Here is a 52,586-nt window from a genome sequence, read left to right as displayed (position 1 = left end):
GGCGAACTGGTTCGCCGCGTCACCGGAAAATCGTTGCGTCAGTTCGTGGCCGAGGAGATCGCCGGGCCTCTCGGGGCAGACTTCCAGATCGGTGCCGCCGAGAGCGACCGGTCCCGCATCGCCGACGTCGTACCGCCGCCCCCGCCGACCGATGATGCCGTTCCCGATCCGACGATGGTGCGTCGCAAGACCTTTCTCGGGCCGTTGGTGCAGGCCTCGTCCGCGAATACACCGGCATGGCGTGCTGCCGACATGGGCGCGTTGAACGGGCACGGCAATGCGCGATCGGTCGCGAGAATCCTGTCGGTCATCTCGCGAGGCGGCACCGTCGACGGCGTACACCTGCTGAGCCCCGGCGCGATCGATTCGATCTTCGAGGAGCAGTCCAACGGAGTCGATCTCGCCCTGGGCATCCCGTTGCGCTTCGGCCTGGGTTTCGCTCTGCCACAGCAGGAATCGGTACCTTACATCCCTGACGGCAAAATCTGCTTCTGGGGCGGATGGGGTGGATCGCTGACCGTCATGCACCCGGAGTCGAAGCTGACCATCTCCTACGTCATGAACCGAATGGGGCCGGGAATCATCGGCTCCGACCGAGCAGAGCAGTACGTGCGGGCGGTATACGACGCCCTCGCATGACGGCGGTCTGGTTGATCGTGGACGACTATCATCCATTTTTTACACGATCTACTGGACAGATTTCCCATCTCCGGCACACCCGGCGGGTTGGATCCCGCCTGCCCTAGCGTGCGGGAACCGTGATTCCTCTCGCGTCGAGGATGGGTCGAACACCTTCAGCGAAGTGATACGCCTCCTCGAGGTGCGGGTAGCCCGAGAGGATGAACTCGTCGAACCCGGCGTCGTGGTATTCCCCGATGAGGTTCGCGACCTCCTCGTGCGAACCGACCAACGCGGTCCCGGCACCGCCGCGAACCAGACCGACACCGGCCCACAGGTTCGGGTAGATCTCGAGCGAGTCCTTGCTGCCGCCGTGCAGTGCGGCCATTCGGCGCTGTCCCTCGGACTGCGACGACGAGTGCAGCGCGTGCGCCGCAGACACCTGTTCCTCGGGAAGCTCGTCGAGGAGCTTCTGCGCGACGGCCCAGGCCTCCTCGGAGGTGTCGCGACTGATGGTGTGCAGGCGGACGCCGTAGGTCAGCTTGCGGCCCTCGGCATCTGCCAACGCCTGTACTTTTTCGATCTTCGCGCGGGCGTCGGCCGGCGGCTCACCCCACGTCAGGTACGTCTGCACCCGCTTGGCTGCGACGGCCAGAGCAGGCTCGGAGGAGCCACCGAACCAGAACTCCGGCAATGGGTCCGGAGCCTCGGACACCCGCGCATCGGCAACCTTGAAGAACTCACCCTCGTGGTCCACCGAGGTCTCGGTCCAAATGCGTTGTACGAGTTCGAGAAACTCGTCGGTGCGAGCGTATCGCCGATCATGGTCGATCCAGTCCCCGAAACGACGCTGCTCGACGTCGTCGCCGCCTGTGACGATATTGAACAACACTCGCCCTTCCGAGAACCGCTGCAACGTCGCGGCCTGCTGCGCCGCCAACGTGGGCGGCGTGAGACCGGGGCGGAAGGCAACGAGGAACTTCAGCCGTCGGGTGCTCTGTAGCAACGCCGCCGTGGTCAGCCACGCGTCCTCGCACCACGTTCCCGTCGGAGTCAGCACACCCTCGTAGTCGAGGCGGTCCGCGGCCTGAGCCACCTCGGTGAGGTACCGCAACGACGGGCGACGAAAGCCGGCGGGTTCGCGGAGATTGCCGGATGCGTGGGACGCGCCGACGATGGAGCGGCCGTCGCCTGCAGTGGGAAGAAACCAGAAGATGCGTGCGGTCACGAGTGGAACTCCTAGAACGTGGTGGGTGATCAGTTGGTGGCGGCGGATGCGTCTGCGATGGCGTCGTTGTAACGCGTGTCGACGAAGTCCGCGAACGTGTTGCCGCCGGGGATACTTCCGCTCTCGACGAACGCATCGAAGAGAGCCTGCTCGGACTCGATCACAGTGTCGTCCAGAGCAATTGCGGGTCGCTGGCTTCGTCCCTGCGCCAATTCGCCTGCAGCCGGGTCGATCCCGACGGCCGTGGAGTACGCGGACGCCCACTCGGCCGGATTCTTCTCAGCCCAGGCCGAGGCTTTGGCCAGACGAACCACGAAGTCCTGCAACGCCGTGTTCTTCGCCGGATCGTCCAGAGCCTGCTGTGAGGCGATGCCGAACCCGTAACCGTTGGCAACGCCCTCGGCGGTGGTCAGTGTCTTCGAGCCGTTCTGGACCTGCGCGATCGCGGTGAAGGGATCCCAGATCGCCCAGGCGTCGACCTCACCCGAGGTGAATGCCGTCAGCGCATCCGCCGGCTGGAGGAAGATGATCTGGACGTCGTCCTCGGTCAACCCGGCCTTCTGCAACTGCAGCAGCACGTGGCCGTGCGCTGAACTTCCCTTGCCCACCGCGATCTTCTTGCCGCGCAGATCGGAGAACGACGTGAGCGTCGAATCGGACGGCACGAGGATCTGATCGCCGCTGGCGTCGTTGCTGTAGGCGGAGACGACCTTGATGCGCGCATTGGCTGCGACCCCGAACACCGGAGGTGTATTGCCCGTGACCGCGAAGTCGATCTGGCCGGCTGTTGCGGCCTCCACCTGTGGCGGGCCGGAAGTGAAGGTGGAGAACACAACATCGTATGGGGCCGAGTCGAGCTCACCCGACGCACGAAGCAGCGCCTCGGTGCCGCCCTTCTGGTCGCCGACGTCGAGCGTGACCGTGGTGAGCTGGTCGTCGGAGACGAGTTCGGGCGCTTCGGTGGTAGTGGTGTCGCTGCCGCGGGAGACGCAGCCGGTGAGTCCGACGACCGTCAGAGACAGCGCAGCGAGCACACCGATGGCGCGCAGGGATCTGGAACGAGCGTGTGACGACATGCGTGAAAGATCCTTCGTATGAGAGGAATTGATCGGTCAGTGAACGCCGAGGGCCCCGAGCAAATGGGTACGGATGCGGGAGAATCCGGCTGTTCCCCGGTCGCGGGGACGAGGCAGATCGACGGTGACGGTCTCGGCCACCGCACCCCCGTCGAGCACCACCACCCTGTCCCCCAACGCGATTGCCTCGTCGACGTCGTGGGTGACCAGAAGGATGCCGAAGTGGTGCCGTCCCCACAGGTCGAGCAGGAGGGACTGCATGGTCAGTCGAGTGAGTGCATCGAGCGCCCCGAACGGTTCGTCCAGGAGCAGCAGTTCCGGCTCCCCCACCAACGCCCGCGCCAGGGCTGCGCGCTGAGCTTGCCCACCGGACAACGTGAGAGGCCACGCGTCTCGCTTCTCGGCCAGCCCGACTTCGGCGAGCGTTGCATCCGCCGCGGTCAGCGCACCGTTGCCGGTGACGCCTGCGGTGTTCAGGCCGTAGGACACGTTCTGGCGAACCGACCGCCACGGAAACAGCCGTGGTTCCTGGAACGCCACCGCGGGATTCCCGGCGACATGCCGCTCACCCGTGTGGTCGGTCGACAGCCCGGCCAGAACGCGCAGGATCGTCGACTTGCCGGACCCGGATCGTCCGACGAGCGAGACGATCTCGCCGCGTTCGATGGACAGATCGACGCCCTTCAGCACGTGACTGGATTCGTAGAACTTGTCGATCCCACGCAAGGTGGCAACGGACGTTGTCGTCGCAGTCATGAGTCAGACATCCAATCGGTAACGAAGAGCGCGTTTTTCGAGGATGCGCACGATGCCGTCGGTGGCGATTCCCATCAGCGCGTAGACAACGAGCCCGAAGATGATGGTGTCCACACGCAGGAAATCTCGCGCATTGTTGATGATGTAGCCGAGCCCGGATTCGGCATTGATCTGCTCGGCCACGATCAGCGACAACCACGCAATGGCCAGCGACTGCCTCAATCCCACCAGTAGTTGTGGGGCGATGCTGGGCAGGATGATGGTGGTGAACCGTTGACGCCACGAGAAGCCGAGTACGACGGCCGTGTCGAGGAAGTCGCGATCGATCTGGCGGATCGCCGAGAACGTGTTGAGGTACAGCGGAAATGCGACTCCGAGAGCCACGAGCAGAATCTTGGGAGTCTCGCCGATCCCGAACCACAGGATGAAGAGCGGGATCAGCCCGAGGTGCGGAAGTGCCCGCAGCATCTGCAGCGGCGGATCGACCGTTGCCTCCGCCAACTTGGACAGTCCGACGAGCGCACCGAGCGCCACCCCGATCACACCGCCGAGCACGAGTCCCTGCACCACACGGGTTCCGGAGACGGTGAGGGCATCGGCCAACTCTCCGTTGCGTAGCAATTCGAGGCCCGCGTCGAAGATCAGCGATGGCGCCGGCAGTACTCGTTCGGAGAGAACTCCGGCAGCACTGGCAATCTGCCACAGGACGAGGAGGGCGACGGGTGAGAGAACGCGCACGACGGTCCATCGGTACCGCTGCCACACCGACTGTTTCGGCGAAACATGCGCGGGGCCGCCGTTGGGAACGTCGCTGACACGCGTGTCCACGGGTGCCGCGGGAACGGCGTACGACGTCACGACCATGGGTACAGGCCTTCCGGTTGAGTGCGAGCAGGTTCGACTACTCACCTTCGGTCAGACCGGGGCCTACGACCAGGGTTCGAATCAGCGTGAATTTAGGTCGGGCAGAATTGCCCTCATGAACGTCGAGCCCATCCATACCGAGCGCCTGACGCTGCGCCTGTACGAGCCCACCGACGTGGACGGGATTCTCGCGTACTACAGCGATCCCGAAGTCTGCCGCTACCTACTGCACGAAGCGTGGTCGCACGCCGATGCCGTTGCTGCGGTGGGCAAGCGGATGAAGCGAACCGGATTGAACACTCAGGCCCTCGCGATGGTCGTCGAACACGAGGGGACGGTGGTGGGCAACGTCGAGGCATGGTTGATCGACGGGTCACCGGCTCTCGTCGAACTCGGGTGGACGTTCTCCCCTGCGGTAGCCGGTCGCGGATACGCCACCGAGGCGGTACAAGCCTTGATCGAGCACGTGTTCTCGCTTCCCCAGATTCACCGTGTCAGCGCGCAGCTGGACGGACGCAACGACGCCTCTGCCCGCCTGGCCGCGAGGGTCGGGATGCGTCAGGAAGCGCACTTCCGCCAGAACTGGTGGTGCAAGGGTGAATGGACCGACACCCTTGTCTACGCGATGTTGCGCGAGGATCGCTGACGTCCATCATGCGACGTTCACCTCTGCGTTGGTTCTGCGACATCGAACGGTGACCGGAGTGGGGCAGTCTCCGGGGAACTTCACTCGAACTCATGGGAGTCTCACCGATGGCCTCGCTTCGTAGAGCTGCACTGTTGGGCACGCTCGCTTTGATTTCTGTCGCATCCACGTCGCTGGCCAGTGTTGCCACTGCTGCGCCGGCACGGACGGCATCGCCGCTGTGCCAGGTCGCAGACCTCATCCCCACCGGATCGTCGTCGGGCCTCGGTTACCAATGTGCCGAAGCGGGTGAGCTTCTCGATCTCCCGATCGGTGAGGTGCGCGCGACACAACCGTCACTCGGGTACGACGAGGTGTACTACAAGCTCGGTCGGTACACGCTCGGCAAGGACGAGATCAACAAGAAGTTCGACGACTGGTGCGAAGCCAACGGCCAGGAAGAGGTCGCGTCGGCGATGCCCGATGCGCGACTGGACAATCCGTCGTCATTCACCTGCACTGTGCCCGTCGGCCAGGAAACGCCCGACACCATCGCGCCGATGAAGACGGTCGTCATCGGTCCGGGTGGCGTGCCCTACCTGACCGACGGACACCACACGCTGACCTCGTTCTACGAAACGGCCGACGGTGGACCGAATCTGCATCTGCGCCTGCGGGTGGTCGCGAACCTCAGTGACCTGAGCCCCGCTGACTTCTGGGCGCGGATGAAGGCCGAGAAGTGGGTGTGGAACTACGACGTCGACGGCAACGAGGTTCCGGTGGAACAGCTGCCCTCGGGAGTGGGGCTCGCCAAGTTCCAGAACGACAAGTACCGCAGCCTGACGTACTTCGGGCGCGATATCGGCTTCACCCCCGGAACCATCCCGTTCCAGGAATTCTATTGGGGTGCATGGGTTCGTGACTCCGGCGCAGCCGACATCAGCGGCTGGGACGCCAACAACCTCACGAGCTACCTGAGCACCGTCGAGGCGGTGTCGCGCGCCCAAGTCGCCGCACCGAAAGACGCGATGATCGACAGTGGCCGCACCGCATCAGAACTCGGTGCGCTCGACGCCTGGAACGACGGCAAGGCAGCCACGAAAGGCGAATTCGGAAAGCTCTCGGCACCGTACTCGAACGACAAGCCCGGCAAACTGGCCTACGCCTTGCAGTACAAGATGGGGCTGCCCAGGTAGTGCTTTTTCGATCCGAACATGAATCGGACGGGCTGCGCGCGCATCACCAGCGATCGACGTGCAGCACCGTCTCGATCGGATCCCGCGGAGCGACCTTGAAGGTCTCCCCTGTGTAGTACGCCGTAGGGATCAGCGCACCCTGATGGAAGTCGTCGGGAATGCCGAGCAGTTCGGAGATTTCGGCTTCCTTCGCGAGATGAATTGTGGTCCAAGCTGTTCCGAGACCACGCGCCCGTGCGGCCAGGGCGTAGTTCCACACCGCGGGCAGCAGCGAGCCCCACAGACCGGCTTGATTGCCGGCCGGGAGCGTCTTGCCGGCCTGGATGCACGGAATCAGCAGAACCGGAACCTCACCCATGTGCTCGCCGAGCCAGCTCGCACTGTCTCCGACACGCTTCTGGACCGAGGCACGTTCTGGGTCGTCGGTGAATAGGGCCGACGCAGAATGCTTGGACGCCTGATACGCGGTGAACAGTTCGCCGTAGATCGCACCGATACGAGCGCGAAGATCAGGATCGGTCACGACGATCCACTGCCACCCCTGCTTGTTCGATCCCGACGGGGCCTGCAACGCGATCTCCAGGCATTCCTTGATCAGTTCCATCGGAACCGGTCGCGTCAGGTCGAGACGCTTACGGACGGTGCGCGTCGTGGTCAGCAGCTCGTCGGGAGTGAGGTCGATGATCGGGAAGGAAGTCACCCTTCGATCATGCACCACCCGCAGTCACTCCGGCAGCATAGTTCTGATGATCGCCCACGCAGAGGCGTCGACCCACGAGGGGTTGGACTGCTGCGGCGATCGAAACACCTCGAGCGTCGACAGTGTCGCGATCGACTGAATGTCCGACGCAAGAATCGGCTCGTCGAACAGCGTGATGTCCGTCGAGATTTTCCACTGGTGCCCCGGGACCGGGGAGCCGGTCAGGGTGCCGGCACCCCAGATTCCGCGTCGGGCATGGGTACTGACCCAGAACAACACCGGCCGTCCGGGTGCCATCAGACGAGTTCGATAGTTGTCGGCGACGCACCAGTGGTCGTGCGCACGTCCGGCGTCGACCATCGGCGCGAGATCGGTCTTGTGCGGATTGCACTTGATCACCCACGCACCGAATGTCTCGTCGGTAATTGCCCGTGCCGTCACCGCATCCAGCGTACCGAGCGTCAGGCCACCGCGTCGTTGCCCTGAGCTGCCGAGACCACCAGATTGTTCGCGATCAGATTGTTTCCGTTCTTGACGGCGTCGATCCACTGATCTGTCGACGCGACCGCTGCGAAGTTCGACTGCAGCAGCACCATCAGCGCCTTGTGCAGTTGCTCCGCCGAGACGGTGCCTGCCTCGTTCGAGAGATTGATCGCGCCGGTGGCGTCGGACAGAATTTCGACGGTCAGATCCAGCACCTCGGCGTCGGCGCTGGATGCGAGGTCGCAGTTGTTGGTCATGTATCCGACGATCGTGACGGTGTCGATATTGTTGCCCTGCAACCACTTCGCGACACCGGTACCGGCGAACACGCTGCTGTACTTCTTCTCGACTCGCTCGAACGAGGGTTGTACGAGCGCCTGAATGTCGGGGTGCAGCTCGTACGTCGGGGTGCCCTTCACGAACGCCGGAGCGCCGTCGGGCATCTCGTGCTGCACGATCGCCACGGGAAGATCCTGCGCCACTGCGGCTTCGATCGCCCGGACGATGTTGGCCAACGACTGGTCACGAGGCGGGTACTGAATCTGCAGCACACCCTCGAAGTACTCCTGCTGGACGTCGATGACGATCAATGCTCTGCGTGGTGCGGTCATGGTGTTCTCCTTCGACTGGCGATCTCGGTCGCTTCTCATCCTGCGGTGGCGGCATTGCTTCCACGAGTGGCACGGATGCATACTTTCGATTGATTCGGGCCAACGGTCGAGATCGGAGACAGCCATGCGAATCGCGCTCTATGCGTTCGACGGCATCACGATGTTCCACCTCGCCGCGCCGTTGATGGTGTTCGGCGAGGTGACTCGACTCGGACTCGCACCGGACTGGGAGACGCGAGTGTGGTCCGACGAAGCCGGGTCGATCCGCACCGAGGAGGGCTTCCCGGTCGGCGAGATTGCCGGCCCCGATACCGTCGACTGGGCCGACATCGTCATCGTCACGTCGTGGCCGGAGTCGTTGCCGCACATCGGGAAAACCCTGTCGGCGCAGCTTCGTGACGCCCATTCGCGTGGAGCGGAAATCGCAGGACTGTGCCTCGGCTCGTTCGCCGTCGCAGATACCGGGCTGCTCGCCGGCCGCCCGGCTGTCACACACTGGACCAAGATGACCGAACTGCGGGAGCGAAATTCACACGCCGGCGTCGACGAGTCGGTGCTCTACATCGATCACGGCGACGTGATGACGTCTGCGGGCACCGCGTCGTCGATCGATTCCTGCCTGCACATCGTGCGCAAACACCTCGGTTCGGCGGCGGCGACCCGGGTGGCGCGCAGTCTGGTGGTCGCACCTCATCGCGACGGTGGCCAGGCCCAGTACATCGAGCGTCCGGTCACGGAGGCATCCGGAGGTACCGCGATTGCCGACGTGCTGAGCTGGGCACTCGAAAGACTGGACGAGCCCTTGCCCATCGAGCGACTGGCCGAACATGCGTGCATGAGCCGACGCAGCTTCATCCGCCAGTTCCACCTCGAGACGGGGTCCACCCCCGCCCGTTGGGTACTGGACAAGCGACTGAACGAGGCCAAGAGCCTGCTCGAAACGACCGATCGCAGCGTCGAGAACATCGCAGCGCTGTGCGGATTCGGCAGCGCCGTCACTTTGCGTCAGAACTTCCGCTCGGCCTTCGCGGTGACGCCGACGGCCTACCGACGGCAGTTTGCGGTCGGTTGTGCAACCACGAGCATCGTCGACAGGCAAAGATGAGCGACGTGATCCTGTGGATAGTTGCCGGAGTAGAGCTCGCTGCCATCATCGCGCTCGGTGTGGTCTTGATCGTCTCGCGTCGAAAGCTGAAGCACACACGTCGTGCACTGGACCGCGCTCTCGAATCGCAGCAACGCCGTAAGCGACGCGGCCTGGTGCCATTCGCGATCAGAACCGCATTCCACACCACGGACTTACTCATCAACAAGGGCTTCGGTGCAACGGTCCGCAACTCAGTCGAGGACCTCGCCGGCTGGGCGAAAGTGGAGCGCCCTGATCTGGCGCGCATGACCGCCGACGGGGACATCGTGGTGATGTTCTCCGACATCGAGGGCTCCACCGCCCGCAACGAGGAACTCGGCGACCGCGGCTGGGTGAAGCTGCTCGAGAAGCACAACAAGTTGATCCGCAAACACGTCGACGATCACGGCGGTCACGTGGTGAAAAGCCAGGGCGACGGCTACATGATCGCCTTCTCCGACCCGGCCCAGGCGGTGCGCTGCGGAGTGAAGGTGCAGGAAGCGCTGCTGAAGAACCCCGATCGCTGGCACCGCATTCGCGTCCGTATGGGCGTGCACGTCGGCAGCTCGGTGCGTCGAGGAGACGACCTGTTCGGCCTCAACGTGGCCATGGCGGCACGGGTTGCGGGACAGGCCGAGGGCGGTGAGATTTTGATCAGCGAACCGGTGCGCAATGCCATCAGCACGGCCGCCGATCTGCCCCTAGGCCTGCCCCGTGAAGTGGAATTGAAAGGAATGAGCGGGAACTTCCAGTTGTACCCGGTTGCGTTACCGATGCTGCCGCAGGCAAAAATTTATTCTAAGGATAATTTGATCTAAGCGACACCGCTGCCGTGGCTAACATGCGGGGTGCGACGCGCCGTGGTCCTGCAACGCGGTTCACTACGGGATGAACGGTGTTAACCCTAGTAACAACCTAGGCAGCATCGCTAGCACTTAGTCAGTTTTGTCCCAAAAACAGGGTCCACTGGTTGCAGATGAACTAGGATCGCAGCGCTATTTAAATTAGGCAACTCGTTTCTTAAGAATTCACCGCAGCTCCTCGTAGATGTCAATAGAAATCGAGGCGATGCGCACTATCAACGTCGCAATCAAGCCAAGCAATACCCCCGACCACAGCGTCAGAATAGATTTGCGGTCGGATTCATTACGATTCTCAAACAAATACACTGGTTGATCAGAGTAAGAAAAACGACTTGGTGTTGCATCACCCGACGACCAGTACGACTTCTGCTCATACTCCCACCAATTGTCAAATACAACGGGTTCGGGGTATGACGACGTCAATTCGACACCTGACTCTCTCTGAACTTCAACGTCGGCCGTCATAGATTGCTGGAAGTCGATTGAACCCTTCAGCGAAGTCCAGTTAATTTGAAACGGCAGCAGCGTCTTATTTTCGGAATTTCCAAAGTTTCGTCCACCGATAGTCCGCCAAGCACTTGAAGTGGGGAAGTTGCACTCTTCAACAAAGACGTTCCCACTGTCGTCCTCGTCACGATTCGAGCGCTTCACACCGTTGTCGAGAGGCCAGATTTTACCTCGGTATTGGTGCACAACTGTGTTATTCAGCTGATCAGATATCGCCTCTTCGCTGCGCGGCTCACTGGCATAACCGATCGCGGAACTGCGCGTACTGATTGCGTCCACGTTGATCGCTCGCTTTGGACCCTCCTCAAGATTGTCAAATTTTACTTCGGAAATCTTATCCGCGGTTCCGCACTGAGCATCGCCTCCTGCATCGCCAACAAAATCAATCTCAAAATCGATAGATTGCGCATTTCCGCCGTCACCATAGATGAGCCCGTTCGCCGTAAAGTAAAATACTACCTTTACTCCGCCTTTGTCATCAAACTTTTGATGCAGTTTTAATTCAAGATCCCGACCCCCACCTTGCGTAGAGACGACAAACAAACCTCGGACGCCGCCATCTAAAGATTCTGAAGGCCGTACCAATTCTTGAGCCCGCGGTAGCATGAAAACAAGACCACCGACTATGACAAGTAGGCCGAGACCGACCTTAATTAGCGACGTACGAACGCTCATAATCCCCCGATAGTCAAGATCCGACACAGTATTGGCTCACAAGATCCAGTCGAACGTCGCATCCACCCACCGCTCGAACTCACCGGAGATTAGCCCAGCTTCGACGGTGAAGCAACAGCAAACCTGGTGAATGAATCTGAAATCGATTCATTGTGCAATTTTGCCGCATTACCCGCGGAAGAAAGCCAGTTCGCGGGCTCCTCTATCCTGACCCCATGGTCCTTGCAGCCAAAAGTTCATTCGGTCAAATGACTAGCCCCAAGACCTCTTGACTGTTGCAATACTGACTCTGCCGCAAAATACCTCAGCGGCGATGTCGCTGCCATCGTGGTGTTCCCAAGCCGTCAAACAGCCGTGTCTGAACTCCCGAATCCGCTGAAATCTACGATCGTATCCTGCCTGCGACTACGTTCTCGCTCTGTAACGTGCATCGAAATCCGCTCGGGCCCGTCACAATGCGCTTACTACGAAGCATTGGTACGCGCAGACTTATACAGTCATACTCAGCAGGTGGTAGCTCAGACACTTTCCGTGACCGTCGAGCACGGGGCTACCCGTCACTCCCCCACCGAGCACGCCGGGCAGCTCGAACACCAACCCGGAGACCAGAGACATTTCAGTGCGGCGTACGTCTCCGGCAACCAGCGGTGCGAAATGCGTAGCGACGGCGTCGGCAGTCAGTTCGCGGACCAGTAGCTCGTAGTGTTGGTCTGTCCGCGGGAAGACAGCGAGAATGAGGGTGTCGCCCTTGTCCCCGGTTCGCACGTCGGCGAAATCGTCGACAGTCCTCATACCGTCACCTCCGTGATGTGCACGGCGGTCGTCACCTGTGCACGTGGAATCAGACAGGATCTGATAGCCAAGACCTCCGTGTTGCTGCTGCGCGCACCGCCACCGCCGGCGGGCCCGTTGGTGTAAAGACTCTCGACTTCCCAGCCGACGAGAGCCGCAGTTTCGGCGTCGGGCACCTTCGCCGTCACGCGCAGTCTCACTTCAGGGACATCGGTGGGGGCGACGAGTCCACGGAATGCAGCGCCCGCACCGATGTACTCGATACCCACGTTCTCGGCGGATATACCGTGCACCTCCCACAGTCGTTGCTGCACAATCTCTCCGGCGAGCTCGGCGCGTTGCAGCGAGCGCGGACCCGCATAGCTGATCTGCCCCTCACCGAGCCAACCGCCCCGGAACCCGAGGGTCACTTTCAGCTCCTCTGGCCGCGTGCTGCCCGTTGCCCCGGACACCGCCACCCGATCGGGTCCGACGGTCTCGAACGAGACTTCGGTGAAATCGGCGGTCACGTCCGGCGTCAGATATCTGGCGGGATCGCCGACCTCGTACAGCAATTGCTCGGCGCACGTTCGACGCGTCAGCTCCCCGCCGGTACCGTCGACCTTGCCGAATTCTGCTGTACCGTCTGCGCGTACGTCCCCGAACGGAAAGCCCAGATTCGCCAGACCCTGCACCGGCTTGGTGACCGGATCGGCGAAGTAACCACCGGTCAGTTGGCCCGCACATTCGAGAAGATGTCCGACGGCAGTTCCTGCACCAAGTGTCTCCCAATCCTGCCCGGCCCAACCGAACTCGTGCATCAGAGGTGCGAGATACAGCGCCGGATCGGCGAGACGGCCGGTGACGACCACGTCGGCACCGACGTCGAGGGCAGGCAGTACCGCATCGGCACCGATGTAGGCGTTGGCCGATACGAGTTCCTCGGAATGCTCCGACAGCGGTCGACCGGTCTCCCACACCACCGGGTCGATCCGGCGCACCGCGTCGAGCACGTCGTCGCCGGTGACGGCAGCAATGCGCACCGAACGCGAGCACACCTGCTCGGCCACGCGCGCAACGACGGCCGCTGCCGCAACAGGATTCGCGGCTCCGGAGTTCGTGACGACGGTGATGCCCTGCTCCGTCGTCGCCCCGAGAACTGCACGCATCCGCGCTGCCAACAGCGGGTCGTAGCCCGCCGTGGGATCGAGCAATTTTCGGGCCTGCCCTGTCGCCACCGTCCGCTCTCCGAGGCACTCGAAGATCAGATAGTCGAGCTCGCCCCGCTCGGCCAAGATCTGCGCCGGGTCGATGCGATCGCCCGCAAAACCTGCGCCGGCACCCAACCGGACGGTTCCGCGGGCGCTCATGACGACCACAGCGGGATCGCGCCGGTGGCCATGGCAACGCCGAGCATGCCGAGGCTGATCAGCCACGCCCACCCCAACGTGTGGCGAATGTGCTTACCGATGTCGACTTTCGCGAGACCCACCAGAAGGTAGAACGCGCCGGTCATCGGGCTGATCGGGAATCCGACCGTTTCCTCACCGATGATCGAGGCCTGCGCCAGATCGATTGCGCTGACTCCGAATTGGTCACCTACCTCGATGAGGACCGGCAGCACACCGAAGTAGTAGGCGTCCGGCCCGAAGATCAGGCTCATCGGGACGGCGAACACGCCGACGATGAGCGGCAAGGCGGGGGCCATCGCGTCCGGAATGGCATTCGCTGCGCTGACCGCCATGGACTCGATCATGCCGCTGCCGTCGAGCACACCGAGAAGTACCCCTGCAGCCAACAACGTGCCGACCATCAGCATCGCGCCGACAGCGTGGGCCTCGATGCGGGCGGACTGGGCCTTCATTCCGCGGTAGTTGACGAGTAGCGCCACGATAGTGGCGATGATGAAGCACGTTTCCGGAGGGGCGATGGCGGCGATCAACGCAGCCAACGTCGCGATTACCAGGAAGGCGTTGACCCAGAACAACTTCGGCCGCAGCAGTGCTCGGTCACTCGACGCGGTTGCCGGACCGTCCGCATCGTCGCCACCGGTCGACGGGCTGCCGGGCTCCTCGTTCGCGTCACCGACTGCGGATCCGGTACCCCCGGATCCCACGGACATTCGTTCGGCGATTCGCGCCGTCGACTCCTCCACGACGGCCGACGCATCGCCCGCGGCGACCTTGGCCAGACGGGTCCGCTCACGCCGACCCAGGTAGTAGGCGACGCCCAGTGCGAACACGACTCCGGCGATCTGAGCAGGAATCAACGGAACCCACAGTTCGTTGGCGTCGACGCCCAGAGTTGCTGCAGCGCGAGCCGTCGGACCACCCCAGGGGACCATGTTCATCACTCCGGCACCGAGTCCGACGCAGGTGGCCAGGACGAGCCGGCTCATACCGAGGCGTTCGTAGATCGGGAGCATGGCGGGGACGGCAATCAGGAACGTGGTTGCGCCGGCACCGTCGAGGTGAGCCACCACGGCGAGGGCAGTGGTCGCGACTGCCACGGTCGGTGGGGCACTACCCGCCCAGCGCACGATGCGGGCGATGATCGGATCGAACAGACCCGCGTCGCGCATGATCCCGAAGAAGACGATTGCGAACAGGAACATCGCGGCGACGCCGACGACCCCGCCGAGTCCCTCTTTGACGAACCCTGCCACCTCGGATGGAGAGTTGCCGGCCAGGAACGCCGCGGCAAGCGGGACACCTGCAAGCGCGACGATGGCCGCGACCCGCTGGGTGAACAACAGCAGCAGGATGATGGCAATCGTCCCGAAGCCGAGCAGTGACAGCATGTGATCTCCTTCATCGAATACGACGAGTGTTGTGCAGATCACTTACTCCGTCCAACATCAGTTGGGTATAGATTCATGCATCGTGGGCATAAACCTGGGCATCGCCCATCTACGCGCCGTCGTCGCACTCGCCGATCATGCGAGCTTCACTGCAGCGGCGAACTGGCTTCAGGTCTCCCAACCCAACCTGAGCCGTACCGTCGCCGAAGCCGAACGACGCCTGGGCGTCCGACTGTTCATGCGCACCACCCGCAGCGTCGACCTCACCGGTGACGGACACGAAGTCACGGCCTATGCCCGTCGGGTACTGCTCGAGTTCGACGACGGCCTGGAGCAGATCGGACGCTTCGTCTCGGGCGACCGCGGAACCGTCACCATCGCGTGCCTGCCCTCGATCGCGGCGACGTTTCTCCCGCCGTACATCGTGAATTTCCGCAACAGTCATCCCGACGTCTCGGTACACATCAGAGACGGGCTGCGCGACGACGTGGTGGCCTCGGTTCGCGACGGTTCCGTGGACTTCGCAGTCGTCGCCGCGTCGGGACGAGCGAACGATCTGATGCGCACGACGGTCAGCACCGACGCCTTCGTCTGCGCGCTACCGCCGAATCATGCTCTGGCACAGCGAACAAGCCTGCTATGGACCGACCTCGCCGACCAGCCGTTCGTCGCGTTCGGTCCCGAATCGAGCATCGCCTCGCACGTGCAACTGGGGCTCGAAAGCGCGGGAGTCGACGTCGGGCCATCGGTTCAGGCGCACAACGTGGCCGCCGTGGCGGGCATGACCGCTGCCGGACTCGGCATCACCGTGATCCCGGAACTGGTGGTGCCGATGATGTCGTTCGCGAACCTGGTCTACCTGCCTATCGAGCCGACCATCCATCGCACCATCTCTGTTGTCCAGTTGCCGGGGCGACGCCAAAGTGCGAGCTGTACGGCGTTTCTGGATATTTTGGTGCCCGCCTTGAACGAATGAATGGTCCATTCACGACGTCTGAGCGCGTGAAAGTCACATTGATCCGAACGGGGTGGGCGGTAAACCCCAATGCTGTTGCACCCCAATACGAATGAATGGTCCATTCAACACGTCTGAGCGCGTGAATGGACCATTCATTCCATGGGGTGGAGCAGATAAAACTACTTCTTCGCCGACTCCAGAGCCTCGTTGAAGGTCTTGGACGGACGCATCACTGCCGCGGTGGCTTCGGGGTCCGGGTAGTAGTAGCCGCCGATGTCGACTGCGGTGCCCTGAACCTCGTTGAGCTCGGAGACGATTTTCTCCTCGTTCTCCGCCAGGGTCTTCGCCAGTGCAGCGAAGTGCTTGGCCAGTTCGGCGTCCTCGGTTTGCTCGGCAAGTTCCTGTGCCCAGTACAGAGCGAGGTAGAACTGGCTGCCACGGTTGTCGAGTTCACCGGTCGAGCGCGACGGGCCCTTGCTGTTCTCGAGCAGCTTGCCGGTGGCGGAGTCGAGTGCCTTGGCGAGGATGGTCGCCTTGACGTCGCCGGTCTTGGTGCCGAGATCTTCGAGGCTCACGGCCAGAGCCAGGAATTCGCCGAGCGAATCCCACCGCAGGTGGTTCTCCTCGATGAGCTGCTTGACGTGCTTGGGAGCCGAGCCGCCTGCACCCGTCTCGTAGAGACCGCCACCTGCCATCAGCGGAACGATGGAGAGCATCTTGGCGCTGGTGCCGAGTTCGAGGATCGGGAACAGGTCGGTGAGGTAGTCACGCAGGATGTTGCCCGTCGCGGAGATGGTGTCGAGTCCGCGGACCAGACGCTCCATCGTGTACCGAATGGCACGCACCTGGGACATGATCTGGATGTCGAGGCCCTCGGTGTCGTGATCCTTCAGGTACTTGCGCACCTTGCCGATGAGCTCGTTCTCGTGCGGGCGGTACGGGTCGAGCCAGAAGACGACCGGCATTCCGGATTCACGCGCACGCGTGACGGCGAGCTTGACCCAGTCCTGGATCGGGGCATCCTTGACGATGCACAGACGCCAGATGTCGCCCTCTTCGACGGTCTGCGTCAGCAGCACCTCGCCGGTGGCCTTGTCGGTGATGTTCGCGACGCCTGCCTTCGGTACTTCGAAGGTCTTGTCGTGCGAGCCGTACTCCTCGGCCTTCTGCGCCATCAGGCCGACGTTGGGAACGGTGCCCATCGTCGTCGGGTCGAACTGGCCGTTGGTCTTGCAGAAGTTCACCATCTCCTGGTAGATCCGGGAGAACGTCGACTCGGGGTTGACGGCCTTGGTGTCCTTGGGACGACCGTCCGCTCCCCACATCTTGCCGCCGGCGCGAATCATCGCGGGCATGGAGGCGTCGACGATGACGTCGCTGGGTGAATGGAAGTTCGAGATGCCGCGGGCGGAGTCGACCATCGCGAGCTCCGGACGGGTCTCGTGGCACTTGTGGAGGTCTTCGATGATCTCGTCGCGCTTGGACGCCGGGAGGGTCTCGATCTTGGTGTACAGGTCCGAGAGGCCGTTGTTGACGTTGACGCCCAGCTCCTCGAAGAGCTCGTTGTGCTTGGCGAACGCGTCCTTGTAGAACACGCGCACAGCATGGCCGAACACGATGGGGTGCGAGACCCGCATCATGGTCGCCTTGACGTGCAGGGAGAACATGACGCCGGTGTCGTAGGCGTCCTGCATCTCGTGCTCGTAGAAATCGAGAAGCGCCTTCTTGCTCATGAACATCGAGTCGATGACGTCACCGTCGGTGAGCGAGACCGTCTCCTTGAGCACGATCGGCTCGCCGTCGGCGGGCAGCAGCTCCATCTTGATCTCACGGTCACCGTCGACGACCGTCGACTTCTCGCCGTGGTAGAAATCGCCCTCGCGCATGTGCGCGACATGGGTGCGCGACGCCATCGACCACTCGGTCATGCTGTGCGGGTGCTTCCGGGCGAATTCCTTGACGGCCTTCGGCGCGCGACGGTCCGAGTTACCCTCACGCAGAACGGGATTGACCGCGCTACCGAGGCACTTAGTGTAACGCTCGCGGATCTCGCGCTCTTCGTCGGTCTTGGGATTGCCGGGGAAGTCGGGGATCGCGTAGCCCTTGTCCTGCAGTTCCTTGACGGCAGCGAGCAGCTGCGGAACCGAGGCGCTGATGTTGGGCAGCTTGATGATGTTGGTCTCGGGCAGCTGCGTCAGCTTGCCGAGCTCGGCGAGGTTGTCGGTCACTCGCTGGTCTTCGTTGAGGTAGTCGGGGAACTCGGCGAGGATGCGGTTGGCAACGGAGATGTCACTCGACTCGACGTTGATCTCGGCCGCGCTGGCGAAAGAACGTATGACCGGCAGAAACGCGTGAGTCGCCAGCATGGGCGCCTCGTCGGTCAGGGTGTAGATGATGGTCGGCTTCTTCGCAGTCATGTTTCGCCTTTGCCTCAGTTTCAACGTCGTCTTTTGGATGCGTCCACCGTCGACTTTAATCTTTGAACCCGCCGCTGTGCGTGCCAGTGGGGTATCACTCCATCGGCGGTTCCAAGTTACCGACCGGTAGGGCGCTCAAAGGTTTTCGCCGCCTACCCCTACCCCGCCTCTGACCACCGTCGGAGCATCCGATTTGCCCGGATCGGAACAACGGACCCCTCCCCGACCGTTGAACCGAATATGACGACCTACAAAACTGTCAATCCTGCCGACGGCACAACTGTCAAGGAATTCGAAACTCTCGATGCGGCCGGCGTCGAGCGCGCATTGGCCGACGCACACGCCGGCTTCCAGACGTGGCGCAAGACCTCACCGAAGCACCGCGCCGAAATTCTGCACAAGGTCGCCGATCTCTACACCGAACGTTCGGACGAACTGGCGCGGGCCATCTCGCTCGAAATGGGTAAGCCGCTCACCGAATCCCAGGGTGAGGTGGAGCTGTCGTCGAACATCTACCACTACTACGCCGACAACGGTCCCGCGCTGCTCGAGGACGAGAAGCTCGACGTCCCCGGCGCGGAAGACACTGTGCTGCAGCGCAAGCCGGTGGGCGCGCTCGTCGGCGTCATGCCGTGGAACTTCCCGTACTACCAGGTGGCCCGGTTCGCCGGCCCGAACCTGATGGTGGGCAACACGATTCTGCTCAAGCACGCACCGAACTGCCCACAGTCGGCCCTGCTGATGGAGGAGATCTTCCAACAGGCCGGACTCCCCCAGGACGCGTACATCAACATCTTCGCGACCAACGATCAGATCGCCGAGATGATCGCCGACCCACGCGTGCAGGGTGTCTCGCTCACCGGTAGCGAGCGGGCCGGAACCTCGGTCGCCGAAACCGCCGGACGCAACCTCAAGAAGGTCGTTCTCGAACTCGGGGGCTCGGACGTGTTCATCATGCTCGACTCCGACGACATGGACGCCACCGTCGAATCCGCAACCCGGGCGCGGCTGTCCAACGCAGGCCAGGCCTGCAACGCCGCCAAGCGCATCCTCGTCGCCGAGGAGTTCTACGACGACTTCGTCACCAAGCTCACCGCATCGTTCGAGGCAGTGCAGACGGGCAATCCGTTGGACGCGAACACCACCCTCGGCCCGCTGTCGTCGCAGACCGCAGCCGACACGTTGATCGAGCAGATCGACGACGCCGTCGCCAAGGGCGCAACGCTGCTGACCGGCGGCAAGAAGATCGACGGACCGGGTGCATTCGTGCAGCCGACGTTGCTGACCGACGTCACCCCGGACATGCGTGCGTACAGCGAGGAGCTGTTCGGACCGGCAGCGGTGATCTACAAGGTCGAAAGCCCGCAGCAGGCAATCGAATTGGCGAACTCCTCGGCTTACGGCCTGAGCGGCTCGGTGTGGAGCGCCGACCTGGACAAGGCCCGTGACGTGGCCGAGCAGCTCGAAGTGGGCATGGCCTTCGTCAACGAGCACGGCACCACGCTGCCCGGCCTGCCGTTCGGCGGCGTCAAGCGCTCCGGCGTCGGCCGTGAGCTGGGACCGTGGGGCATGGACGAGTTCGTGAACAAGAAGCTCGTGCGCGTCTCCGCGAAGTAGTTCCTGTCGGCATGGCTCCCCGGGCAGTTGCCCGGGGAGCTTTGTCGTGCCGCGGCCATACTGTCTCGATGATCGTCGAACATGCTCTGTTGCACATCGTCCCCGATCGAACCGACGAATTCGAGGCCGCGTTCGCCGACGCGAAGTCGATCATCTCCGCGATGCCGGGATTCGTGAATCTGACATTGTCGCGGGGCATCGAGCAGCCGAATACGTATCTACTGCTGGTCGAATGGGAACGCCTCGAAGACCACACCGAGGGCTTCAGGCAGTCCGACGAGTACCAGAAGTGGAAGACGCTGCTGCATCATCTCTACGAACCCTTCCCCGTCGTCGAGCATTTCGCTCCGAGGCTCAGGGCGTAGGAGATAAGTTCGATTCTCGTCCCCATCGCCGTTTCTAGGAGTCACCCGTGGCCAATGCTTCGTCGTTCGTATCCAAGCAGGACGACACCGAGATCAGTACCTACATCTGGGCGACGTCCGCCGACCCGGCTCGCGGCGTCGTACAGATCGCACACGGACTCGCCGAGCACGGCAGCCGCTACGCCCGATTCGCCGCCGCCCTGAACGAGGCCGGATTCCACGTCGTCGCGTCCGATCATCGTGGTCACGGCCAGTCCATCGTCGACACCCCTGGCGATTTCGGTGCCGCCGCGTTCGCCGGGTTGTGGGCCGACATCGAGCAGTTGGGCGAGTCGTTGCTGAACGAGTACCCGGACCTGCCACTGTTCCTGTTTGCGCATTCGATGGGATCGTTTGCCGCGCAGCATGTTCTGATCGAACGATCCGACCTGTACGAGGGTGTGGTCCTCTCGGGAACGACCACGCTCGACATCCTCGCAGCCGGCATGGCCGACGCGCCAGCAGGCGACCTGAGCGTGTTCAACGCCGCCTTCGAGCATCGCACCGGATACGAGTGGCTCACCCGTGACGAAGCAGAAGTGGACGCCTACGTCGCCGACCCGCTGTGCGGCTTCGACCTCCCGGAGTCGACGGTCCCCGCGTTGTTCGGTGAGGCCGACAAGCTCGCCGACCCGCACAACCTCGAGCAGATCCGCTCCGATCTCCCGCTGCTCATCACCTCGGGAACCGACGACCCGCTCGCCGGGGGCGGACAGTTGATCGAGACCCTCGCTGCCCGATACCGCGAGGCCGGAATGAGCGACGTCACCGTCACCCTCTACCCCGGTGCTCGCCACGAGATCCTCAACGAGACCAACCGCGACGAGGTCACCGCGAACATCATCGGCTGGCTCACCGACCGCGCCGGATAGACCTACCGCTTTCGCAGCTGCACGGGCTGCCCGTCCTCCGGGAAGGGCAGCGACGTGAAGTTCAGCGGCGCAACGTAATCGGGGTCGACCGACCAGTCGAACCGCAGCAGCAGGTGATGCATGATCGTCTTGATCTCCGCTCCGGCGAAGAACATGCCGATGCACTTGTGCACGCCTCCGCCGAACGGCTCCCACGCGTAGCGGTGCACCTTGTCCTCCCGGCGGTCGTCGGCGAACCGGCCGGGATCGAATTTCTCCGGGTTCGGCCAGTACTCGGCCATGTGGTGGGTGAAGTGTGGGGCGACCGACGCATACGTCCCCGCGGGGACGAACTTGCCCTGCACCTCGGTGTCCTTGACCGCACGGCGGGCAACCACCGGCGTGGGCGAGACCAACCGCAAGCATTCCTTCATCACCAGATCGACGCTGTGCAGTTCGTCGAGTTGCGCGAGCGTCGGCGCTTCGGTACCGAGCGCCTCGGACTCGGCACGACACTTGTCCTGCCACTGCGGATGCTGACCGAGGTACTGCATCATCGTCGACAGAGTGATAGTCGACGTGTCGTGCGCGGCCATCAGCAGGAAGATCATGTGGTCGATCACTTCGTCGTCGGAGAAGCGCTCGCCGTCGTTCCCCTCGATGTGACACAGAACCGAGAACAGGTCGTCGGTCTCGGTGGCACGCCGGGACGGAAGGTACCGCCGGAAGAACTCCTCGAGCATGGCGCGGCCGTCGAGACCGCGCTTCCACCGAGTTCCGGGAACCCGAAAGCGCACAATGGATGTCGCCGCCTGAACGCACGCCACGAAACTGGAGTTGAGCTCGGCAATCTCGGCATCGGTGCTGCCCTCTGCGCCGCCCATGAAGATGCTCGTTGCCACCTCCAGGGTCAACGCCTTGAGCGCCGGGTAGACCTGGACGTCGCGCCCGCCTTGCCACGCGTCCAAACCGGTTGCTGTGACAGGATTCAACGCCTCGACGGATTTGGTGAGCCGGTCCCTGGTGAAGGCCTGCTGCATGATCCGTCGGTGCTTCAGATGCTCCTCGGAGTCGAGCAACATCAATCCGCCGTGAAAGAACGGGCCGATCAGCAGGGACCAGCCGTCACCGTTCGCGAACGCCTTGTCGGCGTTCTGCAACACCTCTTGGCATGCGTCCGGACCCAGAACGGTGATCCACTTCTGACCGGCCATCGTCAGCCACGACACCTCGCCGTACTTCTCCCACCGACTCCCGAGCAGCTTCAGGGGATCTCGGATGTACTCGAGCGTGTGCCCGACGACGGGCATACCGCCGTCGCCGTATACCGGTTCTAGCGTTGAATCAGCAGGTGGAGCAGCCAGAGCACGTGCCATTGTCGACCTCCGTCAATCTGACAGAGCGTCCCGTCAGATGGGATGTAGTCTGCGTCACACCTGCTCCCTCTGTCAAGATCTACGCATGGCTTCCACGCGCCGCTACAACGGCATGAGCGCAGACGATCGCACCGCCGACCGTCGCGCACGGTTGCTCGAAGCCGGACTCGAAGTGTTCTCGACGGCCGGTGCCCAGAACACGACCATGACCGCGATCTGCGCGGAGGCGAAGCTGACCGAGCGCTACTTCTACCAGAACTTCTCCAGCAAAGAGGATGTGCTCGAGAAAGTGGTGGAGTCGGTATCCGACGAGATCCGGGCCGCTGCCCTGGACGCTCTGCACTCCCCCGCCCCCACCGTCGAGGACCAGGTACACAACGCCATCGCCGCGTTCGTCGGCGTTCTCACCGACGACCGACGCAAGGGCCGCGTCGCGATGATCGAGTCGCTGGCCGTCGACTCACTGCGCGACTATCGACGACAGTCCATGCGCGCGTTCGCCCATCTGGTCGCCGAGCAGTCACGCGAGCTGTTCGGCGAACAGGCCTGGCCGCAGCCACAATCGGAAATCAACGGCCTGCTGTTCATCGGCGGACTCGCGGAACTGGTCATCGCGTGGTTGAACGACGAGATAGCCGTCACCCCAGCAGATATCGTCGACGCCGCCACCCGCCACTTCGTCGCGACGGCACACCGCTGAGGTGCCTCCGGCAGTGGCGCGGTTATGTGCCCGCTGAGGCACTTACCCGCACCACTGCGCCGGAGGCGCACTCCTACCGGTCGAAGTGCGCCTTGGAGATCTGACCGTGCACGCCGACCGTCTTGTCGACCACCTGCGAGACGGTGAAGTTCGCGGCCGCGGAGAGGTACGCGTAGGCCGTCGCCCGGTCCATGCCGAGGTCGGTCTCGAGGAAGTCGAGCGCGTTGACCACGGCGCGACGCATGGCGGCGTTCAGGTCCGAACTCTGGCCGCCGACGGCACCGTCCGGATCGGACAGGCCGATCGGAATCCACGAGTCCTCGTTCTCGGCAAAGGGATACGAGTACGCGACGGACGGGGCATCACCGCTGCCCGCCTTGCACACAGTGAGCCGGAAGGTGCCGCGCAGAGAACCTTCCATCGCGGTGAGCGCCACCTCCCCGTCGCCCATCGCCATGTGCGGATCGCCGACGTAGAACAACGCACCCTCGGCGAACACCGGGAGGTAGAACGTCGATCCGACACCGAGCAAACCGACATCGATGTTGCCGCCGCCGAGCGTCGGCGGAATCGAGTTCGCGTTGGGTGACGTCAGACCCGGGTCGCTGGCGAACGCCACGCCCATCATGCCCATGAACGGGCGCAGCGGAAAGCGCACGGCGGCATCGCCGTAACGCATCACACCTTGCCCGTCCTCGACGGCGGTGAACGTGGAGACGTTGCCGTACTGCGTCGGATCACCCGACGGCCTGCCATCGCTGCCGATCGGCGGCATCACCTCGTCCAGGCTGATACCTGCGGGTGCCTCACCGGACGCGGTCACCGCCAGGGAACCCTTGCCGTGCCGACTCGACACCACGCCGTACGGCACGCGGGGAATCGCCTCGAGCGTCTCGATCTTGAGCACGTCGCCGCGCTGCGCCCCTTCGACGAACACCGGGCCCGTCACCACGTGCGGTCCGTCGACGTCGAAGTTGCGGACCGTCCGGTCGTACCCGCCGGCGATGTCGATGGCGTCCTGCAGCACATCGGATTCGGATACACCCTTGCCGCCGAAGAACTCGACGGGATCGCGGCCCTGGTCTTCGAGAATTCCCTCGTGGCTGAGCGCATCGATGGTCACCGTCTCACCGGACTTCATCTGCAGCACCGATTCGGACTCGACCGTCGGGACGTATCCCCAGAGAACCTTGTCGACTTCGGAACTCAGGTAGTGATCGCCGGAGATGTCGCCTGCGCCGGGCTGAAGAATCCCGACCGGTGCCGGGGCCGACGAACTCGCGGCGGCGGTGCTCGTCGACGACGACGTCGAACAGGCTGCCGTTCCGGCGATTCCGACGCCCGCGCCCAGCGCGGCCACCGCCTGAATGAATCCGCGACGTCCGATCCCCTTGGTGATCGTCTCCGCTGCCTGCTCCGCCATCGACCGCGCCATGATGCCTCCTGAATTGTCCGAAACCCGAACGTAGACCGGAGGTGTTTCTCGGCAGTTACGATCACGCGTCGCCCCAATTGCTCAGCTGGGGTCGCTGCCGCCGATTGCTGACCACCACACAGCGGTGACGGCGGCGAGGTCGTCGAGCAAGATTCGACGCACCACTACGGAAGGGTTCACCTGATACGTCTGCGCGAGGAACGGATAGTCGATAAAGCGACGTAGCTGGAAAATAGGTGCTCTCCACTCGCATCGGTAGATTCACGTTCATGACCGCAGCTGCCACCCCCGACGGATTCGCCTTCGAACGATTCGACGTCACCGACGCCGGATCCATCGCCACGGTCTTCGCGGCCAAGGAACACCGAGCCGGGCTCTACGTTCTGCACTTCACCGACGGCTCGGCCTACTCGGGCTACGCAGATTCGGTCGCCGCGCGGTTCGCCGCGGACCTCGACGTGTGGACCGACATCGAGGCACTCGATTTCGCGGCCGGAACTGCAGATCAGCTGGAGCACCTGCAGGAGCTCGTGTCGCGCCTGACCCGCCTCCGCGAACGCCCTTCCGATCCTGGCGCGATCGGCGAAGCACCGAGCGCGAAATCCGCACTGCCGAAAGAAAGAGCCAAGCGGGCGACGTTGCTCGACACGGCAGTCGGCAAGGCACGCAAGCAGTTCTGGGAACTGTCCGACCACATCGCGTACCCCGCCATCCGCAGCATCGTGGCCGACTACATCAATTCCTCGATCCCCGACCCGGCGAACACCGAGAAGTATCTGTGGCAGATCGCTGCCCTGTCCGACGATATCGCCGAGACCGGTCCGCGACGCTTGGTGACGCTGACGTGCGGCGGCTTCGAGACGCTCCGCGTCGACGAGATCGTGCACGACGACGACACCATAGAACTCGACCTGCGCATCAACACCAACGTTCCGCGCGACCGCACCGACGAGCAGCTCGAGGTCTCCAACGAGACGGTCAGCGCAGGACGCGGTCCGCACCGGGACGAACGCGTGTGGTCGTGGTCGATCGACCTCGGCGCACTGCTGGAAGAAGACGTGGACGTCGACCTCGGCATCGACGACGACACGTTCGACGACCTCGCTTACGGTCTCAACGCCCGTTTGATGCGATCCGGAAACTCAACGGGCGCAGCATCACACAACCACGACCTCGCGTCCGACCTGCTCGCCGAGGCATACCGGCAGCTGTTCGAGACCGAGTGACCGACCGGCTGTGGTACGTCTCGTACGGGTCCAACCTGCTGCGCGAGAGGTTCCATACCTACCTGACCGGGTCCGACGAGCGCTCCGAATTCGGTGCGCACCCACCGGCACCCACTGCGTCACCACCCGCCGAAGAACGATGGCTGTGTATCGATCATGCGCTGTATTTCGCGGGAGTCTCCCGGCGCTGGACCGGAGCATCCGCATTCGTCTCCACGACGGTCGATCCGGCGAATCGCTCTGTAGGGCGCGGATATCTGATCGAGCGAGCCCAGTTCGCTCATCTGGCCGCGGTCGAGAACGTCGTCGCAGCCGTCGATATCGGGGCGACGGAGACGCTCGCCATCGGACAGTGGTCGCAGCTGACAGTGGATCGCGAGGGCGAGAGCTTCCGCGGGAAATACGATGCACTGCTACGACTTCCGGATATCGACGGAAGGTCCGCCTTCACGCTGACCAGTTCGACCGTGCGCGAGCCCGGCGAACCGTCGAGCAGGTATCTTTCGACGATTCGCCGCGGACTGCTGGGCGCAGACCTCGATCTGGACGTCGACGCCTACCTCGACGCGGCGATCGAACGATCGATGCAGATCACTTCAGCGCATCGAGGTTCGTCTTCAACAGCAGCACGTTGTAGTCCGACCACCGAGAAGCAGTGAAGTACAGGTCTTTTCCGCTCGACATCGGGTGAATGAACGGTGCGTAGATTCCCCCGGCCGTCTGATTGGCGTCGAGGATGGTCCTCGGCGCACTCCACGGCCCCTCGGGATTGTCTGCTGTGCGCGCGACCAAGGTACGAGAATTCTCGTCCCCGTACATCATCACGTAGCGGCCGAGGTAGTCGTTCCACGCAACCGACATCTCACTGACCGGGCCCTTGACGATGGCGACCGTATCGCCGATGTTCTTCGACCACTGCTTCGTCGGGTCCGGATCCTGCGTCGAGTACTCGTACGCGTCGAGATTCTCGATGTCCCCAGGAGCGACCCGCGAGACGAAGGCGTCGCCGAATCGTCCGTTCGGAGTACCGAACTGGTACAGGTACTCGCCGTCGCGGCCCAGGACGTACGCACTCTGCTGGAACTTGCCCTGGCTTTCGTGGACGTTGGTGAAGCCGGGGATGGTGACACCCTTGTTGACGCGGATGGTCCTGGGATCCGTCGACCAATTCTGGCCGTTGTCAGTGGATTTCGCAGTCGCAGAGTAGTTCGTGATCCAGCGTCCGGGTGTGCCCCAGCTCTGCACCGACATGTAGTTGATGTACTGGGTGTTGCCGATCGCGATGGCCGCCGTGGGAATGGTCGTGTCCTCGACGCTGGGTAGCTTTGCGCTCGAGATGATCTCGGCCGCGTAGCGTGGGTTGTCCGCACGCACGACGGCACCGGAGGTGTTGTCCGCAGGATCGGCCGGACCGATCTCGATACCCTGCGCCAAGTTCGTCGACGCCTTGTCCGAACGGAAGAGTGCGTTGCTGCGCCACTGCGCGTTGCCGGAGGAGCAGTCGCCGAACGTGTCACCGAACGCCATCAGGATCTGGCCGGCACCGTTGTCCCAGCTGATGCCGAGGTCGGTGCCGGACATCGCGAGGTCGTTGTAGGTGTTGTTCGCACTCTGCGGACCGGTGACCCAAGCGATGCTCTGCGTGTTGCCGGTGATCCGAGGAAGCGGCCCCTGCGGACCCTGCGGGTTCTTACCCGACATGCCCGCGCTGCCCGACGACCCGAACAGCGGAGACGAGCCCGGCCCGCCGAGCCCACCGCACGGTTCGGCCGACACGGTGGGCGCAGTCAAAGCGCTGAGTCCGCTCACTGCCAGCGCCAGGACAGCCCCGACAGCGATCTGCCGACTACGTACACGCATAGACGAAACCACCGTTCCCCGTGTGACCCACGATACTGATGTGACTGATGGGACGAGTGTTACGCAAATCTACTGATCGCGCAACAAATCGGGCATGTCGGTACTTGACAAAACACCTACGGAGAGAATGACACTCATGTGATTAGCCGGCAATCATGCGGGCGTGAGCCGTGTCCAGCGCGAGCAGCGCAGCGCCCTGCACGACGACGGCAGTGCCGTGACCCACGGCCTGGTCAGCGGTGATCCGGCCGCCGAACCGAGGCTTCCTGACGGCGATGTGCGCACCGGTCGCGATGTAGAGAACGTCGAGACCGGCATTGATCCACAGCAGCCGGCTCAAACTCGCGGCCGTCGGGGGCTTCGAGCTCAGCGCGCCTGCACCCGCGATCGCCAGATCGATCGCGCCCCACCCCGCCGTCTGCAACCCGAACGCCCGTCGGGCAGGCGACGACCCGCGCAACGCCAACATCGTTCCGGCGAGCACACTCCCACCGCCCCACACCGCGAGGCGACGGCCGAGCTGCTGGGCAACGATGGGCGCTTCGAGTGCTGTCATGCACTCCAGTGTGCCGCCTCTGGGGAGATGCCGGTTCGTAACGCGCGGTCGGTTGCAGCCGATTCCATGACCACTGAGCGTTCGCGCTCGAAACGAACGGAGCCACCATGCTGAAGAAGGTCCTCGCCGGGGTCGCGCTGGCCATCGGCGGAGCGGCGCTTCTGGCGCCCACAGCCTCCGCCGCACCCGAGGACAACCCGTTCGGGCCCACGGATTCCACCGCGAACTTCGTGAGCGCCTTCGACCCTGCGGCATACGGTGCAGCGAGCGCCACATCGTTGATCGCCAGCCCGTTCGGCACGAGCCGGCAGATCGATTGCTGGTCGTTTCACGCCCGCGGTTCGTGCTCCCAGAACGGCCGGGTCCTGACGGAGATCCGAATCCCGGCCGGATCGTCGGAATGGGACTACCGGACGCTCTACGTCTACAACCCGTTCTGATGATCGCCGGCCGCGTCCAGTGCGGACTGGCTCTCATCTCCCTCACCGGTTGCGCTGCAACGCAACCCGAGCCGACCATCGAGGCGGCGGTGAACGTTGCGCCGTCGTCGTTCCCGGCACCTCCTCCCTCCGTCGCACCCTCCGCCATCCCGACCCCGGACGAGGCGACGGCCATCTTCCGCACCGTCTTCGACTGGACCGCCGAGCGGTCCGACCGCGCCGACGCGCTCGGGGGATCTGCCGAGGAAAACGCCGCGGTCTTCGACAGCGGTGGGATCATGTCCGAGGCGTCGTTCGACCGCATCGACGTCGTCGCACCCGGCCGGGTCGAGGCGAGCGGAACGTCCGTCGGGCAAGTGTCCTCGATCGGCTTCGTTGTCTCCGAGGGCCGTTGGAAGCTGGAACGCTCGACAGCGTGCGCTGTCACCGGGGTCTGTTAGTCACCGCCCGAACGGATCAGAGTCGGATCCGGGCAGCCAACTGGTGCCGGGTCCGACCCACCCCCGGACCTTGATCATCTTCTTCGCTGCGCGCTGATTGCGGCCGATCAGACGGTCGAGGTACAGGTGACCGGCCAGATGGTCGGACTCGTGCTGCAGACACCGCGCCAGGTAGCCGTGGCCCTCGACCGTCACGGGACTGCCCTCCACATCGACACCGGTCACGCGGGCCCAGTCCGCACGGCCGGTCGGGTACCGCTCCCCCGGGACCGACAGACACCCCTCACCGTCCTCGGGGTCCGGCATCGTCTCCGGGATCGCCGATGTCTCGAGCACTGGATTGACCACGTGCCCGCGATGCCGGACTCCGCCGCCCTGCAGGTCGTAGACGAACACCGCGCGCGGATCACCGACCTGGTTGGCGGCAAGACCGGCACCGTGCGCCGCTGTGTTGGTCTCGAACAGGTCCTCCACGAACGCGGCCAACTCCGCGTCGAACTCGGTGACGGGAGCGGCACAGGTCGTCAAACGAGGGTCGCCGGCAACGAGGATGGGTCGAATAGCCATGCGAGAAGGTTACTGTCGAAGCATGGCTCATTCCCGTCGCTCCCCCACGGCTCACCCCGCGGACAAGGTCTGCGCGTCGTGCGGACGGCGAATCGAATGGCGCAAGAAGTGGGAGAAGAACTGGGATGACATCAAGTACTGCAGCGACGCATGCCGGCGGCACAAGGTGAGCACCACCGACAAGGAACTCGAAGACAAAATCCGTTCCCTGCTCGACGCCCGGTCCCGCGACTCCACCATCTGCCCTTCCGACGTCGCACGAGCCTTGTCCGACGACAATTGGCGGGAGTTGATGGAACCGGTTCGCCGCGCCGCCCGCCGGATGGTCGACGCGGGAGAAGTCGAGATCACCCAGAAAGGATCCGTCGTCGATCCGTCGACCGCGAAGGGGCCCATCCGCATCCGATGGACGCGCTGACCTGCGACACAGAAGTTGTCGGTGGGTGGGTATAGCTTTTGTGGTGTGAAGGCATGGGGGGATGTGTTCGGGCTCGGCGACCAGGAATTGGTCTCCGAGCTCGCCGGCGTGTCCTCCCTCGAAAACGAGCTCGCTGCAACGCGATTGACGCTGCTGGCGGAGATGGACCGCCGCGGTCTTGCCATGAAACTCGGCTACTCGTCGGTGACCCGGTGGTACGCGCGATCGGTGCGCATCACCGACGGGTCCGCGGCCCGTCAGATGGAGCTGGGGCAGTGGCTCACCGACCGGCCCAGCGTGTTGAACGCCCTCGCAGGTGGTGACGTCCACGCCGCGCACGCCTCGGCGATCGCCGACGGCTACGCCACCGTGGTGGTCGCCGACCCCACCCTCGACGAACAACGCCGCGACGCTGTCGTCGCCGAACTGCTCGAAACCGCCATGCGCAGCACCGCCGGGCAGGTCGCCTCCCGCGCGCAGGCACTGGCGCATTCCGCGGCCGAGGACGCCAGAGCCCGCCACGAGCAGGCAGAGAAGCAACGACAAGAACAGGAGCGGGAGCAAGAGCGGGACCGTGCGAGCCGAGCTGACGCGGGTGACGCAGCCGGCTCGGGTGAGCCCGAACCTGCTCGGCCCGAACCTGTTCCAGCTGGACCGCCGCCGATACCGGTGTCGGAGAACCCGGAGTTGAACCGTTTCGATGTTCACCCGCTTGCCAGTGGCCGCTTCCAGATGGGTGGCAACGTCGACCGACTCCTCGCCGAGAAGCTGCTCACCGCACTGTCGGCGTTGACCGCGCCGCAGCCCGGCCCCGGTGGTGAACGCGATCTACGCGGTCCGTCGAAGCGGCGGGCCGATGCACTCGATCGGATCCTCGACCGGCACCTGAGCGGTGGTGTCCGCGGATCGGCCGGCGGGTCGCGGGCATCGGTGCACCTGATCGTCCCGCTGCGGGACCTGCTCGCCGACCGCGGACACACGCAATCGAACAGGCCAACAACGGGTTCGAAGGCATCCGGTACCGGCGGCCACTCACAAACAAGCGATACCGAGGGCGGTCCCGATCGTGGCAACGGTCGTCGCGTCAGCGGGAGCGGCGCGGGTGCCGGCGACAGTTCACGAACGAGCGATACCGACACGGGTCCCGATCGTGGTGCCGGTCGTCGCGTCAGCGGGAACCGTACTGGTGCCGGCGACGACTCAAGGGCCGGCAATACCGACGCGGGTCCCGATCGTGGAACCGGTCGTCGCGTCAGCGGGAACCTTGCTGGCATCGGTGACAGTTCACGGACCGGTGATCCCCGCGGCGATCGTGTCGGTCCCAGCACTGGTGCCGGTGACCATTCCGGGCAGAAGTCTGCACCCGAGCCCGGTGATGCCGACTGGCCGTTCCACTTCGACTGGACCGGGCCGATGAGCCGCGCTTTCGCCGAACTTCTCACCTGCGACGCCGACCTCACCCCCGTCATCGTCGACCACCACGGCGTCCCGCTCGCCCTCGGCCGCACCACCAGACTCGCCAGCGACGACCAACGCATCGCCCTGACCATCCGCGACCGATGCTGCGTGATGTGCGGCCGCCCCGCACAGTGGTGCCAAGCCCACCACGTGACATTCTGGGAACACGGCGGCCGCACCGACCTGAACAACCTCGCCCTGGTCTGCGGAGAATGCCACCGCCTCGTCCACCACGGCGACTGGCAACTGCTCATGGGCGACGACGGACACCCCTACGCCATCCCACCCGAATCCACCGACCCCACACGACAACCCATCCCCAGCTACCACCGCCGAAAACGTCGCGCAGCGTGACAACTAGTCAGCTGCGCAGCTCACGCTTGAGCAATTTTCCGCTCTGATTGCGCGGCAATTCGTCGACGAAGGTGACGGTCTTGGGCACCTTGAACGGCGCTATCCGACCCTTCACGTGGTCGATCAACACCTGCGACGACAGCTCACTTCCGTCCTCGAGCACGACGACGGCCGTCACCGCCTCGATCCACTTGTCGTCGGGCATCCCGATCACCGCGACCTCGGCGACCGCCGGATGGGTGTAGATCGCATCCTCCACCTCGCGGGACGCGACGAGGATGCCGCCGGTGTTGATGACATCCTTGATCCGGTCGACCACAGTGATGAACCCCTCGGCGTCGCGTGTCACCAAGTCACCGGAATGAAACCACCCATCCGAGAACGCATCTGCCGTCGCCTCCGGCTTGTCCCAGTAGCCGTCGCACAGCTGAGGAGAACGATAGAGAATCTCACCGGCTTCGCCGTCCGGCACATCGTTGCCGTCGGCATCGACGACGCGGGTCTCGACGAAGAACACCGCACGTCCACACGACGCCGGCCGCGCCTCGTGCTCCTCGGGCTGCAATACCGTTGCCAATGGCCCGATCTCGGACTGCCCGAAGCAGTTGTAGAACTCGATGTCCGGGTACCGCTCACGCAGCCGAGTGAGAACTGTGACGGGCATGATCGAAGACCCGTACTGCGCCTTCTTCAACGACGAGAGATCGCGCGTCGCCAGATCGGGGTGATTGGCGAGCGGAACCCACACCGTCGGCGCCAGGAACAGAGACTTGATCTTCTCCGCTTCGACGCGGCGCAGGATCTCCGGGACGTCGGGCCTGCGCATCAAGCGGACCGTGGCACTCACCGACAGGTACGGCAGCATGAACACGTGCATCCCCGCCGAGTGGTACATCGGCATCACAAGCAGCGGATCGTCGTCCTGGGTGAATCCGAGCGCGATGACGCACGAGACGTATTCCGCGACCAATGCACCGTGAGACATCATCGCGCCCTTGGGTTTCGACGTCGTCCCGGAGGTGTAGAGCAACTGAGCGAGGTCGGTCGCATCGGCGACGGGTTCGAGTTCGGAGCCGTCGCCATCCGTGCCCAGCACGTCGGGAAGGGAGACCACGTGCTCGATACTGAGCTTGCCGCGAACCGAATCGAGCGTGCCCGCCAACTCCGGGTCGACCAATACTGCCCGAGAACCCGATTGCTGCAACAGGTACTGCAATTCGTCGCCCACGAGCGCGTAGTTGATCGGGACGTGCACCAATCCAGCTCGCGCACAGGCGAGGAACGCGACCACGTACGCGTCGGAGTTGACGCCGTACGCCGCCACGCGGTCGCCCTTGTTCAATCCCAACGCGATCAGCCGTCGAGCGGCGCGGGTGACCGCGGTATCGAGTTCTGCGTAGGTGTGACTGCGTCCCTCGAATGTAACGGCGAGGCGGTCGGGGAATTTCGCGGCCGACCGTCGCAGGACGCCGTCGACGGTGTTCACTCGTGTTCCGCTGCTCATCACCCGACGTTATAGGACGTCCAAGCATCTCGTGCCGTGTTTGGCTGCCCTTACGGTTCGCGCGGCGTCAGCGGGGCATGCGGCAAGGCATGACAGCGAAACAAGCCCTCGACAGCCTCGAATCTGCCTCGTTCCTCGACGGAGCGAGCAACGCCATCAACAGTGTCCTGAAACCCGCACTGGACGACACCGCCGTCGGCGCAGGACTACGCGGCCGGTGGATCGGTCACCCCATCCACCCGGCCCTCGTCAACGTCACCATCGGAAGCTGGACGAGCGCCGTGGTCCTCGACCTGCTGAACCACCAGTCCAGGGCGAGCAAGCTCGTCATCTCCCTCGGGCTTGTGTCCGCGCCGGCAGCCATCGCCACCGGATGGGCCGATTGGTCGACGATGAACACCCGCCAGCGCCGCGTCGGGATGATCCACGCTGCGTCCAACGCGACCGGCGTCTTCCTCTTCCTCGGCTCCTACTTGCGGCGCCGGAAGCAGACCGATGGCATCGCCAAGGCCCTGGCCGCTGCCGGTCTGGCAACGGCGAGCGTCGGCGGTCTCATCGGAGGCCACCTCGCCTACAGCTCGACCGAGCAGGAACCGGCTCCGGCAGGCAAGCACAGCATTCGCCGATAGATCAGCAGTTGTTCGGCTCCCCGATCTTCACCGCGGACAGCAGAGCATCACCCTCACCGACGAGCACCCCTGCTTGCGGATCCTGCGCCACGACAATCCAGTTCGAGTCGTTGACCTGCATCCGGCTCGCACCGGACGCGTCGACGCTCCTGGAGTAGAAGATTCCCGCCGCCTGGATCGCGTTCTGGGCGGACTGCAAGTTCATGCACACGACCGAAGGCATGGCGGCGAGGACGGGCTCTGCCGCGGGCGGCTCGGACGCGGTGATGTCCGGGACAACGATCCTGTCGACCGGCGTCGGTGCGGGCGTGGTCGCCTCGACGGTCACGGTCCGCACTTCGGTCCGGACCTCGGGCTCGGCGGAGTCCGTGGATCCGCAGCCCGCGAGGACGAGCGCAGGAAGGGCAAGCGCGAGGACCGAGTGCACGCGGGAACGAATACTGCTCGTCATGAAAACCCTTCGACCGACCGATGGCCTGGCGCAACCGGTACCCATGGGAGATCGTCAGACCGGTAAGTCTGTTACTTCCCGCCCATCGGTGGCGTTTCCGTACACCGTACGGTAAGCTGCGTCGGCCCCGGGCGAACCAGCGTCGGGGGCGGCGAAAGGCGACCGAAGCGCACATGACCCAGGCCCAGCCGACGACACCAACTCAGCCATCCATCGACGAACTGTCCACCATCCTCGTTCGCGGAGCACGCGAGAACAATCTCCGCGACGTGAACCTCGACCTGCCCAAACGCTCGCTCGTCGTGTTCGCGGGCGTCTCCGGGTCGGGGAAGTCATCACTCGTCTTCGACACCATCGCTGCCGAAGCTCAACGGCAGATCAACTCGACGTTCACCGCGTTCGCGCAGACATTCCTTCCGTCCTACGGCCGTCCCGACGCCGATCTCATCGCGAACCTGTCGGCCGTCGTGATCGTCGACCAGAAGCGTCTGTTCGGCGGCCCGCGCTCGACCGTCGGCACCATCACCGACATCGGCGACTGGCTGCGCATGCTGTGGTCCCGCGGCGTCACCCCGACGATCGGGTTCGCGAACGCGTTCTCCTTCAACGACCCGGCCGGCATGTGCCTCGAGTGCGAGGGGCTCGGCGAGGCGAAGGTCGTGGACCTCGGCGAACTGGTGGACGAGTCGAAGTCCTTGCGCGAGGGGCCGTTCAAGCATCCGGACTTCGAGGTCGGCAAATGGCCGTATCGGGTGTTCGCCGACTCGGGCCTGTTCGATCTCGACGTCCCGATCGAGCAATACTCCGCCCGCGAGCGCCACATGTTCTTCGACGCGAAACCCGGCGAGTTCGAGGTACTGAACCCCGATGCCGTCATGAAGAGCTACGAGGGGATCGTGTCCCGGTTCAAGCGCAGCTACCTGGCCAAAGACGCCGACGCCCTGAAGGGCAAGGCCAAGCTCGCGTTCGAGCGCATCGTCACGCGCGGGGTCTGCGAATCCTGCGGCGGCTCCCGATACAACGAGACCATCCGCGGCGCGACCCTCGAGGGCCTGTCTCTGCCCGACGCGTTCGCGATGCAGGTGTCCGAGCTCGCCGACCGCATCGACGGGTGGAAAATCGACGGCCTGGGTACCGTCACCGCCGAAATCGTCACGCAGCTGCGAAGACTCGTCGATCTCGGTCTCGGCTACCTCAGCCTGGACCGCGCAACGTCGTCGCTGTCGGGCGGTGAATCCCAGCGCATCAAGATGGTCCGCCACCTGGGAGCGACCCTGAACGACATGCTCTACGTCTTCGACGAACCGACCACAGGCCTGCACCCCCGCGACGTCCACCGCCTCGACGACATGTTGCTCGCGCTGCGCGACAAGGGCAACACCGTCCTCGTCGTCGAGCACGACCCCGAGGTCATGGCCATCGCCGACCGCATCGTCGAGATCGGCCCCGGCGCGGGAAAGGCCGGCGGCACAGTCGTGTTCGAGGGAACCTACGACGAGCTGCGCGACGCGGACACCAGGACCGGTGCCGCGTTGCGGCGCGAGGATGTCGTATTGCGTACTCCCCGAACCCCTTCGGGCTGGCTGAGCATCACCGGAGCCAGCACCCACAATCTGCGCGACGTCAGCGTCGACATTCCGCTCGCAGTCCTGACGGCCGTCACCGGCGTCGCCGGTTCCGGGAAGTCGAGTCTCATCCACGGGCACCTCCGTGAGGCCGCACCGGACGCCGTCATCATCGACCAGGCACCCATCCGCGGATCGCGGCGCTCCTCCCCCGCGACGTACACCGGTCTGCTCGATCCGATCCGCGCGTACTTCGCCAAGAAGACCGGCCAACCGCCGTCGCTGTTCTCCCCCAACTCCGACGGCGCATGCCCCGACTGCCAGGGCAGCGGCGTCATCTTCACCGATCTCGGGTTCACCGACCCGGTGACGAGCACCTGCGAGACGTGCCAGGGCAGGCGATTTCGGTCGGGCGCGATCCGGCATACCGTCGACGGCATCAGCATCGCCGACATCTTCGAGATGTCCGTCGAGGACGCCCAGGACTTCTTCGAGGTCAAGAAGATCCGCGACATCCTCCGCCGGTGCCGGGACGTCGGACTCGGCTACCTCTCGCTCGGCCAGAACCTGTCGTCGCTCTCCGGCGGCGAGCGGCAGCGGCTCAAGCTCGCCACCGAACTGGTCGGGTCGTCACCGGTGCTGGTCCTCGACGAGCCGACCACCGGTCTGCATCCATCGGACGTGTCGAACCTGATCGCGTTGCTGTCCGGGATGGTCGACGAGGGCAGGTCGGTGATCGTCATCGAACACAACCTCGACGTCATCGCCGCCGCCGACTGGGTCATCGACCTCGGCCCCGACGGCGGGCACAACGGCGGTTTGATCACCTTCACCGGAACCGTCGACGAGTTGGTGGTCTCCGACACCCACACCGGCACGTACCTGGCACGGAGCCTGGGCCGGTGACCACCACCCGATAGTGTTGGCGCTCCAGGGGCATCGGACACACAGGAGTGGCAGTGCAGCGTCGATCGGCACGAATGATCTCAGCAGGGTTCGCGGTCGTCGCGCTGGTCGCGACCGGCTGCGGCAGCACGACGACCGACTCCCCGCCGGCAACCACCTCGGCCGCGGCGTCGACCGGGGAGTTCCCGAGGACGATCGCGTCGGGCTCGGACGGCGGGACCGTCACCATCGACGCGATGCCACGTTCGATCGTCTCGCTGAGCCCGACGGCGACGGAGACCCTGTACGCCGTCGGGGCCGGCGAGCAGGTGGCGGCCGTCGACGATCAGTCGGACTATCCCGCCGACGCACCGAAGACCGGGCTGTCGGCGTTCACGCCGAGCCTCGAGGCGATCGTCGCGTACGACCCCGATCTGGTGATCACCTCCACCGACCTCGGCCTGGTCACGTCCGCTCTGGCCGAGGCCGGTATCCCGACGCTGCTCGTCCCGGCGGCGACGAGCCTGGACGACGCGTACTCGCAGATCGAGCTCGTCGCGGACGCGACCGGGCACGACGCCGAAGGCGACGCGGTGGTCACACAGATGCGCGACCGAATCGATGCCGCCGTGGCGAGCGTCCCCGCGCGCGACGAGCCCCTGACGTACTTCCACGAACTCGACGACACGCTGTACACGGTGTCGAGCGCGAGCTTCGTCGGCCAGATCTACGGTCTGTTCGGCCTGACCAGCATCGCCGACGGCTCCGGCGCAGGCGATTACCCCCAACTGTCCGCCGAATCGGTGATCACCGCGGATCCCGATGTCGTGTTCCTCGCCGACGCCCAATGCTGCGGCGTCACAGCCGAATCGGTTGCGGCTCGACCGGGGTGGGGATCGATGACCGCCGTCCGAGACGGCAGGATCTTCCCGATGGACGAGGATCTGTCCAGTCGGTGGGGCCCCCGCATCGCGGACCAGGTCGAGGCCGTCGCCGCAGTGGTGCAGCAGATTCCGGCGTGAACCCAGCAACGATGGGGTAACGCGTCAGCCGGCCACAGCCGCCTTCCGATGTGGTGAGACAGATTCCGGCGTGCACCCAGCGACGATGGGGTAACGCGTCAGCCGGCCGCGGCGGCCTTCCGTCGTCGTGCAACAGATTTCAGTGTGAACCGAGGACCAGCCCGATGGCGGGTCCATCGGCAACGGTCCCCTTCGGCAGTGCTGCCGAAGGGGACCGTTGCCGGGCACTGGCCGTGCTCTACACGACGCTGTCGCGCCGCATTGCCTCGATTTCGTCGGCGCTACAGCCTATTTCGGTGAGCACCTCGTCGGTGTCGGCCCCGTGCTTGCGGCCGGTGTACCTGATGCGGCCGGGGCTGCCACCCATCCGCCACATGACGTTCTGCATCCGGACGGGACCGAGGTCGTCGTCCTCGACGGTCGTCACCATCTCGATGGCGTTGACCTGTGGATCGGACAACAGATCGCTCGGCTTGTAGACGGGAGCGACTGCGGCCCCTGCCTTCTCGAACTCGTCGATCACCACGTCCTTCGTCCGTTCGCCGATCCAGCCGCCGACGTACTCGTCCAACAGGTCCGCGTGGGCGGCGCGCTGACGCCCGGTGGCGAACCACGGTTCGTCGAGCACTTCGGGATGACCCACCAGGACCAGCACGCGTTCTGCTATCGAATTGGCGCTCGTGGAGATGGCCAACCAATGCCCGTCCGCTGTCTTGTACAGGTTGCGGGGCGCATTGTTGCTGGACCGGTTCCCGGTTCGCTCCTGATCGATCCCCAGCTGGTCTGCGTAGATGACGCCCGGTCCGACCGCGGCCATGATCGGGCTCAACAGATCCAGATCGATCTGCTGGCCGATGCCGCCGTTGTTGGTTCGGTGCAGCAGAGCCATCGACACCGCCGACGAACCGGCGATCCCGGCGAGGGAATCGGCCAATCCGAACGCCGGAAGTGTCGGCGGCCCGTCGGCTTCACCGGTCAGGTGCGCGAACCCGCTCATCGATTCGACGAGCGTGCCGAAGGCGGGCCTGGTGGCGTACGGTCCGGTCTGACCGAAACCGGTGACACGCAACAGGATCAGACCCGGGTTGAGCTCGGAGAGCACGTCGTATCCCAGCCCCCAGCGTTCGAGGGTCCCGGGCCGGAAGTTCTCGACCACCACGTCGGCCTCTGCGGCGAGGCGGCGAAAGAGAGCTCCGCCCTGGGAGTTTCCAAGATCGAGGGTGACCGTGCGCTTGTTCCGCCCGATCATCGTCCACCACAGTGGGTGACCGTCCTTGTCCAGACCGTGTCCGCGCATGCCATCCGGCTTGGTGGGGTGCTCGATCTTGATGACCTCGGCCCCGAAGTCGCCCAGGATCTGCGCGACGAGAGGGCCTGCCAGGATCGTCGAGATGTCGAGAACCTTGATGCCCTCCAGTGGGCCCGTCACAGGTACGGACGGTGCAGGTAGCGGCCTGCGGGAGCACCGGCGACGGCACCGTCGGCGAGTACCCGCTGACCACGGACGAACGTGTCGGTCACCTTGGCACCGAGCTCGAATCCCTCGAACGGCGTGTACTCCTGAGCGGACTCGGAATCCTCCGGGCGCACGGTCCAGGTGTGATCGGGGTCGATGAGGGCGATGTCTGCGTCCATGCCGACGGCGATGTCACCCTTGCCCGGCAGGCCGTAGCGTCGGGCCGGGTTCAGTGACGTGAGCTCGGCGATACGACGCCAGCTCAGGCCGCGCTTGCGTCCTTCGCTGACGAGACCGGGCAGGAGGTATTCCGCACCACCGAAGCCGGACTTCGCGGCGAAGATGTCGCCCCGGTCCTCGGCGAACTTCTTCTCGTCCTTGCAGCAGGCGTGATCACTGACGACCCAGTCGATGTCACCGGCGAGCAGGTGCTCCCACAGTGCTTCGACGTCGTCGCGCGGGCGCAGCGGCGGGTTGACCTTGCCGCCGAGTCCGTAGGCGGTGTCGATGTCGGCCAGCAGGTGCCCGATGGTGACCTCGCGGCGGAAGTCGACGTGCGGGAACGCCTTTGCCATCCGCATCGCCGCGGTCAACGCCTTGCGCGAGGACAGGTGCAGCAGGTTGATGTTGGGCAGCTGCGTCTCGTCGGCGAGGAACGACGCGATGGTGACGGCGAGCCCCTCGGAGTGCGGCGGCCGCGACGCACTGTAGGCCGCGAGGCCCTCGAGAGTGCCTTCCTCTTCGACGATCTTGGTGTACGCGCTCATGATCTCCGCGGTCTCGCAGTGCAGCGACAACGAGATGTGATCGGCCTTGTCGCCCATCTGCTCTCGGGCAGCCTGGATGCCGCGCATGACGAACTCGAAGTGCGCCAGGTCGTATCGCTCGCCCTCGGGTGTCATGAGGAATTCGCTCTGATCGGTGGACCGGCCGTGCAGCCCGTGGCTGCCGTAGAACATGAAGATCTTGAACGACGTGACGCCGTGATCTGCGATGAGCGCGGGGATTTCGTCGATGTGTTCCTTCGACATCGGCGCGAGGTGGTACGCGTAGTCGACGTAGGGGCGTCCCTCGGTGGCCTCCAGGACCTTGGGGAACACATCCGCGTAGGAACCACCGGTGTTCATGTAGTACTGCCCGGTCCGCATGTAGGAGAGCGACGTGGTGACGCCGCCCTGGACACACGCCCGCGATTCGGTCTCGGCGTCGTCACCGAGGGAGTTGTAGATGCCCCAGTGCTGGTGTGCGTCGACGACACCCGGGAAGGCGACCTTGCCGGCCGCGTCGATGACGGTATCCGCTGCCGAGGCATCGATACTCGCTTCGATGCGAGTGAACTTGCCGTCTTCGATCAGCAGGTCCAGAAACTCGCCCTCGTCGGGGGCGTCGGATCCTGGTCGAACTACGCGCGCATTGGTGATCAACAGCGTTGACATGGTGGTCCTTTCGAATTTTTTCACAAGAGTTGGGTTGTTCGAAGCGAACTTGCCGCGAGGTATGCGAGTCCGAGCGCCGGGAGCAGTCCGTTCCCCGCGAGATACCCGGCAGCACCGTGGCCGGAGATGCCCATTGCGGCACCGCCCGAGGCGAACAGACCGGTGATGGCGGAACCGTCGGTGCGGAGAACACGTGCGTTCTCGTCGACGACGAGCCCGCCCTGGGTGTGGAACAACGCGGGCACGATCTTGATGGCTGCGTACGGTCCGGTGAGCGAATGCTCGAAAGAGTTGCGGCCGAACGGATCCGACGCCTCTCCCCGCGAATACTTTCGCACAGCGGCGAGCTCCTCCGCCACTGCCGCAGGTGGAAGCCCGGTTGCGGCAGCAAGGCCGTCCGTGTCGTCGGCCCACACCACGGCTCCCGAGTCGACGGTCTGCTGGAAGTCCTTGAACGACAGGCACTTGTCGTAGATCTCGCGGTCGATGACGACCCAGCCCTCCGAGCCCGGCCTCGCGGCCAGAATAGCTGCGTATTCGGAGTACCCGGTCGTCTCGTCACCGAACCGGCGACCGGATGCGTCGAGCACGACGCCGCCGTGCATCACCGTCGCCCATCCGACGAGAGTCGTCGCCTGCTTCGAGAGTGCCGCGTGTCCCTGGTACGCATCCAGATACGCCGAATCGGCACCGAGACGGCGCCCGATGGTCAGCGCGTCACCGACGGAGTGCTCACTTCCGTGATAGCGCGCCGCGGATATCTCCGGCACGTGCTCTGCCACCAACTCTGCGTTGGCACCGTAGCCGTTGGTGGCCAACAGGACTGCGCGCGTCGGAACTCGGTCGACGCTGCCGTCGGGCATCGTGATCGTCACGCCGTCGACGGCCCCGTCGGAATCGACGGACACATCGGTCAGCCGGGCCGGCATCAGCATGTCGATGCGCGGCTCGGCGGCGACCGCTCGCGCGAGGTGCTCGAGCATCCCACTGCCGTGACGGCCTTCGACCGTGTGACAACGCAACTGCGAATGGCCGGGGTATGCGAAGTCGGTCACCAGCGTGAGCGGCAGTTGCACGTGGTCGGCGAGCCATTCCACCAGCGGCGCACTGACATCGGCCAGGGTGGACGCCAGCCGAAGATCGGCACTACCCTTCGTTTTTCGCAAGACGTCGTCCAGAAACTGCTGCGGCGAATCCTCGATTCCGGCCGCTCGCTGCCACCGTGAGCCGGCACCGGGGATCATGGCCGTGGACATCGCCGTGTTGTTGCCCCGCTTGAAGTGCGCACTGGCCTCGACGACCAGCACGTCGAGTCCGAGCTCGGCTGCACGCAGAGCAGCGACGAGGCCACCGCCCGCGCCGGCCACCACCAGGTCGGGTCCGTCTTCGCTCACGGGGAGACCTGCAGCTCGGAACGCAGACCCAGCAGCCGCAACGCCGTGCCGGTCGGGTCCACCACCTGCGGTGACGTCGGTGGATCGACGAGATCGACTGCAGAGCAAGCATTGATGGCGATGGTGCAGCGGAGCTTGCCCGCGTGTTCGGAGACCGCTCTCCCCCAGGTGCCGGTGTCTGCGATGTCGTGCACACCGAGCCCGAGTACTTCGGTGGCCTCGGCGACGATCCCGTAGAACCCGAGTCGGCGGTCCAGTTCCGCAGCGATCGCGTCGTTTCTCGCCAGGGCACCGATCCGGTGCCCCTGGGAGGCATAGAACGAGGCCGTCAGCCGGGTGAGGCCGTAGAGCGGCCGAGCGAACGAATCCGCTTCCTCGGCGCAGGGGTCGAGCACGCAGTCGGGCAGGAACCCGTCGGCGTGCGTGTCCAGCACGGAACCAAAGGCCTGTGACAGCACCTGTTCCGACCGTCTGACGTCGAGTTCGGTATCCAGTGCGCTCGGCGCGTCGGGCCCGATATTGCGGAGCTCGACGGTGATCCCCGCGGGCGAAAGGTGGTCGTACCGATCCTGCCGGCGCTGCAGTTCTGCCGCGTCGACGTCGATCGGGGTGAAAGCCAAGAGATGCATGTGAGGTGAACTCCTAAATACCGAGGTAGGCAGCTTTGACCCGCTCGTCGTGTGCCAGTTCGGGCCCGGTGCCGGTCAGCACGATGGACCCGCTCTCGATGACGTAGGCCCGATCGGAGATCGCGAGTGCCTGCGCGGCGTTCTGTTCGACGATCAGTACGGTCACACCCGAGTCACGGATACGCACGATCGCCTCGAGCACCTGAGCTGCCAGCTTGGGAGCGAGCCCGACGGACGGTTCATCGAGTGTCAGTACTCGCGGCTTGGACATCATGGCGCGGCCGATGGCGAGCATCTGCTGTTGACCGCCGGACATGGTGTCGGCCCGCTGCTCTCGTCGTTCGGCGAGAATGGGGAACAGGGTGTAGACCTGGTCGAGGGATTCCTTCACGCCGCTGCGCTTCTGGGTGTACGCGCCCATCTCGAGGTTGTCGGCCACGGTGAGGCTGCCGAACAACGCCCGATCCTGGGCGACGTGCACCAGCCCGGCTCGCACTATTTTGTCCGCCCGCATCCCGTGAATGGCGTTGCCGTCCAGCATGATTCTGCCGCCGGACGTGGACACCATGCCGGAGAGCGCACGCAGCGTGGTCGTTTTCCCCGCGCCGTTCGCGCCGATCAGGGAGACGATCTCGTGCCGATCGACCGAGAGGTTCACCCCGTGCAGGATCTCCAGACGGCGGTATCCAGCGTGCAGGTTGTCGATTTCGAGCATCATGCTGTCTTCTCCTCACCGAGGTATGCCTCGACGACGCGGTCGTCGGCAACCACCGTGCGTGGGTCGCCCGAAGTGAGCACCGCCCCCTCGTGCATGACCACCAGACGTTCGGACAGGGCCATCACCGCAGCCATGATGTGTTCGACGAAGAGCACCGTCTGGCCCTGCTGATGCACCGTGCGCAGCAGTTCGATCATCGGTGCCCGCTCGGCCGGGACGAGCCCGGCGAGAACCTCGTCGAGGAGCACGACGCGTGGCTCCATGGCCAGGGCGCGAGCGAGTTCGAGTCTCTTCAATCCTGCCGTCGACATCGTCGAGACCTTGCCGCCGACCTGGTCGGACAGTTGCACGCGGTCGAGGACGTCGAGGGCATGCTGCCGGGCGTCTTTGCGTGACTTGCGCTTCGACAGTGCGGCGATGGTGACGTTCTCGAGCACCGACATCGACTCGAAGGGGCGCATGAGCTGAAACGTACGTACCAGCCCGGCTCGCGCGATCTTGCTCGCCGGCCATCCGGTGATGTCCGTACCGTCGAAGATCACTCGGCCTGCTGTCGGGGGCTGCTCACCCGACAGCAGGGAGAACAGGGTCGTCTTGCCTGCCCCGTTGGGGCCGATGATGCCGAGGAATTCGTGCTCGGGCACGTCGAGGCTGACCTCGCGTACCGCGTGGATTCCCGAGAAGGATTTGCTCAGGTTCTCGATGCTCAACAAGCTCATCGGTTCCACCTCTCACGGATCGTGCCGAAGATTCCCTTGGGCAGGAAGATCACGATCGCGATCAGAATCACCGAGTACGCGGCGACGTCCAATCCGATTGTCCCCTGCAGGAATTCGAGGAAGACGGGTGGGTTTCTGAGCAGTTCGTTGATCAACTCCGACAGCGGCCCGATCACGGCGGCACCGATGACCGGGCCCCAGATCGTTCCGATGCCGCCGATGACGGCCGGCACGATCGCTTCGACGGAAACCGCCGAACCGAAGGCCTGCTCGGGACCGACGAAGAAGTAGTACTGCGTGTAATAGACCCCGGCCACGGCGGTCAGCGCACAACTCGCCGCCACGGCGATCAACCGATACTTCATCGTGTCGATACCGAGCGAGGCTGCAGCGGTTTCGTCGTCACGGGTGGCCTGGACGAACTGCCCTGCGCGGGAGCGGGTGTAGAAGATGGTGCCGAGAACCGCGAGCGTCAGAATGACCAGCGGAATCCAGACGTAATTGGGGCTGCCCTTCTCGAACTGCAGCATCCACCACGAATCACGCGGCAGGATGGGCACATTGAAGCCCTCGGTCTTGTTGAACACCTCGAGGTTCTGCACCAGCAGCAGAAACATCTGTGCGAAGGCGAATGTCGCCAGTGCGAAATACGACCCGGCGAGTCGGTAGCGCAGGCACAGGTAGGCGATGAGTGTGCCCACCGTGGCCGAGAGGACTGCCGCGACCACCATCGAGATCCACGGGGAAATTCCGTGCTCGACCAGAAGATACGCACCGGAGTACGCACCGATTCCGAAGAACGCGGCGTGGCCGAAACTGAACATGCCGCCGAACCCGCTCATGATGTTCCACGCCACGGCCATCACGGCGAAGATGAGCGTGCGCACGGCAACCGTCTGGGCCTGCTCGCCGAGGAGCAGCGGCAATGCCGCCACGACGACGAATCCGATGACCAGCGTGATCAATTGGCGGCGTAGCCACGTGTCCTTCAACCGCGGATCGTGCTGCACCGGTGTGGGTGCGCTTCTTGTCGTAGTCATCGGCGCGCTCCGTACAATCCTTCGGGCTTGAGAAACAGAACGAGAACGAACACCGCGAATACCAGGATCAGCGAACCTGTTCCGGGGAGATACAGCGCGCCGACGGTCTGCACGAGGCCGATGACGAGCCCGCCGACCATGGCTCCGACGACACTTCCGAGTCCGCCGAGAACCACGATGACGAACGCCAGGATGGTGAATTGTTCTCCGACCGACGGCGTCAAGCTGGTGAACGGTGTCATCAACCCGCCTGCAACCGCGACGCAGGCTGCGCCGATACCGAAGGTGAGCGCGTAGACCCGACCGATGTCCACGCCGACGAGCTTGGCTCCCTCGGAGTTGGATGCGACTGCGCGGATGGACAATCCGAGCGGCGTCCGCTTCAGTACCGCGGTGAGCGCGACGGCGACCAACGCAGCCCCGATGAACGCGATCACTCGCGGCCACGACGCGACGGCACCGAGTACGTCGAGGGAACCGTCGATCGGAGCCTGCACCGATTGCGGCCGCCCTCCGAAGATCATCAGCAGCACGTTGATGATCAGCAGCGACAGGCCGAGGGTGACCAGGAGCGGGCCGTCGTGACTGCCGCTGATGGTCAGTTTCGTCAACAGTGTTGCTTGAACGACCATGCCGAACAGGAACATCACCGGAACGGCGACCAGTGTTGCAACGTAGACCGGCAACCCGGCGGTGGACAGCGCGTAGACGATGTACATCGCCATCGTCAGCATCGCACCCTGGGCGAAGTTGACGATGCCGAGAACACCGAAGATCAGCGTCAGTCCGACGGAGATCAGTGCGTACACACCGCCGAGCAGGAGTCCGGAGACGACCGACTGCGTGACCAGGCCCTGGTCTTTTCCACCGACGAGGTAGATCACCGCCATGATGACGACGATCGCTGCTGCGACCGGGATACCGGGGTTGAGCCCCGCGAGACCTTTGTTCCCCGCTTTCTCTGCGGTCGAGGTAGCGGCCGTCACTGGCCGGCTCCCGCGGGGAACTGGATTGCGTCCGTTGCGAACTCCTCGGGGAAGACCTGAGCGACTGCACCGTCGCGAACCTGCATGACGATGACGGTGGCGTTCTTGTTCTGGCCGGTCTCGTCGAACTCGATCGGTCCGTTGAACGCGAGAAGCGGATCCTCGATCGAGACGCCGGAGATGGCGTCGCGCAGATCCTCGGGATCACTCGACGCACCGTCGTTCAGTCCGGCCGCGATGACCTCGACTGCCTGGTAGGACAGCATCGCTGCGGTCTCCATCGGGCGTCCGTATTCGGCCTCGAACCGCGAGCGGATGTCGGTGACGCGGTCGCTGGTGGCGTCGAAGTGGTAGTTGGCGCTCAACACGCCCTCCCCTGCGGCACCTGCGTCACTGGGGAACGAGCTGTCGTCGAACGCGCCGTTGGCAATTCCGTAGACGCCCTTGACGTTCAGGTTCAGCTGCTCGACCGCACGTGCGATCAGCAACCCGTCCGGGTAGTAGCCGGTGGCGACGATGACGTCGGGGTTGGACACTGCAGCCTCACGCACCTGAGTGGTGGCGTCGGAGAAATTCGTTGCCGGGTAGGTGATTTCCTGCACCGACGAGATTCCTTGGTTCGCGGCCTCGGCCTCGAATGCGTTGAAGACGCTGTCTCCGAAGGATCCCTCGATGTGCAGGTAGGAGACGCGGTCGATCGGCTGACCGGTCTGCTCCTCGATCGCGGCGAGCGCCTTGGCACCGTCGGTTCCCATGCTGGACGCATTCGGCTGCATACGGAAGGAGTACTGGTAACCCTGGTCGAGGATCTTGTCGTCCACCGCCACATCGATCACGAGCGGAACCCGCGATCGCTCGGCAACCGAGGCGACGTTCTGTGTGACGTCGCTCTGGTACGTGCCGATGAGCGACACCGCGCCGTCGTCGATCAGCCGCTGCGCCTCACTCTGTCCGACCTCTGCCTTGCCCTGACTGTCGCCCGACACCAACTCCAACTGCCGACCGTCCATGGACGAAATGCCGCCTGCTGCATTGATATCGGCCACGGCAAGGGCAGCACCGTCGTTCATCAGCCCGCCCACTCCCGCCAGAGCTCCGGTGGTGGGATGAACCGATCCGATCTTGATGGGGCCGGAGTCGTCCGAGCCGGTGGAGGAGCCACATGCTGCCGCACCCACGACTGCAACGGCTGTCAGCACGCCTACGAGCTTCTTCATTGTTGAGTCTGCCTTCCGCGCCCATCGGCGCCGAGTCGAACCACTGGGCGGAACCTACCGTTCCGCTGAGCGCACCATCAGATTGATGATTGATCTCGCTGAAATCGAGTATGGCACGCATCACGGCCTCAGAACAGGCTCTTCCGTCAATTTCTTGTTACGGGTATGGTTCGCTCAGCGGAACGCACGCACATCCGAAAGGTGACACTTATGGTCAGCAGGCCTGCACTGGAGACGTCGACGGGAACAGAGTCCGCCGATCGTGTCGCCGATGTGCTCATCGCCTTCGCACAATCCGATCGGGCACTGGGCGTGTCCGAGATCGCTCGCACTCTCGACCTGAGCAAGGCTGTGGTGCACCGCATTCTGCAGTCGCTGGCATCGCGGTCGATCGTGCAGCCGGTTGCGGGCGAGTCGACGTATTCCCTCGGCCCGGCGGCGATCGGACTCGGCACCAAGGCGTGGAGCCAGCTCGACGTCCGGTCGATCGCGGCTCCCGTGCTGCGCGCGCTTCGCGCGAACACACGCGAGACCGCAACGCTGTCGGTACTCGTGGGGCACCGTCGGGTCTATCTCGATCAGTACGAGAGCCCCCAGGAGGTGAAGATGGTGGTCGAGATCGGCCCTCAGTACGCGTTGCACTCGGGAGCCTCGAGCCGAGCGATCCTGGCGTTCCTCCCCGGTCGATTCGCGGACGAGGCCTTCCAGGAACTCCGCAGCAGTTCCCCCGACGCCGACGAGACCCGCTTCCGCGCCCGCCTCGCAGAGATCCGCACCAACGGATACGCAACCTCGACGAACGAGCGAAACACCGGTGCAGCGTCGATCGCCGCGCCGTTCTTCGACGCCGCAGGGCACGTACTCGGATCGGTCAGCTCCTCGGGCCCCGCTTTCCGCTACTCCTCGTCCGCGGACGACGAACACATCGTTCACGCTGGTCAGGTCGTCGCGGCGGCCCAGTCGATCACCACCATCCTGGAAGCGCGTGCAGCTCGATGACCCCTACCTCCGCCCGGTCGTTCCTCTACGTACCGGCAAACAAGCCCGAGTTGTTCGACAAGGCCGTAGGCGGTGCCGCAGACGCGGTGATCATCGACCTCGAGGACGCGGTTCCGTTGGCGGACAAAGACCGAGCGCGTGCCGACCTCGCGGGGTGGTTGGCCTCGACGCCGTCGACCGATACCCAGATCTGGATTCGCATCACCCCCGAATTCATGACGCAGGACCTCGCGGCCGTCGCCGGAGGCGGTGTCACCGGCATCATGGTGGCGAAGTGTTCGGTCGAGTCACTCACGCGCGCAGACCGATTGCTCACCGAGCCCAACCTGCCCGAGGTAGAGCTCATCGGGCTGATCGAGACGGCGCACTCCTTGCGTGCTCTGCCGGAAATGGCTCGATGCAACAGAGTGCGAACATTCGGGATCGGTGAAGTCGACCTCCTCGCGGACCTGCGCATCACACGTTCGGAATCGACGGAAGCGATGATCGACGCGCTTCGGCTGAACGTCGTGATCGATTGTGCTGCTGCGGGATTGGCAGCACCGATCGCCCCGACGTCGACCGATTTTCGCGATCTGGACGGGTTCGTCGGCACCACGGCCCGCTTCGTGCAGATGGGTTTCCGTGGCCGGACGGCATTGCACCCCAGTCAGGTTCCGATCATCAATGCCGCGCTCACCCCGTCCTCGGACGACATCACCACAGCACGTCGACTGGTGGAGCTGTACGAGGTGTCTCGGGGAGGACCGACCGTCGACGACAACGGACGATTCGTCGACGAGGCAGTGGTGCGGGGCGCACGGGAAATCCTCGCCCGGGCCTGAACCGACCGAACTGCAGCTCGGGCACCGCCACACGAGTGACGGTGCCCGAGCCGGTGGGACAACTGTTCTATTGCTGCGTGGTCGATTTCAGGTCGGTCAACGGTGCGAGCAGTGTCCCGATGTCGGTCAGGTCCCCGAGAGAATCGCATCGGCCGGCCAGTTCCTTCAGCTCGACGTCGGAGAGGAACGGCCCCGCGTTGCTGGTGAACTTGGTCGAGACCTCACCGAAGGTCAGCGGCCGTTCGGGTCCGCCACGAGTGGTGAGCACCTCTTCGACCACTTCTGTTCCATCGGTCAGAGTTGCGGTCAGCACCGCCGGGAATTGGTGCGGGAAGATGGCGTCGCACTTCGGGTTCGGAACGACGTCGACCTTGGCCATCAGAGCTCGCCGATCTGCTGACTTCGCCAACTCGTCGGTGTAGTCATCGAGTGCTGCGCCGAGCCCGCCCCCGCCGAGCAAGCCGACGACAACGGCGTACGGTCCGCTGAACTGCGCCATGTACCCGGTCTCGGGCGTGCGTTTGACGTCGATGGGTTCGCCGATGGTCCGCAGGTTCGCCGCGGGCACTCCCAGCTCGAGCTTCTCGATCTGCTCCGGCCGGATTCCTCTCGCCCGCAGCGCTGCTCCTGCGTCTATTGCCGCGTGGGTGAAGTGATTGGCTGGGTACGGCTTGAAGAAGATTCCGGGAACGGCCCACTCGGAGCCGAGTCCGTCCAGAATCTCGTTGGCTCGGCCAGGCTCGTGCAGCCAGGCCTGGAAGAAGCCGAACCGTCCTTCGAGGACCGTCGGCGGCCCGGTGATCCCATGACGCGCAAGGCCTGCCGCCGAGAGCGCGGAATGCGCAGCCCAACCGCAGTGCATGCGCTTGACGGTGCCCCCGGTGCGGTTGGCCTCGATGATGCCCGACGCCATCGACGCCGCAATGCCCATCGTGTCGACGATTTGTTCCTCCGACGCACCACCGATGACAGCGGCAGCCACAGCGCTACCCATCGCACCGCAGATGGACGTCGCGTGCTGTCCGTGCTCGAAGAACACCGAGTTCTTGGTCTCCGGGTCGAACCCCGCCATTCCGATGCGCACACACACTTCCAGCCCGATCGCGATGCCGCGGACGAGTTCTCGACCGTCGGCACCGTGCTCCTGAGCAGCCGCGAGAGCCGCGGGCACGACACTGGCGCTCGGATGCAGGATCGATGGAAGATGCGTGTCGTCGAAATCCAGCGAGTGTGCGAGTACTCCGTTGACGAAAGCGGCGAGGGCCGGAGGAAGGGCGATGCCGAGGCCGACCGCGGATGCCGTTGCTGCCCCGCCTTGTTCGCGGGCCCATGCGGTCGCGGCCTTGCTCGTCTCGAGATCGGTGGCCGCAACCGCGATCCCGAGCGTATCGAGCACCCGCATCCCGACCGAGTTGACGACGGCGTCGGGTAGATCCTGATAGTGGGTGGTCGCGGCGAAACGCGCCAGGTGCTGCGCGAGCGTACGTTCGCTCATGCGGACGTCACCGCCAGCGGCCGTACCGGCGAACCCGTTGCGCCGAAGATGTTCAGGGGAACGAGAACGAATGTGAACTCGAACAGTTCCTGCTGGGAGAGCTCTTCGAGGTCGAGTGCTTCGATGATGTAGATACCGCTCTCCACCAACAGAACTCGGTGCGCGGGGAGCAGCGCGTGACCACCGCCCGGGGCGAGCCGCTCGAACGCGATGGTGTCTGCGCCTGCAGCGTGTACACCCTTGTCCGCCAGCCATTGCGCGCCTGCTTCTCCGACTCCGGGAACTCCGGACGGGCCGCCGACGTACGGCGATCCCTCGGCGAACAACTGCCCCCATCCGCTGCGAATCAGCACGACATCGCCGCGTTCGATCTCGATTTTCTCTGCAGCACATGCCGATTGCAGATCATCGACAGTGATCTCGTACCCGCCCTCGCAGCGACCGACACCGAGGAGCCTCGGGATGTCGAGCAGCACGCCGCGGCGGATCATGGGTTCGATGGTGTGGACTCCGTGTTCGACATACTTACCGCCCAGGCACGACTGCCCGGCATCGGCACCGCCGTGCAGCTTTCCGTCATGGCTGACGTGGGCAAGCGCATCGATGTGAGTGCCCACGTGCGTTCCGGTGGTGATCATGTCGTTCGCGGCGCTGCCGCCGTCTGCTCGAGTCACGTCGCCGTGTCTGCGCGGCAGGGTGTGCCAGAACTGAGGATGATTGGGCGACTGCGGCATCCCGACCCTCAACTGTCTACCGAGATCGACTGCGCGCACGCCCCCCTGGACTGCACGAAGAAGTTGATCGGACATTGCTTCGTCTCCTCGTTCGACGCTGCGTGCGTACCTCACACCAGCGTTATTTCGTTTCGCTAGCCGGAACGGTTCCGAGCGGTATGAACTCGCGCCGGCGGTAGGCCGAGCCTAGCAGTCGGCAGGTTGCACGTCTCGATCATTGACTCTTTCTTTCCGATCCTTCTACAGTCCAGTCATGGACGGTTCACCATCGTTTCGCTCAACGGAACGCACACATGCGGTCGACGCCTTGGCCACCGCGATGGTCGAACTACGGAAGTCACCCCTCCCGGCGCCGCTCGGCGACAAAGCGCGGTTGATTCTGTTGGACCTGCTGGGCGTCACCCTTGCCGGTGCCCGCACAGCCGAGATGGTCGAACTACGGAAGAAGTGGGACGCGGAACCAGGATCGACGTACCCGATAGGCGGAAGCACCGGCACCACCATCGAGACTGCGGCCGAGCTCGACGCCATCGCATCGTGCTGCCTCGAGCTCGACGAGGGCAACAAGTACGCCGCCGGACATCCTGCTGCGCATGTCCTTCCTGCAGCGATCGCCGCGGCAACCTCGTTCGCATCGGCACCACGAATCGACGCGGCTGCCGTGGCCGCGCCCGTGGCACCCCAGTGTCCATGGGTGTGCCACGCACTGTGGCGGGTCAATGCCCAGCCGAATCGAGCGGCAACCTCGTAGCCCGCTACGACGGCCGTCAGGAAGGCCCGGCCCGAGATCGGCGTCGATGCCAGCCTGGCCGCGGCGATCGCTGCAGGAAGGACATGCGCAGCAGGATGTCCGGCGGCGTACTTGTTGCCCTCGTCGAGCTCGAGGCAGCACGATGCGATGGCGTCG

General features: G+C 64.3%; 51 protein-coding genes and 3 pseudogenes. 23 read left to right on the top strand and 31 right to left on the bottom strand.

Annotation, left to right across the window (positions count from 1 at the left end; all coding sequences use genetic code 11):
* Nucleotides 1-639, top strand: a 639-nt coding sequence (locus tag CH256_RS23485; protein ID WP_143536656.1) for a serine hydrolase domain-containing protein, incomplete at its 5' end; no start/stop codon positions are given.
* Between the two features lie 103 nt (nucleotides 640-742).
* On the opposite strand, the gene CH256_RS23480 is transcribed toward CH256_RS23485, so the two are convergent.
* Genes CH256_RS23480 through CH256_RS23465 form a run of 4 tightly spaced genes read right to left on the bottom strand, consistent with a single transcriptional unit; the run spans nucleotide 743 to nucleotide 4,542 of the window.
* Complete coding sequence (locus CH256_RS23480) at nucleotides 743-1,846, bottom strand: LLM class flavin-dependent oxidoreductase (RefSeq protein WP_094670777.1); 1,104 nt, start codon at nucleotides 1,844-1,846, stop codon at nucleotides 743-745.
* A gap of 29 nt (nucleotides 1,847-1,875) precedes the next feature.
* Complete coding sequence (locus CH256_RS23475; RefSeq protein WP_094639900.1) at nucleotides 1,876-2,922, bottom strand: ABC transporter substrate-binding protein; 1,047 nt, start codon at nucleotides 2,920-2,922, stop codon at nucleotides 1,876-1,878.
* Nucleotides 2,923-2,958: 36 nt separating this feature from the next.
* Nucleotides 2,959-3,678 (bottom strand): ABC transporter ATP-binding protein, encoded by a 720-nt coding sequence (locus CH256_RS23470; protein WP_094670775.1) that lies wholly within the window; start codon nucleotides 3,676-3,678, stop codon nucleotides 2,959-2,961.
* 3 nt (nucleotides 3,679-3,681) lie between these two features.
* Nucleotides 3,682-4,542: an ABC transporter permease gene (locus tag CH256_RS23465; RefSeq protein ID WP_094670773.1), complete on the bottom strand. Its 861-nt coding sequence runs from the start codon at nucleotides 4,540-4,542 to the stop codon at nucleotides 3,682-3,684.
* Nucleotides 4,543-4,657: 115 nt separating this feature from the next.
* Here CH256_RS23465 and CH256_RS23460 point away from each other — a divergent pair, with 115 nt between their 5' ends.
* Both CH256_RS23460 and CH256_RS23455 read left to right on the top strand, forming a co-directional pair.
* A complete protein-coding gene (locus tag CH256_RS23460; RefSeq protein WP_094639898.1) occupies nucleotides 4,658-5,188 on the top strand; it encodes a GNAT family N-acetyltransferase in 531 nt (176 codons plus the stop codon).
* A gap of 92 nt (nucleotides 5,189-5,280) precedes the next feature.
* Nucleotides 5,281-6,363: a ParB/Srx family N-terminal domain-containing protein gene (locus CH256_RS23455; RefSeq protein WP_256989527.1), complete on the top strand. Its 1,083-nt coding sequence runs from the start codon at nucleotides 5,281-5,283 to the stop codon at nucleotides 6,361-6,363.
* Between the two features lie 43 nt (nucleotides 6,364-6,406).
* Here CH256_RS23455 and CH256_RS23450 read toward each other — a convergent pair whose 3' ends face one another.
* The 3 genes from CH256_RS23450 to CH256_RS23440 are packed head-to-tail and all read right to left on the bottom strand — an operon-like array spanning nucleotide 6,407 to nucleotide 8,157.
* Entirely contained in the window at nucleotides 6,407-7,063 is a 657-nt protein-coding gene (locus CH256_RS23450) for a nitroreductase family protein (RefSeq protein ID WP_094670769.1), read from the bottom strand.
* Nucleotides 7,064-7,087: 24 nt separating this feature from the next.
* Nucleotides 7,088-7,504 carry a hypothetical protein gene (locus CH256_RS23445; RefSeq protein WP_256989526.1) on the bottom strand — a complete coding sequence of 139 codons (417 nt, stop codon included), beginning with the start codon at nucleotides 7,502-7,504 and terminating at the stop codon, nucleotides 7,088-7,090.
* 20 nt (nucleotides 7,505-7,524) lie between these two features.
* Nucleotides 7,525-8,157 (bottom strand): isochorismatase family protein, encoded by a 633-nt coding sequence (locus CH256_RS23440; protein WP_094670795.1) that lies wholly within the window; start codon nucleotides 8,155-8,157, stop codon nucleotides 7,525-7,527.
* Between the two features lie 124 nt (nucleotides 8,158-8,281).
* Between CH256_RS23440 and CH256_RS23435 the strand changes: the two genes are divergently transcribed.
* Together CH256_RS23435 and CH256_RS23430 are read left to right on the top strand one after the other, a co-directional pair.
* Entirely contained in the window at nucleotides 8,282-9,262 is a 981-nt protein-coding gene (locus CH256_RS23435) for a GlxA family transcriptional regulator (protein WP_094670767.1), read from the top strand.
* Nucleotides 9,259-10,101 carry an adenylate/guanylate cyclase domain-containing protein gene (locus CH256_RS23430; protein WP_179272201.1) on the top strand — a complete coding sequence of 281 codons (843 nt, stop codon included), beginning with the start codon at nucleotides 9,259-9,261 and terminating at the stop codon, nucleotides 10,099-10,101. The genes CH256_RS23435 and CH256_RS23430 overlap by 4 nt, the downstream gene beginning before the upstream one ends.
* A 210-nt stretch (nucleotides 10,102-10,311) precedes the next feature.
* On the opposite strand, the gene CH256_RS27825 is transcribed toward CH256_RS23430, so the two are convergent.
* The 4 genes from CH256_RS27825 to CH256_RS23410 form a co-directional block, all read right to left on the bottom strand.
* Nucleotides 10,312-11,328, bottom strand: coding sequence for a hypothetical protein (locus tag CH256_RS27825; protein ID WP_143536655.1), 1,017 nt, complete (start codon nucleotides 11,326-11,328; stop codon nucleotides 10,312-10,314).
* A gap of 489 nt (nucleotides 11,329-11,817) precedes the next feature.
* Nucleotides 11,818-12,120: an AtuA-related protein gene (locus tag CH256_RS23420; RefSeq protein WP_094670763.1), complete on the bottom strand. Its 303-nt coding sequence runs from the start codon at nucleotides 12,118-12,120 to the stop codon at nucleotides 11,818-11,820.
* Entirely contained in the window at nucleotides 12,117-13,469 is a 1,353-nt protein-coding gene (locus tag CH256_RS23415) for an acyclic terpene utilization AtuA family protein (RefSeq protein ID WP_094670791.1), read from the bottom strand. Before CH256_RS23415 ends, CH256_RS23420 begins: the two co-directional genes overlap by 4 nt.
* Entirely contained in the window at nucleotides 13,466-14,899 is a 1,434-nt protein-coding gene (locus CH256_RS23410; protein WP_094670761.1) for a CitMHS family transporter, read from the bottom strand. Before CH256_RS23410 ends, CH256_RS23415 begins: the two co-directional genes overlap by 4 nt.
* 82 nt (nucleotides 14,900-14,981) lie before the next feature.
* On the opposite strand from CH256_RS23410, the gene CH256_RS23405 reads away from it, so the two are divergent.
* Nucleotides 14,982-15,875 carry a LysR family transcriptional regulator gene (locus CH256_RS23405; protein WP_094670789.1) on the top strand — a complete coding sequence of 298 codons (894 nt, stop codon included), beginning with the start codon at nucleotides 14,982-14,984 and terminating at the stop codon, nucleotides 15,873-15,875.
* Nucleotides 15,876-16,036: 161 nt separating this feature from the next.
* On the opposite strand, the gene CH256_RS23400 is transcribed toward CH256_RS23405, so the two are convergent.
* Nucleotides 16,037-18,274 (bottom strand): NADP-dependent isocitrate dehydrogenase, encoded by a 2,238-nt coding sequence (locus tag CH256_RS23400; protein ID WP_068047209.1) that lies wholly within the window; start codon nucleotides 18,272-18,274, stop codon nucleotides 16,037-16,039.
* Between the two features lie 240 nt (nucleotides 18,275-18,514).
* Here CH256_RS23400 and CH256_RS23395 point away from each other — a divergent pair, with 240 nt between their 5' ends.
* The 3 genes from CH256_RS23395 to CH256_RS23385 all read left to right on the top strand — a co-directional run bounded on the left by CH256_RS23395 (nucleotide 18,515) and on the right by CH256_RS23385 (nucleotide 21,167).
* Entirely contained in the window at nucleotides 18,515-19,891 is a 1,377-nt protein-coding gene (locus CH256_RS23395; RefSeq protein WP_094639886.1) for an NAD-dependent succinate-semialdehyde dehydrogenase, read from the top strand.
* Between the two features lie 68 nt (nucleotides 19,892-19,959).
* Complete coding sequence (locus CH256_RS23390; RefSeq protein WP_094670759.1) at nucleotides 19,960-20,256, top strand: antibiotic biosynthesis monooxygenase family protein; 297 nt, start codon at nucleotides 19,960-19,962, stop codon at nucleotides 20,254-20,256.
* 47 nt (nucleotides 20,257-20,303) lie between these two features.
* The gene (locus CH256_RS23385; protein ID WP_094670757.1) at nucleotides 20,304-21,167 is read left to right on the top strand and encodes an alpha/beta fold hydrolase; all 864 of its coding nucleotides are present in this window, start codon (nucleotides 20,304-20,306) and stop codon (nucleotides 21,165-21,167) included.
* Nucleotides 21,168-21,169: 2 nt separating this feature from the next.
* On the opposite strand, the gene CH256_RS23380 is transcribed toward CH256_RS23385, so the two are convergent.
* Complete coding sequence (locus tag CH256_RS23380; protein ID WP_094670755.1) at nucleotides 21,170-22,522, bottom strand: cytochrome P450; 1,353 nt, start codon at nucleotides 22,520-22,522, stop codon at nucleotides 21,170-21,172.
* Nucleotides 22,523-22,607: 85 nt separating this feature from the next.
* Here CH256_RS23380 and CH256_RS23375 point away from each other — a divergent pair, with 85 nt between their 5' ends.
* On the top strand, nucleotides 22,608-23,222 hold the full coding sequence (locus CH256_RS23375) for a TetR/AcrR family transcriptional regulator (protein ID WP_179272200.1): 615 nt from the start codon (nucleotides 22,608-22,610) through the stop codon (nucleotides 23,220-23,222).
* A 73-nt stretch (nucleotides 23,223-23,295) separates the two neighbouring features.
* Here CH256_RS23375 and CH256_RS23370 read toward each other — a convergent pair whose 3' ends face one another.
* Nucleotides 23,296-24,657, bottom strand: coding sequence for an acetamidase/formamidase family protein (locus CH256_RS23370; protein ID WP_094639882.1), 1,362 nt, complete (start codon nucleotides 24,655-24,657; stop codon nucleotides 23,296-23,298).
* A 269-nt stretch (nucleotides 24,658-24,926) separates the two neighbouring features.
* On the opposite strand from CH256_RS23370, the gene CH256_RS28770 reads away from it, so the two are divergent.
* Together CH256_RS28770 and CH256_RS23360 are read left to right on the top strand one after the other, a co-directional pair.
* Nucleotides 24,927-25,883 (top strand): hypothetical protein, encoded by a 957-nt coding sequence (locus tag CH256_RS28770; RefSeq protein ID WP_255183381.1) that lies wholly within the window; start codon nucleotides 24,927-24,929, stop codon nucleotides 25,881-25,883.
* A complete protein-coding gene (locus CH256_RS23360; protein WP_094670753.1) occupies nucleotides 25,880-26,542 on the top strand; it encodes a hypothetical protein in 663 nt (220 codons plus the stop codon). The genes CH256_RS28770 and CH256_RS23360 overlap by 4 nt, the downstream gene beginning before the upstream one ends.
* Here the strand turns inward: CH256_RS23360 and CH256_RS23355 are convergent.
* Together CH256_RS23355 and CH256_RS23350 are read right to left on the bottom strand one after the other, a co-directional pair.
* Nucleotides 26,475-27,743, bottom strand: coding sequence for a DUF4185 domain-containing protein (locus CH256_RS23355; protein ID WP_094670751.1), 1,269 nt, complete (start codon nucleotides 27,741-27,743; stop codon nucleotides 26,475-26,477). The two genes, CH256_RS23360 and CH256_RS23355, sit on opposite strands and share 68 nt — an antisense overlap.
* 142 nt (nucleotides 27,744-27,885) lie before the next feature.
* Complete coding sequence (locus CH256_RS23350) at nucleotides 27,886-28,299, bottom strand: DUF6992 family protein (protein ID WP_094670749.1); 414 nt, start codon at nucleotides 28,297-28,299, stop codon at nucleotides 27,886-27,888.
* Nucleotides 28,300-28,406: 107 nt separating this feature from the next.
* On the opposite strand from CH256_RS23350, the gene CH256_RS23345 reads away from it, so the two are divergent.
* Nucleotides 28,407-28,739, top strand: coding sequence for a hypothetical protein (locus CH256_RS23345; RefSeq protein WP_094670747.1), 333 nt, complete (start codon nucleotides 28,407-28,409; stop codon nucleotides 28,737-28,739).
* Nucleotides 28,700-29,179 (top strand): hypothetical protein, encoded by a 480-nt coding sequence (locus CH256_RS23340; protein WP_179272199.1) that lies wholly within the window; start codon nucleotides 28,700-28,702, stop codon nucleotides 29,177-29,179. Before CH256_RS23345 ends, CH256_RS23340 begins: the two co-directional genes overlap by 40 nt.
* Here CH256_RS23340 and CH256_RS23335 read toward each other — a convergent pair whose 3' ends face one another.
* Nucleotides 29,180-29,746, bottom strand: coding sequence for a peptide deformylase (locus tag CH256_RS23335; RefSeq protein ID WP_094670743.1), 567 nt, complete (start codon nucleotides 29,744-29,746; stop codon nucleotides 29,180-29,182).
* Between CH256_RS23335 and CH256_RS28765 the strand changes: the two are divergent.
* The 3 genes and pseudogenes from CH256_RS28765 to CH256_RS28755 all read left to right on the top strand — a co-directional run.
* Nucleotides 29,730-29,897: pseudogene (locus CH256_RS28765) on the top strand (DUF2256 domain-containing protein); the annotation flags it as partial. The gene CH256_RS23335 and the pseudogene CH256_RS28765 overlap by 17 nt on opposite strands.
* Before the next feature lie 15 nt (nucleotides 29,898-29,912).
* On the top strand, nucleotides 29,913-30,164 hold the full coding sequence (locus CH256_RS28760) for a DUF3253 domain-containing protein (RefSeq protein ID WP_255183390.1): 252 nt from the start codon (nucleotides 29,913-29,915) through the stop codon (nucleotides 30,162-30,164).
* Between the two features lie 45 nt (nucleotides 30,165-30,209).
* A complete protein-coding gene (locus CH256_RS28755; RefSeq protein ID WP_256989525.1) occupies nucleotides 30,210-31,976 on the top strand; it encodes a DUF222 domain-containing protein in 1,767 nt (588 codons plus the stop codon).
* A gap of 7 nt (nucleotides 31,977-31,983) precedes the next feature.
* On the opposite strand, the gene CH256_RS23315 is transcribed toward CH256_RS28755, so the two are convergent.
* The gene (locus CH256_RS23315) at nucleotides 31,984-33,480 is read right to left on the bottom strand and encodes an acyl-CoA synthetase (RefSeq protein ID WP_094670741.1); all 1,497 of its coding nucleotides are present in this window, start codon (nucleotides 33,478-33,480) and stop codon (nucleotides 31,984-31,986) included.
* An 89-nt stretch (nucleotides 33,481-33,569) separates the two neighbouring features.
* Between CH256_RS23315 and CH256_RS23310 the strand changes: the two genes are divergently transcribed.
* The gene (locus CH256_RS23310) at nucleotides 33,570-34,109 is read left to right on the top strand and encodes a DUF2231 domain-containing protein (protein ID WP_094670739.1); all 540 of its coding nucleotides are present in this window, start codon (nucleotides 33,570-33,572) and stop codon (nucleotides 34,107-34,109) included.
* 1 nt (nucleotide 34,110) lies between these two features.
* Here CH256_RS23310 and CH256_RS28750 read toward each other — a convergent pair whose 3' ends face one another.
* A complete protein-coding gene (locus CH256_RS28750; RefSeq protein ID WP_256989524.1) occupies nucleotides 34,111-34,560 on the bottom strand; it encodes a hypothetical protein in 450 nt (149 codons plus the stop codon).
* A gap of 173 nt (nucleotides 34,561-34,733) precedes the next feature.
* Between CH256_RS28750 and CH256_RS23300 the strand changes: the two genes are divergently transcribed.
* Both CH256_RS23300 and CH256_RS23295 read left to right on the top strand, forming a co-directional pair.
* The gene (locus CH256_RS23300; RefSeq protein WP_094670737.1) at nucleotides 34,734-37,031 is read left to right on the top strand and encodes an ATP-binding cassette domain-containing protein; all 2,298 of its coding nucleotides are present in this window, start codon (nucleotides 34,734-34,736) and stop codon (nucleotides 37,029-37,031) included.
* Between the two features lie 74 nt (nucleotides 37,032-37,105).
* Nucleotides 37,106-38,032 carry an ABC transporter substrate-binding protein gene (locus CH256_RS23295; protein ID WP_094670785.1) on the top strand — a complete coding sequence of 309 codons (927 nt, stop codon included), beginning with the start codon at nucleotides 37,106-37,108 and terminating at the stop codon, nucleotides 38,030-38,032.
* Between the two features lie 238 nt (nucleotides 38,033-38,270).
* On the opposite strand, the gene CH256_RS23290 is transcribed toward CH256_RS23295, so the two are convergent.
* Genes CH256_RS23290 through CH256_RS23250 form a run of 9 tightly spaced genes read right to left on the bottom strand, consistent with a single transcriptional unit; the run spans nucleotide 38,271 to nucleotide 47,627 of the window.
* The gene (locus CH256_RS23290; protein ID WP_094639868.1) at nucleotides 38,271-39,461 is read right to left on the bottom strand and encodes a CaiB/BaiF CoA transferase family protein; all 1,191 of its coding nucleotides are present in this window, start codon (nucleotides 39,459-39,461) and stop codon (nucleotides 38,271-38,273) included.
* The gene (locus tag CH256_RS23285) at nucleotides 39,458-40,924 is read right to left on the bottom strand and encodes a dihydroorotase (RefSeq protein WP_094670783.1); all 1,467 of its coding nucleotides are present in this window, start codon (nucleotides 40,922-40,924) and stop codon (nucleotides 39,458-39,460) included. Before CH256_RS23285 ends, CH256_RS23290 begins: the two co-directional genes overlap by 4 nt.
* A gap of 20 nt (nucleotides 40,925-40,944) precedes the next feature.
* Nucleotides 40,945-42,318 (bottom strand): FAD-dependent oxidoreductase, encoded by a 1,374-nt coding sequence (locus tag CH256_RS23280; RefSeq protein WP_094670735.1) that lies wholly within the window; start codon nucleotides 42,316-42,318, stop codon nucleotides 40,945-40,947.
* Nucleotides 42,315-42,947, bottom strand: coding sequence for a hypothetical protein (locus CH256_RS23275; protein ID WP_094670733.1), 633 nt, complete (start codon nucleotides 42,945-42,947; stop codon nucleotides 42,315-42,317). The genes CH256_RS23280 and CH256_RS23275 overlap by 4 nt, the downstream gene beginning before the upstream one ends.
* Before the next feature lie 13 nt (nucleotides 42,948-42,960).
* Nucleotides 42,961-43,665 (bottom strand): ABC transporter ATP-binding protein, encoded by a 705-nt coding sequence (locus CH256_RS23270; protein WP_179272198.1) that lies wholly within the window; start codon nucleotides 43,663-43,665, stop codon nucleotides 42,961-42,963.
* A complete protein-coding gene (locus tag CH256_RS23265) occupies nucleotides 43,662-44,384 on the bottom strand; it encodes an ABC transporter ATP-binding protein (protein WP_094670779.1) in 723 nt (240 codons plus the stop codon). The genes CH256_RS23270 and CH256_RS23265 overlap by 4 nt, the downstream gene beginning before the upstream one ends.
* Complete coding sequence (locus CH256_RS23260; protein ID WP_094639865.1) at nucleotides 44,381-45,424, bottom strand: branched-chain amino acid ABC transporter permease; 1,044 nt, start codon at nucleotides 45,422-45,424, stop codon at nucleotides 44,381-44,383. Before CH256_RS23260 ends, CH256_RS23265 begins: the two co-directional genes overlap by 4 nt.
* The gene (locus CH256_RS23255; protein ID WP_094670731.1) at nucleotides 45,421-46,410 is read right to left on the bottom strand and encodes a branched-chain amino acid ABC transporter permease; all 990 of its coding nucleotides are present in this window, start codon (nucleotides 46,408-46,410) and stop codon (nucleotides 45,421-45,423) included. The genes CH256_RS23260 and CH256_RS23255 overlap by 4 nt, the downstream gene beginning before the upstream one ends.
* Entirely contained in the window at nucleotides 46,407-47,627 is a 1,221-nt protein-coding gene (locus tag CH256_RS23250; protein WP_068051173.1) for an ABC transporter substrate-binding protein, read from the bottom strand. The genes CH256_RS23255 and CH256_RS23250 overlap by 4 nt, the downstream gene beginning before the upstream one ends.
* A 210-nt stretch (nucleotides 47,628-47,837) precedes the next feature.
* Between CH256_RS23250 and CH256_RS23245 the strand changes: the two genes are divergently transcribed.
* Complete coding sequence (locus CH256_RS23245; protein ID WP_094670729.1) at nucleotides 47,838-48,626, top strand: IclR family transcriptional regulator; 789 nt, start codon at nucleotides 47,838-47,840, stop codon at nucleotides 48,624-48,626.
* Nucleotides 48,623-49,450: an HpcH/HpaI aldolase/citrate lyase family protein gene (locus CH256_RS23240; RefSeq protein ID WP_094670727.1), complete on the top strand. Its 828-nt coding sequence runs from the start codon at nucleotides 48,623-48,625 to the stop codon at nucleotides 49,448-49,450. Before CH256_RS23245 ends, CH256_RS23240 begins: the two co-directional genes overlap by 4 nt.
* A gap of 67 nt (nucleotides 49,451-49,517) precedes the next feature.
* On the opposite strand, the gene CH256_RS23235 is transcribed toward CH256_RS23240, so the two are convergent.
* Both CH256_RS23235 and CH256_RS23230 read right to left on the bottom strand, forming a co-directional pair.
* The gene (locus tag CH256_RS23235; protein ID WP_094670725.1) at nucleotides 49,518-50,945 is read right to left on the bottom strand and encodes an MmgE/PrpD family protein; all 1,428 of its coding nucleotides are present in this window, start codon (nucleotides 50,943-50,945) and stop codon (nucleotides 49,518-49,520) included.
* Complete coding sequence (locus CH256_RS23230; protein WP_068051189.1) at nucleotides 50,942-51,754, bottom strand: cyclase family protein; 813 nt, start codon at nucleotides 51,752-51,754, stop codon at nucleotides 50,942-50,944. Before CH256_RS23230 ends, CH256_RS23235 begins: the two co-directional genes overlap by 4 nt.
* Before the next feature lie 178 nt (nucleotides 51,755-51,932).
* Here CH256_RS23230 and CH256_RS28745 point away from each other — a divergent pair.
* A pseudogene (locus CH256_RS28745) lies at nucleotides 51,933-52,301 on the top strand (MmgE/PrpD family protein); the annotation flags it as partial.
* On the opposite strand, the pseudogene CH256_RS29050 reads toward CH256_RS28745, so the two are convergent.
* Nucleotides 52,247-52,579: pseudogene (locus CH256_RS29050) on the bottom strand (MmgE/PrpD family protein); the annotation flags it as partial. The pseudogenes CH256_RS28745 and CH256_RS29050 overlap by 55 nt on opposite strands.
* Nucleotides 52,580-52,586 lie beyond the last annotated feature (7 nt).

The sequence above is a fragment of the Rhodococcus sp. 05-2254-6 genome (genome assembly GCF_002258565.1).
In the GTDB taxonomy this organism is placed as follows: Bacteria; Actinomycetota; Actinomycetes; order Mycobacteriales; family Mycobacteriaceae; genus Rhodococcoides.
The sequence above is the reverse complement of the archived record's forward strand: the minus strand, read 5'-3'. Positions and strand labels throughout refer to the sequence as shown.

Bases quoted from the DNA above. Each gene is read 5' to 3' on its own strand.
- CH256_RS23475 (WP_094639900.1), bottom strand. From the start codon at position 2,922: ATGTCGTCACACGCTCGTTCCAGATCCCTGCGCGCCATCGGTGTGCTC.
- CH256_RS23470 (WP_094670775.1), bottom strand. From the start codon at position 3,678: ATGACTGCGACGACAACGTCCGTTGCCACCTTGCGTGGGATCGACAAG.
- CH256_RS23465 (WP_094670773.1), bottom strand. From the start codon at position 4,542: ATGGTCGTGACGTCGTACGCCGTTCCCGCGGCACCCGTGGACACGCGT.
- CH256_RS23460 (WP_094639898.1), top strand. From the start codon at position 4,658: ATGAACGTCGAGCCCATCCATACCGAGCGCCTGACGCTGCGCCTGTAC.
- CH256_RS23455 (WP_256989527.1), top strand. From the start codon at position 5,281: ATGGGAGTCTCACCGATGGCCTCGCTTCGTAGAGCTGCACTGTTGGGC.
- CH256_RS23440 (WP_094670795.1), bottom strand. From the start codon at position 8,157: ATGACCGCACCACGCAGAGCATTGATCGTCATCGACGTCCAGCAGGAG.
- CH256_RS23435 (WP_094670767.1), top strand. From the start codon at position 8,282: ATGCGAATCGCGCTCTATGCGTTCGACGGCATCACGATGTTCCACCTC.
- CH256_RS23430 (WP_179272201.1), top strand. From the start codon at position 9,259: ATGAGCGACGTGATCCTGTGGATAGTTGCCGGAGTAGAGCTCGCTGCC.
- CH256_RS27825 (WP_143536655.1), bottom strand. From the start codon at position 11,328: ATGAGCGTTCGTACGTCGCTAATTAAGGTCGGTCTCGGCCTACTTGTC.
- CH256_RS23420 (WP_094670763.1), bottom strand. From the start codon at position 12,120: ATGAGGACTGTCGACGATTTCGCCGACGTGCGAACCGGGGACAAGGGC.
- CH256_RS23415 (WP_094670791.1), bottom strand. From the start codon at position 13,469: ATGAGCGCCCGCGGAACCGTCCGGTTGGGTGCCGGCGCAGGTTTTGCG.
- CH256_RS23410 (WP_094670761.1), bottom strand. From the start codon at position 14,899: ATGCTGTCACTGCTCGGCTTCGGGACGATTGCCATCATCCTGCTGCTG.
- CH256_RS23400 (WP_068047209.1), bottom strand. From the start codon at position 18,274: ATGACTGCGAAGAAGCCGACCATCATCTACACCCTGACCGACGAGGCG.
- CH256_RS23395 (WP_094639886.1), top strand. From the start codon at position 18,515: ATGACGACCTACAAAACTGTCAATCCTGCCGACGGCACAACTGTCAAG.
- CH256_RS23390 (WP_094670759.1), top strand. From the start codon at position 19,960: ATGATCGTCGAACATGCTCTGTTGCACATCGTCCCCGATCGAACCGAC.
- CH256_RS23380 (WP_094670755.1), bottom strand. From the start codon at position 22,522: ATGGCACGTGCTCTGGCTGCTCCACCTGCTGATTCAACGCTAGAACCG.
- CH256_RS23375 (WP_179272200.1), top strand. From the start codon at position 22,608: ATGGCTTCCACGCGCCGCTACAACGGCATGAGCGCAGACGATCGCACC.
- CH256_RS23370 (WP_094639882.1), bottom strand. From the start codon at position 24,657: ATGGCGCGGTCGATGGCGGAGCAGGCAGCGGAGACGATCACCAAGGGG.
- CH256_RS28770 (WP_255183381.1), top strand. From the start codon at position 24,927: ATGACCGCAGCTGCCACCCCCGACGGATTCGCCTTCGAACGATTCGAC.
- CH256_RS23355 (WP_094670751.1), bottom strand. From the start codon at position 27,743: ATGCGTGTACGTAGTCGGCAGATCGCTGTCGGGGCTGTCCTGGCGCTG.
- CH256_RS23350 (WP_094670749.1), bottom strand. From the start codon at position 28,299: ATGACAGCACTCGAAGCGCCCATCGTTGCCCAGCAGCTCGGCCGTCGC.
- CH256_RS23345 (WP_094670747.1), top strand. From the start codon at position 28,407: ATGCTGAAGAAGGTCCTCGCCGGGGTCGCGCTGGCCATCGGCGGAGCG.
- CH256_RS23340 (WP_179272199.1), top strand. From the start codon at position 28,700: ATGGGACTACCGGACGCTCTACGTCTACAACCCGTTCTGATGATCGCC.
- CH256_RS23335 (WP_094670743.1), bottom strand. From the start codon at position 29,746: ATGGCTATTCGACCCATCCTCGTTGCCGGCGACCCTCGTTTGACGACC.
- CH256_RS23315 (WP_094670741.1), bottom strand. From the start codon at position 33,480: ATGAGCAGCGGAACACGAGTGAACACCGTCGACGGCGTCCTGCGACGG.
- CH256_RS23310 (WP_094670739.1), top strand. From the start codon at position 33,570: ATGACAGCGAAACAAGCCCTCGACAGCCTCGAATCTGCCTCGTTCCTC.
- CH256_RS28750 (WP_256989524.1), bottom strand. From the start codon at position 34,560: ATGACGAGCAGTATTCGTTCCCGCGTGCACTCGGTCCTCGCGCTTGCC.
- CH256_RS23300 (WP_094670737.1), top strand. From the start codon at position 34,734: ATGACCCAGGCCCAGCCGACGACACCAACTCAGCCATCCATCGACGAA.
- CH256_RS23295 (WP_094670785.1), top strand. From the start codon at position 37,106: ATGATCTCAGCAGGGTTCGCGGTCGTCGCGCTGGTCGCGACCGGCTGC.
- CH256_RS23285 (WP_094670783.1), bottom strand. From the start codon at position 40,924: ATGTCAACGCTGTTGATCACCAATGCGCGCGTAGTTCGACCAGGATCC.
- CH256_RS23275 (WP_094670733.1), bottom strand. From the start codon at position 42,947: ATGCATCTCTTGGCTTTCACCCCGATCGACGTCGACGCGGCAGAACTG.
- CH256_RS23270 (WP_179272198.1), bottom strand. From the start codon at position 43,665: ATGATGCTCGAAATCGACAACCTGCACGCTGGATACCGCCGTCTGGAG.
- CH256_RS23265 (WP_094670779.1), bottom strand. From the start codon at position 44,384: ATGAGCTTGTTGAGCATCGAGAACCTGAGCAAATCCTTCTCGGGAATC.
- CH256_RS23260 (WP_094639865.1), bottom strand. From the start codon at position 45,424: ATGACTACGACAAGAAGCGCACCCACACCGGTGCAGCACGATCCGCGG.
- CH256_RS23250 (WP_068051173.1), bottom strand. From the start codon at position 47,627: ATGAAGAAGCTCGTAGGCGTGCTGACAGCCGTTGCAGTCGTGGGTGCG.
- CH256_RS23245 (WP_094670729.1), top strand. From the start codon at position 47,838: ATGGTCAGCAGGCCTGCACTGGAGACGTCGACGGGAACAGAGTCCGCC.
- CH256_RS23240 (WP_094670727.1), top strand. From the start codon at position 48,623: ATGACCCCTACCTCCGCCCGGTCGTTCCTCTACGTACCGGCAAACAAG.
- CH256_RS23235 (WP_094670725.1), bottom strand. From the start codon at position 50,945: ATGAGCGAACGTACGCTCGCGCAGCACCTGGCGCGTTTCGCCGCGACC.
- CH256_RS23230 (WP_068051189.1), bottom strand. From the start codon at position 51,754: ATGTCCGATCAACTTCTTCGTGCAGTCCAGGGGGGCGTGCGCGCAGTC.